This is a genomic window from Pedobacter sp. GW822-FHT03F06, assembly GCF_058801365.1.
On the sequence record NZ_JBXANE010000016.1, the window covers coordinates 1 to 57,671 of the forward strand.

50 protein-coding genes (1 of these 50 running past the window's edge) are annotated in these 57,671 nt (G+C 38.3%); 29 read left to right on the top strand and 21 right to left on the bottom strand.

Going from position 1 to position 57,671, the window contains the following annotated elements; translation table 11 throughout:
- Positions 1-190: 190 nt before the first annotated feature.
- The 3 genes from AC1RJ8_RS22525 to AC1RJ8_RS22535 all read right to left on the bottom strand — a co-directional run bounded on the left by AC1RJ8_RS22525 (position 191) and on the right by AC1RJ8_RS22535 (position 3,762).
- On the bottom strand, positions 191-862 hold the full coding sequence (locus tag AC1RJ8_RS22525; protein ID WP_492955887.1) for an MCP four helix bundle domain-containing protein: 672 nt from the start codon (positions 860-862) through the stop codon (positions 191-193).
- Between the two features lie 79 nt (positions 863-941).
- On the bottom strand, positions 942-2,375 hold the full coding sequence (locus tag AC1RJ8_RS22530; protein WP_492955886.1) for an ATP-dependent DNA helicase: 1,434 nt from the start codon (positions 2,373-2,375) through the stop codon (positions 942-944).
- Between the two features lie 247 nt (positions 2,376-2,622).
- Complete coding sequence (locus tag AC1RJ8_RS22535) at positions 2,623-3,762, bottom strand: putative sensor domain DACNV-containing protein (RefSeq protein WP_029279299.1); 1,140 nt, start codon at positions 3,760-3,762, stop codon at positions 2,623-2,625.
- A 314-nt stretch (positions 3,763-4,076) separates the two neighbouring features.
- Between AC1RJ8_RS22535 and AC1RJ8_RS22540 the strand changes: the two genes are divergently transcribed.
- From AC1RJ8_RS22540 to AC1RJ8_RS22560, 5 genes are all read left to right on the top strand, one after another.
- On the top strand, positions 4,077-4,883 hold the full coding sequence (locus tag AC1RJ8_RS22540; RefSeq protein WP_492955885.1) for a DUF3822 family protein: 807 nt from the start codon (positions 4,077-4,079) through the stop codon (positions 4,881-4,883).
- Positions 4,874-5,407: a 16S rRNA (guanine(966)-N(2))-methyltransferase RsmD gene (gene rsmD / locus AC1RJ8_RS22545; RefSeq protein ID WP_492955884.1), complete on the top strand. Its 534-nt coding sequence runs from the start codon at positions 4,874-4,876 to the stop codon at positions 5,405-5,407. Before AC1RJ8_RS22540 ends, rsmD begins: the two co-directional genes overlap by 10 nt.
- Before the next feature lie 367 nt (positions 5,408-5,774).
- Entirely contained in the window at positions 5,775-6,236 is a 462-nt protein-coding gene (coaD, locus tag AC1RJ8_RS22550) for a pantetheine-phosphate adenylyltransferase (protein WP_029279302.1), read from the top strand.
- Positions 6,237-6,503: 267 nt separating this feature from the next.
- On the top strand, positions 6,504-7,007 hold the full coding sequence (locus tag AC1RJ8_RS22555; protein ID WP_492955883.1) for an RNA polymerase sigma factor: 504 nt from the start codon (positions 6,504-6,506) through the stop codon (positions 7,005-7,007).
- Complete coding sequence (locus AC1RJ8_RS22560) at positions 6,997-7,602, top strand: hypothetical protein (RefSeq protein ID WP_492955882.1); 606 nt, start codon at positions 6,997-6,999, stop codon at positions 7,600-7,602. The genes AC1RJ8_RS22555 and AC1RJ8_RS22560 overlap by 11 nt, the downstream gene beginning before the upstream one ends.
- A 163-nt stretch (positions 7,603-7,765) precedes the next feature.
- Here the strand turns inward: AC1RJ8_RS22560 and AC1RJ8_RS22565 are convergent, their stop codons facing one another.
- On the bottom strand, positions 7,766-8,377 hold the full coding sequence (locus AC1RJ8_RS22565; RefSeq protein WP_492955881.1) for an NUDIX hydrolase: 612 nt from the start codon (positions 8,375-8,377) through the stop codon (positions 7,766-7,768).
- 440 nt (positions 8,378-8,817) lie between these two features.
- Between AC1RJ8_RS22565 and AC1RJ8_RS22570 the strand changes: the two genes are divergently transcribed.
- Positions 8,818-9,684, top strand: coding sequence for a hypothetical protein (locus tag AC1RJ8_RS22570; RefSeq protein ID WP_492955880.1), 867 nt, complete (start codon positions 8,818-8,820; stop codon positions 9,682-9,684).
- Between the two features lie 88 nt (positions 9,685-9,772).
- Here the strand turns inward: AC1RJ8_RS22570 and AC1RJ8_RS22575 are convergent, their stop codons facing one another.
- Both AC1RJ8_RS22575 and nudK read right to left on the bottom strand, forming a co-directional pair.
- Positions 9,773-10,816: an NAD(P)-dependent alcohol dehydrogenase gene (locus tag AC1RJ8_RS22575; RefSeq protein ID WP_492955879.1), complete on the bottom strand. Its 1,044-nt coding sequence runs from the start codon at positions 10,814-10,816 to the stop codon at positions 9,773-9,775.
- A 99-nt stretch (positions 10,817-10,915) separates the two neighbouring features.
- Positions 10,916-11,494: a GDP-mannose pyrophosphatase NudK gene (nudK, locus tag AC1RJ8_RS22580; protein ID WP_492955878.1), complete on the bottom strand. Its 579-nt coding sequence runs from the start codon at positions 11,492-11,494 to the stop codon at positions 10,916-10,918.
- 55 nt (positions 11,495-11,549) lie between these two features.
- On the opposite strand from nudK, the gene AC1RJ8_RS22585 reads away from it, so the two are divergent.
- A complete protein-coding gene (locus tag AC1RJ8_RS22585) occupies positions 11,550-12,302 on the top strand; it encodes a DeoR/GlpR family DNA-binding transcription regulator (protein ID WP_492955877.1) in 753 nt (250 codons plus the stop codon).
- 20 nt (positions 12,303-12,322) lie between these two features.
- On the opposite strand, the gene AC1RJ8_RS22590 is transcribed toward AC1RJ8_RS22585, so the two are convergent.
- The 4 genes from AC1RJ8_RS22590 to AC1RJ8_RS22605 all read right to left on the bottom strand — a co-directional run bounded on the left by AC1RJ8_RS22590 (position 12,323) and on the right by AC1RJ8_RS22605 (position 15,212).
- Positions 12,323-12,802 (bottom strand): hypothetical protein, encoded by a 480-nt coding sequence (locus AC1RJ8_RS22590; protein ID WP_493008063.1) that lies wholly within the window; start codon positions 12,800-12,802, stop codon positions 12,323-12,325.
- Positions 12,803-13,155: 353 nt separating this feature from the next.
- A complete protein-coding gene (locus AC1RJ8_RS22595) occupies positions 13,156-13,524 on the bottom strand; it encodes a YybH family protein (protein WP_492955875.1) in 369 nt (122 codons plus the stop codon).
- Positions 13,525-13,542: 18 nt separating this feature from the next.
- Positions 13,543-14,313: an isocitrate lyase/PEP mutase family protein gene (locus tag AC1RJ8_RS22600; RefSeq protein ID WP_492955874.1), complete on the bottom strand. Its 771-nt coding sequence runs from the start codon at positions 14,311-14,313 to the stop codon at positions 13,543-13,545.
- Positions 14,314-14,399: 86 nt separating this feature from the next.
- Positions 14,400-15,212 (bottom strand): helix-turn-helix domain-containing protein, encoded by an 813-nt coding sequence (locus AC1RJ8_RS22605; protein ID WP_492955873.1) that lies wholly within the window; start codon positions 15,210-15,212, stop codon positions 14,400-14,402.
- Between the two features lie 360 nt (positions 15,213-15,572).
- On the opposite strand from AC1RJ8_RS22605, the gene pyrE reads away from it, so the two are divergent.
- From pyrE to AC1RJ8_RS22645, 8 genes are all read left to right on the top strand, one after another.
- Positions 15,573-16,238, top strand: coding sequence for an orotate phosphoribosyltransferase (gene pyrE, locus AC1RJ8_RS22610; protein WP_492955872.1), 666 nt, complete (start codon positions 15,573-15,575; stop codon positions 16,236-16,238).
- A 37-nt stretch (positions 16,239-16,275) separates the two neighbouring features.
- A complete protein-coding gene (locus AC1RJ8_RS22615; RefSeq protein ID WP_492955871.1) occupies positions 16,276-16,674 on the top strand; it encodes an SRPBCC family protein in 399 nt (132 codons plus the stop codon).
- 138 nt (positions 16,675-16,812) lie between these two features.
- Positions 16,813-19,488 (top strand): alpha-L-rhamnosidase, encoded by a 2,676-nt coding sequence (locus AC1RJ8_RS22620; protein WP_492955870.1) that lies wholly within the window; start codon positions 16,813-16,815, stop codon positions 19,486-19,488.
- 544 nt (positions 19,489-20,032) lie between these two features.
- Positions 20,033-22,633, top strand: a complete 2,601-nt coding sequence (gene clpB / locus AC1RJ8_RS22625) for an ATP-dependent chaperone ClpB (RefSeq protein WP_492955869.1) — start codon at positions 20,033-20,035, stop codon at positions 22,631-22,633.
- A 166-nt stretch (positions 22,634-22,799) separates the two neighbouring features.
- Positions 22,800-25,094 carry a M60 family metallopeptidase gene (locus AC1RJ8_RS22630; protein ID WP_492955868.1) on the top strand — a complete coding sequence of 765 codons (2,295 nt, stop codon included), beginning with the start codon at positions 22,800-22,802 and terminating at the stop codon, positions 25,092-25,094.
- A 553-nt stretch (positions 25,095-25,647) separates the two neighbouring features.
- Positions 25,648-26,301 carry a hypothetical protein gene (locus AC1RJ8_RS22635; protein ID WP_492955867.1) on the top strand — a complete coding sequence of 218 codons (654 nt, stop codon included), beginning with the start codon at positions 25,648-25,650 and terminating at the stop codon, positions 26,299-26,301.
- A gap of 10 nt (positions 26,302-26,311) precedes the next feature.
- Positions 26,312-26,809, top strand: coding sequence for a hypothetical protein (locus tag AC1RJ8_RS22640; RefSeq protein ID WP_492955866.1), 498 nt, complete (start codon positions 26,312-26,314; stop codon positions 26,807-26,809).
- A gap of 155 nt (positions 26,810-26,964) precedes the next feature.
- Entirely contained in the window at positions 26,965-27,609 is a 645-nt protein-coding gene (locus tag AC1RJ8_RS22645; RefSeq protein WP_492955865.1) for an outer membrane beta-barrel protein, read from the top strand.
- 159 nt (positions 27,610-27,768) lie between these two features.
- On the opposite strand, the gene AC1RJ8_RS22650 is transcribed toward AC1RJ8_RS22645, so the two are convergent.
- Positions 27,769-28,971, bottom strand: a complete 1,203-nt coding sequence (locus AC1RJ8_RS22650; protein ID WP_492955864.1) for an MFS transporter — start codon at positions 28,969-28,971, stop codon at positions 27,769-27,771.
- A gap of 103 nt (positions 28,972-29,074) precedes the next feature.
- On the opposite strand from AC1RJ8_RS22650, the gene AC1RJ8_RS22655 reads away from it, so the two are divergent.
- Both AC1RJ8_RS22655 and AC1RJ8_RS22660 read left to right on the top strand, forming a co-directional pair.
- The gene (locus AC1RJ8_RS22655) at positions 29,075-29,632 is read left to right on the top strand and encodes an NADPH-dependent FMN reductase (protein ID WP_492955863.1); all 558 of its coding nucleotides are present in this window, start codon (positions 29,075-29,077) and stop codon (positions 29,630-29,632) included.
- Between the two features lie 318 nt (positions 29,633-29,950).
- A complete protein-coding gene (locus AC1RJ8_RS22660) occupies positions 29,951-30,553 on the top strand; it encodes an outer membrane beta-barrel protein (protein ID WP_492955862.1) in 603 nt (200 codons plus the stop codon).
- Between the two features lie 82 nt (positions 30,554-30,635).
- Here the strand turns inward: AC1RJ8_RS22660 and AC1RJ8_RS22665 are convergent, their stop codons facing one another.
- On the bottom strand, positions 30,636-32,288 hold the full coding sequence (locus AC1RJ8_RS22665; RefSeq protein WP_492955861.1) for a M28 family metallopeptidase: 1,653 nt from the start codon (positions 32,286-32,288) through the stop codon (positions 30,636-30,638).
- A 130-nt stretch (positions 32,289-32,418) separates the two neighbouring features.
- Positions 32,419-35,196 (bottom strand): S8 family serine peptidase, encoded by a 2,778-nt coding sequence (locus AC1RJ8_RS22670; protein ID WP_492955860.1) that lies wholly within the window; start codon positions 35,194-35,196, stop codon positions 32,419-32,421.
- A gap of 167 nt (positions 35,197-35,363) precedes the next feature.
- Here AC1RJ8_RS22670 and AC1RJ8_RS22675 point away from each other — a divergent pair, with 167 nt between their 5' ends.
- A complete protein-coding gene (locus tag AC1RJ8_RS22675) occupies positions 35,364-36,200 on the top strand; it encodes a M57 family metalloprotease (RefSeq protein ID WP_492955859.1) in 837 nt (278 codons plus the stop codon).
- 1,008 nt (positions 36,201-37,208) lie between these two features.
- Here the strand turns inward: AC1RJ8_RS22675 and AC1RJ8_RS22680 are convergent.
- Complete coding sequence (locus AC1RJ8_RS22680; RefSeq protein WP_492955858.1) at positions 37,209-39,716, bottom strand: S9 family peptidase; 2,508 nt, start codon at positions 39,714-39,716, stop codon at positions 37,209-37,211.
- A 176-nt stretch (positions 39,717-39,892) separates the two neighbouring features.
- Here AC1RJ8_RS22680 and AC1RJ8_RS22685 point away from each other — a divergent pair, with 176 nt between their 5' ends.
- From AC1RJ8_RS22685 to AC1RJ8_RS22700, 4 genes are all read left to right on the top strand, one after another.
- Positions 39,893-40,771 (top strand): polysaccharide deacetylase family protein, encoded by an 879-nt coding sequence (locus AC1RJ8_RS22685; RefSeq protein WP_492955857.1) that lies wholly within the window; start codon positions 39,893-39,895, stop codon positions 40,769-40,771.
- Between the two features lie 57 nt (positions 40,772-40,828).
- A complete protein-coding gene (locus AC1RJ8_RS22690) occupies positions 40,829-42,190 on the top strand; it encodes a M1 family aminopeptidase (RefSeq protein ID WP_492955856.1) in 1,362 nt (453 codons plus the stop codon).
- Between the two features lie 11 nt (positions 42,191-42,201).
- Positions 42,202-43,083, top strand: coding sequence for a polysaccharide deacetylase family protein (locus AC1RJ8_RS22695; RefSeq protein WP_492955855.1), 882 nt, complete (start codon positions 42,202-42,204; stop codon positions 43,081-43,083).
- A gap of 97 nt (positions 43,084-43,180) precedes the next feature.
- Complete coding sequence (locus AC1RJ8_RS22700) at positions 43,181-44,350, top strand: RsiV family protein (RefSeq protein WP_492955854.1); 1,170 nt, start codon at positions 43,181-43,183, stop codon at positions 44,348-44,350.
- A 125-nt stretch (positions 44,351-44,475) separates the two neighbouring features.
- Here the strand turns inward: AC1RJ8_RS22700 and AC1RJ8_RS22705 are convergent, their stop codons facing one another.
- The 4 genes from AC1RJ8_RS22705 to AC1RJ8_RS22720 all read right to left on the bottom strand — a co-directional run bounded on the left by AC1RJ8_RS22705 (position 44,476) and on the right by AC1RJ8_RS22720 (position 46,683).
- Positions 44,476-44,928: a 3-oxoacyl-ACP synthase gene (locus AC1RJ8_RS22705; RefSeq protein WP_492955853.1), complete on the bottom strand. Its 453-nt coding sequence runs from the start codon at positions 44,926-44,928 to the stop codon at positions 44,476-44,478.
- A gap of 46 nt (positions 44,929-44,974) precedes the next feature.
- On the bottom strand, positions 44,975-45,343 hold the full coding sequence (locus AC1RJ8_RS22710) for a DUF1801 domain-containing protein (protein WP_492955852.1): 369 nt from the start codon (positions 45,341-45,343) through the stop codon (positions 44,975-44,977).
- 71 nt (positions 45,344-45,414) lie between these two features.
- Positions 45,415-45,990, bottom strand: coding sequence for a nitroreductase family protein (locus AC1RJ8_RS22715; protein WP_492955851.1), 576 nt, complete (start codon positions 45,988-45,990; stop codon positions 45,415-45,417).
- Positions 45,991-46,122: 132 nt separating this feature from the next.
- Positions 46,123-46,683 (bottom strand): HEAT-like fold family protein, encoded by a 561-nt coding sequence (locus AC1RJ8_RS22720; protein ID WP_492955850.1) that lies wholly within the window; start codon positions 46,681-46,683, stop codon positions 46,123-46,125.
- A gap of 642 nt (positions 46,684-47,325) precedes the next feature.
- Here AC1RJ8_RS22720 and AC1RJ8_RS22725 point away from each other — a divergent pair.
- The 5 genes from AC1RJ8_RS22725 (at position 47,326) to AC1RJ8_RS22745 (ending at position 52,404) form a co-directional block, all read left to right on the top strand.
- A complete protein-coding gene (locus tag AC1RJ8_RS22725; RefSeq protein ID WP_057933412.1) occupies positions 47,326-48,948 on the top strand; it encodes an ABC-F family ATP-binding cassette domain-containing protein in 1,623 nt (540 codons plus the stop codon).
- Between the two features lie 168 nt (positions 48,949-49,116).
- Positions 49,117-49,809: a DUF4397 domain-containing protein gene (locus tag AC1RJ8_RS22730; RefSeq protein ID WP_492955849.1), complete on the top strand. Its 693-nt coding sequence runs from the start codon at positions 49,117-49,119 to the stop codon at positions 49,807-49,809.
- Positions 49,810-49,932: 123 nt separating this feature from the next.
- The gene (locus AC1RJ8_RS22735; protein ID WP_086547055.1) at positions 49,933-50,517 is read left to right on the top strand and encodes an RNA polymerase sigma factor; all 585 of its coding nucleotides are present in this window, start codon (positions 49,933-49,935) and stop codon (positions 50,515-50,517) included.
- Positions 50,510-51,733, top strand: a complete 1,224-nt coding sequence (locus AC1RJ8_RS22740) for a hypothetical protein (protein WP_492955848.1) — start codon at positions 50,510-50,512, stop codon at positions 51,731-51,733. Before AC1RJ8_RS22735 ends, AC1RJ8_RS22740 begins: the two co-directional genes overlap by 8 nt.
- Before the next feature lie 41 nt (positions 51,734-51,774).
- Entirely contained in the window at positions 51,775-52,404 is a 630-nt protein-coding gene (locus tag AC1RJ8_RS22745) for a Uma2 family endonuclease (protein ID WP_492955847.1), read from the top strand.
- An 84-nt stretch (positions 52,405-52,488) separates the two neighbouring features.
- Here the strand turns inward: AC1RJ8_RS22745 and AC1RJ8_RS22750 are convergent, their stop codons facing one another.
- Positions 52,489-52,995, bottom strand: coding sequence for an FKBP-type peptidyl-prolyl cis-trans isomerase (locus AC1RJ8_RS22750; protein ID WP_147229144.1), 507 nt, complete (start codon positions 52,993-52,995; stop codon positions 52,489-52,491).
- A 10-nt stretch (positions 52,996-53,005) separates the two neighbouring features.
- Positions 53,006-55,015, bottom strand: coding sequence for a thioredoxin domain-containing protein (locus AC1RJ8_RS22755; RefSeq protein WP_492955846.1), 2,010 nt, complete (start codon positions 55,013-55,015; stop codon positions 53,006-53,008).
- A gap of 255 nt (positions 55,016-55,270) precedes the next feature.
- On the opposite strand from AC1RJ8_RS22755, the gene AC1RJ8_RS22760 reads away from it, so the two are divergent.
- Positions 55,271-56,368, top strand: coding sequence for a mandelate racemase/muconate lactonizing enzyme family protein (locus tag AC1RJ8_RS22760; protein ID WP_492955845.1), 1,098 nt, complete (start codon positions 55,271-55,273; stop codon positions 56,366-56,368).
- 179 nt (positions 56,369-56,547) lie between these two features.
- Here the strand turns inward: AC1RJ8_RS22760 and AC1RJ8_RS22765 are convergent, their stop codons facing one another.
- The gene (locus AC1RJ8_RS22765; protein ID WP_492955844.1) at positions 56,548-57,444 is read right to left on the bottom strand and encodes a glycoside hydrolase family 25 protein; all 897 of its coding nucleotides are present in this window, start codon (positions 57,442-57,444) and stop codon (positions 56,548-56,550) included.
- A gap of 140 nt (positions 57,445-57,584) precedes the next feature.
- On the opposite strand from AC1RJ8_RS22765, the gene AC1RJ8_RS22770 reads away from it, so the two are divergent.
- A protein-coding gene (locus AC1RJ8_RS22770; RefSeq protein WP_492955843.1) for an MFS transporter crosses the window boundary here: on the top strand, positions 57,585-57,671 show its start. 1,161 nt of this gene lie beyond the right edge of the window; only the first 87 of its 1,248 coding nucleotides appear in the window; it begins with the start codon at positions 57,585-57,587; its stop codon lies off the right edge, out of view.

A 57,671-nucleotide genomic window follows, 5' to 3' on the forward strand; every position in this document is an offset into this window, starting at 1 on the left:
ACGCTTACCAAGCTTTCTTCTTGTAATACTATTTGAAAGAAGAAAAATCAGTTTGATAAACCAAAGGAGATGACGACGCTTTTTATTAGAGTATGCATTGATAGCGTAGTTGAAGGATCCCCGCTACGATCGAGATAACGAAATTTTTCTTTGTGTCTTCGTGGTCAATCCTAATACGAGAGGTTAAAACCTAATTCAGATTAAACTTTTCACTCTGCACCTTAACTGCATTCGAGGCCGAAACAATGGCCACGATCATAATTCCGATTACAATAGCCAAAATAACCTGCAAGGTAGAATATACCTTTGTTCCCGAAACAAAGATCTTTGAACCTTTAATCAGCTCGTTCCCAACTTTAGATTGTATTTTAATCAAGGCCGAAAGTTTAGCCAGTGTTTCATCAACGGCATTTTTCCCCATCGACTCATAAATTATCCTTCCTTCAGCACCCGCTATGTTTATTATTTTCGCCTCCAATCCCTGTTGAACAGTTAATGCTTTTTTAAGGTCGTTTAAAAAATTTTTCTCCTGTTCTACCAATAAAGTAAGTTCATATTTATTAATGACCGAATCTATTTTACGGTTGTGTTTATTCATTTTCACCATACCAGTTGAGGGATGAACAGCACCATTACCTAACAATGTTTCCTGAAGGATTTGATTTTTATAATACAGGTTTTCAGCAATAAAGTATAAATCTGTCGCCGGAACAAGTCTATCATTATACATTGAAATAAAAGATTCGTTAATCTTCTCTACACTTTTATCTTCCAAAAAGCGGATCAACAAGGTGCAGCACATGATGCAGAACAGCAAAAAAGCAATTTTCAGCTTGTTTTTAAGACTAAAGGCAAATTTCATATATAATTGGTTAGTATGTTCACCACAAGGGTACAAAGAAAATCAATCTGTGCAATCCTTAAATCTGTGTAATCACGTTCTAAAAGTAATCCTCCTGCGCGGTCTTCGCGAAAAGCTGAGGCGCAAAATTGACTAAATATAACTCTTTTTTTGCTCGCGTTACCGCAGTATATAACCAGCGGAGAAAATCGAGATCGATCATTTCTTCAGTCAGGTAACCCTGATCAGCAAAAACAGCATCCCACTGTCCACCCTGTGCTTTATGACAGGTTACCGCATAAGCAAACTTAATTTGCAGGGCATTATAAAAAGGATCAGCCTTAATGGCCAACATCCGTTGTCGTTTATTGGCAATATGTTCATAATCTTCATTAAGCCCGTCAAAAAGCTTTTTATTCTGTTCATAAGGCAGATTAGCACTTTCTAAATTGAGGGTATCCAACATTACTTTGCAGCTAATCTGTCCTGCAGCGGGGAAATCCATAAATTCTAAAGTGGCATCGGCAAAACGGAATCCATAACGTTCTTCTTCACCCCTCACGCGGATAACCTTTGCCATATCGCCATTGGCAATAAAAGCAGTATCCTCGTTCTCAGGCAGCCAGAAATAATTGTTCCGCACCACCATAATCTGATCGCCTCCTGTTAATTCTTCTTCGCGGTAAAGCAATCTTGCCCTGATCTGCTGGTTATATACATTGGCCGATTTATTGGAACGGCAAACCACCAGGGTATTTTCCATGCCAAATTTGCGGTAAGCATATTCCAGCCCTTCAACCAAACGCGCACCAGGCATATTATAGATATCGGTATAACTTTTAGTCAGGAATTTAGGCATCGGATTTTCAGGATTTTTAGCAATCTGATTTCTCAACATCGTAGCATTGGCCAAAATACCCGATTTTTTTCCTTGCCTAACCACTTCCTTTAACTCGACAGATGACACGGTTAAGGCAAATTTATCTTTGAGGTACTGTTCGTTCAATGCCGGACTATCTAAACTCCCCACAGGGGGCAGCTGCGCCGTATCGCCCACAAAAAGCAAAAAGCAGTTCTTGGTATTGTATACAAACTCCAGCAGGTCTCTCAATATCGAAGAGCCTGTTTCGTTAAATTCATCGGCAATCATCGAGGCCTCATCGATAATAAACAACGTATTTTCCGAGAGGTTAGGTGCCAATTGAAACTGCATTTCTGGCGATGCTGCTGAGCGTTTGCGGTAAATCCGTTTATGTATGGTTAAAGCTTTTCGGTATGAATACTGGCTCATCACCTTTGCTGCTCTTCCCGTTGGCGCCAGCAGTTCACTACGCAGGTTAAATTGTTTCAAAACCTTCACCAAGGCCGCAACAGAGGTGGTTTTACCCGTACCAGCATAACCCTTAAGCACAAAACAGCGGTACTCGTCATCCTGTTGCAAAAATACCGACATCCGCTCGCAAAAAAGCAATTGCTCCTTGGTAGGTGTATGTTCGTATGCTGAAGCGATAAGCTGGCTTTTATCCGGGATCATTAATGGTTAATTGTTTAAATGGTTAATCGGTTAACTGTTTTCAGGGCGCATGAATAAAACCTGGGTTTTTAGCATCGGCCCAAGTTAACCAAACCGTATTGAAGCGATATCTCCCGATCTAATCGCCTGCTTGTTTTTTGCAAAGGTTTTGATCGGGAATTTAGCGGAAAGACGGACTGTAGCAACCGACTGGCATTACAGTACCTTTTCAAACCAATACAAAGGTTTATGCTCTCTGCGCTGCCAATTACAAAAGTAAGGTTTCGATGCGATGTGCCATTACCATATTTTGTTTTTTACTATAACTAAAAATGGTAAAATGACCATCCTGAGAGGCGACCAAACCAATAGACTGCGGCTGATCGTTAACAAACTGGGCCACAGAGAAGTGCCTGGTCCCTCCGAGCTGTCCGGGATAAAGGATTTTATCTTCGCCACCTACAATGGGCTCCGAAAATGCAATCTGTTCTACGGTTGGTTTGCCTTTAGCACGGCCGATTTTTGCACCAAACGCAATTAGGTCAAATTCTTCATTAATGATCGTTGCACCGTCAACAGCTGTTAAACCGGCTAAATGCTCAACTTCGCGGCGCACAGCCCCCTGAGAGAAAATTTCGCTCTGATTACCGCTTTGTTTCGCCAGATTGGATAATCCACAGAATGGGGGTTCTACCAAATACTGTATCGGGTGGATAATAGATTCTTCCCATTTCGTATCGCCTTTAGGTACAATCAATAAGGCTCCGCCACGGCCATGGGCACGCATAGAAACAGAAAACTGGATCAGGATATTAATGGGGTCGTTCCAGCTGGCTAAAACAGTAAGATCTAATAAGGCCTGCAAAATAGGCGGACAATCTTTATTTGCACAACTGGTATCATCAACAATACGGATCTGCTCTCCTTTAAGTACGGCAACATTGGTAAACTTACCGATGCCATAAATCCTTCGGTGTTTAATTACGATTAATCCAGGCTCAGAAACATCAACAACAAAACAAAAGTTCGGAATGTTAAGGGTTGTACCCCATATATAGAGTTCGCCATCCTCTTCCCAAACGCCTAAGTGAATCCCTGAACGTTCAATCCCAGGCGCAATTTTGGTCAAGGTATTGGCATTTAACGCAAGTTTTTTCGCAAAACGCAATGGTTTCGATGTTTGTTCTGGCGGTAAAAAAGCAATCGAAATCCGTGGCGAATGCCCTTCTTCCTTACGCAAGCTGCTCCAAAAAGCAACATCAATTATCGCTTCAATTATTTTTCGATCCGGTTGAGTAGCCAAATCTATCTCACCCTGTGCAATTGCATTTTTATGCAGTTTAACAAAATGTTGCTCAATAGTTGCTGCAATCGTGTTTGCCGCTTTGTAGGTAGGCTTGTAACTCATGTTCCGAATTTAAGCCGAATATTTCGATTTTTGAATACCCGAAAGGTTTGATTTTGGTAAAAAAACACAGACATTTTTACCACAGATCTTCAAAGATAAACACAGCTATTTTTGATGTTCTTTTAACCGCAAAGCACGCAGAGATAAGATTAAGCACAAAAGCGCAAAGAACCCAGAGTTAACTTCATATTTTGGTCGAATATCAATTCACTCAGGTTTCCGTGAACGCCGCGTTTCCGTGGCAAAAAAACAAAGCACCCAAAAAATTAAGCTCATCTTACTGTTAATCCTTAAAAAAGTCTATTTTTGTTTCAATGAGTAACAATAGTCTCTTATTAGTCGACCCGAATTTTAAAGCTGATGCATCTGCAAACTGCCATTTATTGTTAAAAATAACGAATGACAGCTTTTCTTATGCTGTGGTAGGTAAGGATACAGAAGAGATTAATATCATTTTTGATAAACAAGGTTGTGACGATGTACAAAAAGAACTGAAATCTGCCTTTGAAACCGATAGTTACCTATCATTAAACTATGCAACGGTAAAAGCCGCAATTCATACCTCAAATTTTATTTTTATCCCTGATGAATGGTTTGATGGTGAAAACCTGGCTGTTTATGCTAAGTATTTAGGTTCTGATGCCAAAGTTTACACCAAACACAACGATAAGCTAGGTTTTAATACTGTTTTTTGTTTAGATGAGGATTTAAAAGCAAATCTACCCGAGAAAACAGATTTATTTCCCCAGTCTGAACCATTAATGGTTTTATTTAATCATTTGGCAAACGAATCTTTATTAATCGATTTTACGGCAGTCTCTTTTAATGTACTCTACATAAAAGATAAAAAGGTAGTTTTTCAAAACCATTATCAATCAGAAAACGCTGAGGAATTTAATTATTTCCTGTTGCTGATGATCGAACAGCTGGGCTTAACTGATGCCATCCCTGTTTATTTACAAGGTATTATAAACGAAGATGACGAGCATTATAATTGCTTATTAAAATACTTTAACCAACTTTATTTCTTCTTTCCTGCTGGAAAACAAAGTAGCGAATTATTGGCCGATATGCCTAAGCACTATTTCAGCGGTCTCCTTGCTTTAGATTTATGCGAATAATTGGTGGCAAATTAAAGGGTATCCGTTTGCAGCCCCCTGCAAATTTACCGGTACGCCCAACTACGGATATGGCCAAAGAAGCACTTTTTAATATCCTCAACAACAAATATGATTTCGAAACCTGTTCTGTTTTGGATTTATTCTGTGGTACCGGAAATTTAACTTTTGAGTTTGCCTCACGCGGTGCAGAAAGTATTTTAGCCGTTGATATGGATTACGGCTGCGTAAATTGGGTTAAAAACACCGCAAAACAACACCAGTTTGATCAAGTTGATGTGCGTAAAGGCGATGTATTCAAATTATTAAAACAAATGACTGGCGTTTACGACCTGATCTTTGCCGATCCGCCTTACAATATGCCTAACATTCCACAGATCCCGGTGATGGTAAAGGAACAACAATTGCTTAAACCTGACGGTCTGTTAATTGTAGAACACCAAAGTAACATGAAACTGAACAGCCAGCCCGGCTACACCGAAACCAGAAAATACGGCAATTCGTCTTTCAGCTTTTTTGAGTTATAGTAGTTCAATTGTTCATTGGTCATTAGTTCATTGGTTAATGGCGCATAGTTAATTTATTTTTAGAATTGAGCACACAGCGTGTTGTGGCAGCCTTCAGTCCTGCTTTTCATTGCAAGTCCTCACCCGATAAAGGATCGGGTTCCGGGCTTTCCATTGCAATCAGGCTTAAAATGAACGGTCTGCTCCAGTATAGTGCCATAGATCACCTTAATGTTCTAAATTTCTTAATGGTAGCAAATCCTAACCAAAGACTATTCCGTGCAATCTGTGTTTCCGTGGCAAAAAATACCGAAGCCCCTGAATCGTCATGCTGAATTTGAGATGAATCCAACTTCGTCCTTTCGCTATAAAAATCTATATTTGAATCATGAAGATAGCACTATTTCCAGGCTCATTTGACCCGATCACTATTGCGCACGTAAACATTTTACAACGTGCTACTCCGCTTTTCGATAAAATTGTAGTGGGTATCGGACTAAACAGTTCTAAACAGAATTTCTTAAGTGCAGAGCAGCGTCTTCAGATTTTACAGACTGTTTTTAAAGGCTATCAGAATATAGAAATCCAAACCTATGAAGGCTTAACTGTAGATTTCTGCAGAAAAATAGATGCCACATATATGGTGCGCGGTATCCGTTCAGCTGCTGATTTTGAGTATGAAAGAGCCATTGCGCAGATTAACCAGACCATGATGCCCGAAGTAGAAACCATTTTACTGTTAAGCAAACCAGAATATTCGGCCATTAGCTCTACCATTGTTCGCGATATTTTAAGAAACCATGGCGATGTGAGTCCATTTGTACCTAAAGAAGCACTTAGTTTTTTATAGTTTTAATAATGTGCTGTCAGGTGTTGCCACCTGACAGATAGATGCATTTATGTTTCTAATTTGCATTTAATTTATTTGTGTCAGATAGCGATATCTGACAACACGATCGCCATCATAAACTTCAGCCAATTAAAAAAAATGCCAGTCTGAGCAGAGTCGAAGACTTTTAGTCTATCCTTGTTCATCCTCCTTTACAGTAGTTTAATATTATTTAAATTTAAAATGTAACGTTTTAAAAAATCTGTTACCAATTGGTTATAATATTAAATGAAAGAAACAGAAAACATATTCCTCACCCTGATCAATCAGCACAAAGCCATTATACATAAGATTTCTAAAATGTATATGAACGGTGCAGAAGAACAGCGCGATCTGTTTCAGGAAATCGTATTACAGCTATGGAAAGCCTACCCTACCTTTAGAGGCAAGTCCAAATTTACCACCTGGATGTACCGTGTATGTTTAAATACAGCTTTAATTTACTTTAAGAAGGACAATAGAAAAGTAGATAAAACACCATTGGATGAAAATATTGATGTAATAGATGTAAACGAAAGCGAAGGAAAAGAAGAGAAGCTGGCCTATCTGTACACTGCCGTGCAAGAACTGAATGTGATAGAAAAAGCATTGATATTTCTCTTTCTCGAAAACCAATCGCATCGCGAAATTGCCGAAAACCTGGGTATTAGCGAGGTAAATGCACGGGTTAAACTCAACAGAACTAAAGAAAAATTACAATCCATCATAAAGAAAAACGGTTATGAATTTTGACGATATAAAAAATGAATGGAATGCTGAGAATCCTGAAGGAAACAACATTTCTACAGATATGCTTAAAATAAAACAGGCACATACCCCAATAGATAAAATAAGGGGAAAAATGAAACACGAGTTTTTTTATCAGATCTTCTTTTTGATACTCATGGCCTTTACGCCTTACTTTTTTGGGTTTTCATCGGTAATGAATCAGGTGTTTTTAATGTTTTATGCCATCACCTGCGGATTTACCGCTTATTATTTTTTTAAGTTTTATCTGTTCTATAAAAACTCTTACGATATGAGTTTGGATACGCGCAAAAACATCCTTTGGTTTTTCTACGAAATGAAGCTGAATATCGAACTTTATAAAGCTCTCACCTATATTGTTGCCTTTATCGGCGTCGCGTTCATTGCAATATATTTGTTTATAGAAAAGGCTTCCATTTTCAATAAAATTTTAGCTAAGCTTTCATCGGTATACATCTTATTAAACTGTTTTATTACCATTCTGATTATAGGCGTAATTACCGAGTTATGGGCATGGTATTATTATGGCAAGTATTTAAAACAAGTAAAAAAAGTAGTTGATGAGTTGGATTATGAATAATCTGTGCGGTCAGATATCTGTGCAGTCAGATGTTACCATCTGACTGTTAAAGCACCAATTCCTTAATTTTTAGATAAATTTAGATGTGTCAGATAGAAATATCTGACACCACAAGATAAAGATGCTGAAACAAGTTCAGCAGGACGATCTCTGGATAGAACACTTATAGTATTCCTCCGGCCCTCAGCACATCCATAATTGATGGAAAAGTATTTTTAACTACTGGCGAAATGTGGTTTTTATCTAACCAAACGGCTTCATCAATACCTTCTTCTTTTTGAGGTACCAATTTTGGCTCGCCTTTAACCTTCATTTTGTACCAATTGGTTTTCTTGATCACCATTTTTGTGCCAATGGGATAAACGTGATAGGTTTTACAAAGTTTTTCTTCGCGTTTAAAAACCCTGATTCCGCACTCTTCTTCTACCTCACGAACAGCGGTTTCCTTCATGTTTTCACCTTCCTCCAGCTTTCCTTTGGGCAGATCCCATTTTTTATTTCTAAAAATAAACAGAAAATTGCCATTTGCACTCTCTACCAAACCACCGGCGGCTTTAATAATGGTACAATCTTTCTTTAACTTTTTGAAGGTCTCCTGAGGTTTTTTTGTCAAGAAAATATAGCTCTTTTTAGAACCATTTTTTAGTTTTTTGTAGAATGTTTGCAGATTAAAATCCTGAAATTCCAGTTGTTGAATTTTTTCTTTTTGCTCTGGCAAAAAATCTGAGATATACAAAGTGTTATCGTTGATATAAATTCTATAATTTCTTGGCATATATTTTTAACACACATTAAATAGAGAATGATGCTTTTTTATAGCAACCCGCTCCTTTCCCGATTACATTTAAAGAGTTCTTTCTGCGAAACCTATATATTTTGCAATGCTCTAAAAGTAGAAAAATTGTTGAGTTATTTATAGGATATAAAAAAAGGTTACAACAATTAATGTTGTAACCTTATCTAAATTAACGCTCTCAATCAAAGATTGATGCAAGGCTCTCACCCCTTGCTTGCTACAAATATATAATAATTTATTAAAGAGTTAAAAAAAATTAATATTTAATTCAACAATAAGCCTAAATAGCTAAAAGTCATATACACTAGAATGTAAAAAAAATGGTTAATAATCTGTACAGGAACATGCAATTGGAAAACAATGATGAATAATTCCCTTAACGATAATATTTTTTTATAATTTTAACCTTTTAATCTGCCATGCCCATACCTTCATTATCCGAAACAGATCTGGAAGCATACCGAAACGATCTTTCTAACCCAGAAAAATCAACTGGAGCGCTCTTTATCACATTAACTGGGCTTTATCAGCGTTTTGCCGGCAATGAACAGTTATTGGCCAATTTCGAGCACGCATCCGAACTACAAAGTTTAGAAAATAGTTACGCTTCGAAAAAAGAGCATTACAATAAAGAAATTGCAGAGCTTAAAAGGCAGTTTAAACAATTGGATAACCGTATTATTGCTGCAGAACAAAAGCTTCGTCATGGTATCCCCGACGATTTGATGGTAATGGATAAAATTATAGCCGAGCAAGAATCTATCGTAGAAGATCAGGAAAAGCTTAACAATGCCGAATCATCCATCGTAGAGCAGGTTAGAATAATAGATATAGCGCATGGAAAAGACCTTCAGAAGCTAGAGCAACAACAAAGCAATAGAAATAAACCGCTAAACAGTAAATTCTCTGCTTTTAATGAACAGCTAAAACAAGCAGAAAAACGTATTACATTAAAAGCGAGTGCTATCTCGATTATTGCCATTATCGGTATTCCTTTAATAATAGATATGAGCTTGGTTTCATTAGGATTGCCTGCCTTAAGCAAGAATACCAATAACCTGATCTTTACGCATTATATCTTTTTAATCACACTGATCCTGACCGAATTGTTCCTGGCCGAAAAGATCAGAAGCAGGATTTCGCGGGTGTTATCCATTTCTTACCTTAAAGATTCGCTAGGTACGCTCCAAAATCTGCTGTTGGACAATAAAAAACAGATTTCCAAAGTAGAATCTGATCATAACATCTCCATATCAGAATTTGTAAGGCAAAATTATACGGCCTAGGAAGTTGATCTGTCTGATAAACAAATAGGGGTTTAGAAACCTTTTCAGCCCCAAACCCCTTATTGTTAATGTTATCTGATATTTAGATCTACAGCGTAGCCATATCAATCACAAAGCGGTAACGTACATCGCCTTTTTCCATACGCTCGTAAGCCTGGTGGATATCTTTGATATCAATCAATTCGATATCTGATACGATATTGTTCTCGGCACAGAAATCTAACATTTCCTGAGTTTCGGCAATACCTCCAATACCCGATCCGGCAAGACTTTTTCTACCGCCAAGCAAACTAAAAGCAGCAATTTCTGCCGGTTTAGGTGGAACACCTACACAAATGTGTATGCCATTTGTTCTCAGCAAGGAGAGATACATGTTAAAATCGTGCTCAGCAGATACTGTATCTAAAATAAAATCGAATGTACCTCTGGCAGCTTTAACCTGCTCAGGATCGGTAGTTACCACAAAGTGGTGGGCACCAAGTTTTTTGGCATCTTCTTCTTTCTTTGGTGAGGTACTCAATACCGTTACTTCGGCACCAAAGGCTACACCAAATTTCACAGCCATATGGCCTAAACCACCTAAACCAAGTACCGCCAGTTTATGACCTTTCCCTACTTTCCAGTGTTTTAATGGAGAATAAGTGGTAATACCTGCACATAACAGCGGTGCTACTGCGGCAAGATTTAATTTATCCGATACATGCAGTACAAATTCTTCTCTTACTACAATTGTATCCGAATAGCCACCATAAGTTGGTGTTTTACCATCTCTTTCTAAACTATTGTACGTTTGCGTATTTCCTTCTAAGCAATATTGTTCTAAATCTTGCTTACAGTTTTCGCAAACCTGGCACGAATCTACCATACAACCTGTCCCGGCAAGATCACCTACCTTAAATTTCTTAACATGATCTCCAACCTTTACTACCCTGCCCACAATTTCATGACCAGGAACCATCGGGAATATCCCGGGAAACCAATCATTTTTTATCTGGTGCAGATCTGAATGGCAAACCCCACAGAAAAGTATCTCGAACTGAACATCGTGAGGTCCTACTTCCCGGCGCTCAAAATTCCAGGGTGCAAGATCTGTCTCGGCATTTTGTGCCGCATATCCTTTTGTTGCTATCATAAAAATTCAAATTTATTTTACCATAACAAATGTAAACAGCACTTTGTTAAGAACAATTACGCAAATCAAATAAATCATTGCAAAATTCAAACAATGCTGTTACAACATCAGCCCATTTAGTAAGGCGTATTGAAGGAGCATAATCGTTTTCCCATCTCTTATTTCACCACTTTTTACCATCTCCAGGGCTTTTTCAAATGGTAATTCCAAAACTTCTATATCTTCATTTTCTTCTTTAAGGCCACCGCCACAATGCAATTTCATTTCGCTCGAATATGCAGCCACAAAAAAGTACAATAATTCGGTAACCGAACCTGGAGACATATAGGCTTCGAAAACTTTTTCTACCTGATCGATCCTAAATCCAGTTTCTTCTTCAGTTTCCCTCCTGATGCAATCCTCAGCATTATCCTGATCCAACAATCCGGCACAGCATTCAATCAGATAACCCGTGTCATTTCCATTAATAAAAGTCGGAATTCTAAATTGACGGGTAAGCACAACTGTTTTATATTGCTTATTATACAATAAGATTGTGGCACCATTCCCCCTATCATAAGCTTCACGCGCTAAAGTAGATTTAGCGCCATTAGTTCCCGTCATCTCGAAACTTACCTTTTTAAGCGTGTACCAGTTATCGGATAAAATTTGAGTGTTCAGGATATTAATATTTTTCATATTTGATCGTTATTGATTTATTATGATTATTTTTGATCAAATTAAATCATTATTTATGACTTTTCAAAAAAGAGCACATAAAATCCTAGAACTTTTAGAGGAGCTTGGCGAAGTAGAGATCAGACAATTGGCAGCAGAAATAGGTGTTTCTGAAGTTACCATAAGAAGGGATCTTGCAAATATGGCAACAAACGGACTGCTGTACCGTACACATGGTGGGGCCATGAAAGTAAGTGAGTTAATAAAACCAGTATCATTTATTAATAAGGCAGCAATTAATTTTAAAGCTAAAGATGCGCTCTGTAAAAGGGCTGCAGAAGATATTAATGATGGCGATGTTATATTCATCGACTGTGGAAGTACAGTTTTTAGGTTATGCCAATTTATCAGAAACAAAAAAATAAAAGTAATTACCAATTCCATACCTGTAGTTAATGAGTTGCAAAATAGTGCCGTAACCATTAACCTGATTGGTGGTGAAGTTGATCCGATCAGGCAGGCAGTTCATGGAGCAATGTCACTTGAGCATATAGGCAGATATCGCGCTTCAAAAGCTTTTTTAGGTGTGGATGGAATTACTGCCGAGGCACTATATGCCGGAAGTGAGCACGAAGCTTCGAATACTTTGGCTATGGCATCGCAAAGTGATTGTACTTACATGTTATGCGATGCCAGCAAAATAGGAAAAACTTCATATCTAAAGTTTAATGATTTATCATTGGTAAATATTTTGGTTACAGATTATAATGGGCCTGAAATAACAGCATTCCAGTCAAAAGGGATCTCAGTATATGCTGTAACGCATTAATATTATAGGGGTCTCAATCATTAGGAGAAAAATCCATGTGTGATTTCTACAACCGCATCATCAGCATAAAAAAAGATGGTAAAGAAGCTTGGAGCCTGTGTAATTGCTAAAATATCTTCACGTTTAATATGGTTCTCGTTGATAAAAAGGGTAAGGCGCTCATGCGAACTGAAATAATCGGATTTTAAAACAATCATAATTTTAAGATTTTGATTAAGACGGCTAGGCCCAATCAATGTTACAATATCCATACGGATTAAAGGTAATTTCCAGCTAAGGCAAATAGCTTTGCAAGAATCGTTTCCTGTTTCAAAATGTATCGTGAGTTTTAATTTTCCTTCTTTTTTTAATACACTTAGGGTGTTGCCAATTGTTGTTATAACTTCAGGTAAACTTTGTTTATCTGCAAGTATTTTCCTTATTTCCGGCTCCAAAATATTTTTAGTTTGGCAAACTATGATCAAGAGTAAAATGGCCAGCAAAATTTTGTTCATTTTCATAAAATATGTCTTTATTACCAGCAAAATTAACTTGGCTAAAGGCTGCAAAATAGGATGAATCGGAACGGAATTTACCTTGTTTTAAGCCCTATTTATGTCTATTTGAAACACCATAAATTAGAAAAAACCTAAATCAAAAATCGTCAGCGCGGGGAACGAAGATAACCGAGCGAAGCGAGCTCATGAATGCCTTTAAAAACAACTGCAAAAATGAATAATCTTACCACTATCGCTACCAGCGAGTGTATTAAGATTGCTTTCCCGAAGGTCGGGACAGGTTGTCGGCTGAAAAAGCTTTCTCGCAATAACGATCTCCAGAATCTTGTTATATTTTCAGGCTTTCAGATCTTCGGTCATACTTCCGCCCCAAAAGCATGGTCGATAACAATTTTCCATGTACCATCTTTGCTTTGCTTCATTAGCTCGATGCCTTTTGCACTAACCTTTACTTCTTCGCCATCGGAGATATTCCATTCTGATCGTCCTAGAGCGAGATTTCCGGTTTGCATGCAGTACACTGTTTTAATTTCCATCGTGCCCTTAACAGATAAAATGGACTTAACAGCTTCTTCAAACTGTTTCTGTCCTGATACAGGTTTGCGGGGTTCTGGAACAATGATACCCGAGGTATCGTACATACTAAGAACAGTGGCCACATCGCCAGTATTAAATGCGGCAGCTAATGCCGAGTGGACATCTTTTGCCCTTTTTGGTAAATTCATATTGATTTTTATTAATGTTTACGAAAAAATGCTGGAGAATTCTTGTTCTGCCAATATTTTTCTGGCCAGTTGACCTGCATGATCATATATTTTATTGAAGAAGAATCCACCCATACTGATACGCTTAACCCCAAGCGATTCCAGCGCGCTAAATCCTGGAAGATCGGGCATGCACATTATATTGATGGGAAGTGAAGTAGATTGAACTACAGCAGCAATATCACTACTTTCGGTAATGCAAGGCACAAAAATCCCATCTGCTCCTGATTCCTGATAAAATTTAATACGTTTTTTAGTTTCCGCTAAAGCGTTTGGCAATCCCAGGAGAAAAGCATCCGTCCTGATATTCAGAAAGATATTCAGTTTCTTTTTATTGATGTGCTCAGCCACCGCAGCAACTGTTTCTGCAAACGAAGCTGCCGGCACCAAACTTCTCTTGTCGCCCGGTAAAGTATCTTCGAGATTAATCCCCACTGCGCCACAATCGTGTAGTTTTTCTACATTTTCTAAAATGCCCTGTAGGTCGCGGCTATACCCAGCCTCCATATCAACGGTAAGTGGAATATCAACCACGCTGGTAATGCGCTTTGTTATACGGAGCAAATCTTCAAAGGGCAGGTTTTCTCCATCTGGGTAACCCAAGGCATTCGAAATGGCCTGACTGGAAATGCCAATGGCCCTAAAACCATTGGTTTGAAAGATTTCTGCACTTTTCACATCCCATACATTTCCTATTAAAATTGGGGCGGTATTTTTGTGCAGATGTTTAAATGTTTCAAAAGAATTCATAAGCTATATCTTGTTTTAATTGATTATACATCAAAGATATAGCCCTTAAAAATCAACGGATTGTACAAATCCGAACAAAATAAAATTTATGGAAAAAGCAGCTGGTTTACCGGAGTAAGGTTATCAAGGTAACTCGAAGGAGTAAGTCCGGTAAAGGACTTAAAGTCTCTTATAAAATGTGATTGATCAAAATATCCGCAGGCATAAGCAATATTGGTAAATGGCTCCTCGTTTTTTGAAATCATCTTTAAACTCTGCTGAAAACGGTTAATTTTATCGTAAGATTTTGGCGAAAGCCCGGTATGCTGATGCAATAACCGTTGCAAATAACGTGTAGTGATATTATGCCTTGATGCGATATAGGTAATATTGCTTCCCGACGCATCTTTTAGGATGCTATTTAAGATATCGGCTACTTTATTGATATGAAAGGACTTCTTTTCATGACTGATCAGTCTTTTCAACAAAAATGCCTCTAAAAGATCGATCCTTTTTTGTTCACCCTCGGTTTCCAGCAGTTTTTGATGGAGCACATCTGCACTTCCTCCGGTCACATCCCGAAGATCGGTAATCGAGTCGTTAAAAACCCCCATCTGATCATTAAAAAAGTATGATGCCGAATGTGTATAAAATTTGATGCCGAGCATAAAATGTTTACCTACCGACCGGATAGCAAGCGGTTTTGTAATTTGCCCCCAAAGTTCAATTTTTGGTGTTTTCTTAAAAACATGGTTTACGAGCGATTCCCAACTGCCATCCCCCAGATTAAAGATTACCTCCATATCCCCACTGGGAAATACTACATCCTCAAAAGTCGAATCGGCATCCGACTTGAAAATATAATAATGCCTGATATAAGGTTTTAAGGGATCTGAAGGTAAAAACTGTTTAAATTCCATATATGCCAATTGATTACAAGATCGTAAAATTAGGGCAATTCCAAGCCCCAAGATTGTAAAAATCGGAACAAATTATACCTTGTTGAGACCATTAAGTGCTGTAATCAAAGTGTCGAAGCTTAAAAACAATCCTTTACCGCAACAACATATCTCAAAGATATTTTAAGCCCTGATATTCTTTATCACACTGATTTACAAGGAGTGGCAAGAAATAGCTTTTACCATCCATCAAAATTTCCGATATTTGTATCATTTGGAAGTCGTGATTAAATTCAAATCCCGACATTTTCTTTCCTCGCTAAAACAAGTGGGGCTTAATAAACGTTATGACAAACACAAATAAATCTGTAATTTTGAGCCATGTATAATAAAAGTGATATTGAATTAAAGGTAGCGGAATTTTTATTACAGATAAAAGCAATCAAATTACAGCCAAATAATCCTTTTACCTGGGCATCTGGCTGGAAATCGCCAATTTATTGCGACAACAGAATTACCCTTTCCCACCCTCAGGTTAGAACTTACATCCGTCAGAAACTTGCACAGGCCATTCAGGAAGAGTTTGGTTCGGTAGATGTTATTGCAGGTGTTGCAACCGCTGGAATCCCTCAAGGTGTTTTAGTAGCTCAAGAACTTGGCTTACCTTTTATCTACGTAAGAGCGAAGGCTAAAGAACATGGCACTGGAAGTTTAATTGAAGGAGAAGTAGTAGAAGGTCAACGTGTGGTGGTTATCGAAGATTTAATTTCAACCGGAAAAAGCAGTTTACAAGCTGTTGATGCATTAAGAGCTGCAGGTTTATCGGTAGCCGGCTTAGCCGCAATTTTCACTTACGGTTTCGAAAAAGCAGACGAAAATTTCGCTGCTGCAAAATGTCGTTACTTAACCTTATCAAACTATGGCGCTTTAATCGATTATGCTGCCGAGCACAGCATTATTGCCAAAAGTGATATGGAATTATTAAGTAAATGGCGTTTAAACCCTTCAGAATGGGGACAAGGACAAGTTTTGAGTTCGGAGTCTTAAGTTTGGAGTTAAAACCAAAAACTATAAAAAATATATAATGACTGTTATTGAAAGCGCAGTAGAGGTAAATAAACCAGTTGCAGAGGTTTATACATTTCTATCTAATATGAACAATCATCAGCAACTGATGCCAGAAAATATTTACAACTGGGAATCTACAGAAGATGATGCAAGGTTTACCATCCAAAATATGGCAAAATTGGCCATTAAGATTTCGAGCCGTATCGAAAATCAGGAAATAATAGCAATTCCGAGTGAAAAAGCACCTTTCGATGTAGAATTAAAGTGGACTGTAGCCGATAACGGAAACGGAACAACTACAGCTAAACACATTATCTCAGCTGATTTGAACATGATGATGAAAATGCTGGCATCTGGTCCGCTACAAAAACTGGCCGATCACCAAACAGAAAAACTGAAAGAAATATTAGGGTAATTGATTACACCGATTTAATTGATTACACAGATAAATGAGACGAGTTAAACCTCGTCTTTTTTTATGCGTAAAAATTCCATTGCGTTCTTTTATCAGCACATTATTTTAATACCTTAGTTTTAGAATAACCTTTAAACTATGAACCTCAGATTTTTCCAGGTAACTGCTTTATTTCTTGCCCTTGCTCCTATTTCCAAAACACTTGCTCAATCCGTTACAGCCTTAAAAACCGAATATTTAGTTAACCCAATCGGTTTAGATAATCCAAATCCGCGTTTTACATGGCAAATGAACGATGCCCGCCAAGGAGCTAAACAAACGGCTTACCGTGTTCTGGTAGATACCGATTCGGCTTCGCTTGTTAAAACCAGTGCAAAACTTTGGAATACTGGCTGGGTTACATCAGCTGATAACCTGATTATTTATTCGGGCCAGCTACTAAAACCTTTTACTAAATATTATTGGAGGGTTGATATTGCTGATGGAAGCCAAAAAAAATCAGACAATGCTTATATCGCCAGCTTTGAAACCGGCATGATGAAAATGGAAAACTGGCAAGGTGCATGGATTTCGGATAATGAAAACACCAAGCTTAAACCTGCGCCCTATTTCCGAAACACCTTTACTACGGTTAAAAAGATCAAATCGGCCAGGGCTTACATCGCTGCAGCTGGCTTGTACGAAATATCCATCAATGGCAAAAAAATCGGCAACCACCGCATGGACCCCATGTATACCCGTTTTGATAGACGAACATTATACGTTACCTACGATGTGACCCACGCCATTAGCAAAGGCAAAAATGCTATTGGCGTACTGCTGGGCAATGGTTGGTACAACCACCAATCGACCGCTGTATGGTATTTCGACCGCGCCCCATGGCGCAATAGGCCAACTTTTTGTCTTGATGTGCGCATTACTTACGAAGATGGCACAACCGAAACCATTAAATCGGGTAAAGAATGGAAAACAGCTTTAAGCCCGATTATTTTTAATAGTATTTATACCGCCGAACATTACGATGCCCGTCTGGAAAAAGCAGGCTGGAACATGCCAGATTTTGACGATACAGATTGGAAAAATGTGATGTACCGTTCAGCGCCATCTAAAAATATTGTTGCACAGGCCATGCACCCCATCCGCAATGTTGAAGAAATAGCCAGCAAAAGTTTAAAAAAGTTTAACGATACCACTTATCTTTTCGACCTGGGCAGGAATATTTCTGGTGTAAGTAAAATCACGGTAAGCGGACCGGCAGGAACTGTTCTAAAACTGAAACATGGCGAGCGTTTATACCCTAACGGACACGTAGACATCTCGAATATTGATGCCCATTATCGTCCAACTGATAATACTGATCCATTTCAGACGGATATCCTGATTTTGAATGGGAAAGGCGAACAAAGTTTTATGCCACATTTCAATTATAAGGGTTTTCAATATGTAGAAGTGAGCAGCTCTGCTCCTATTGAATTGAAAAAAGAAGATCTTACAGGTTATTTTATGCACAGTGATGTACCAGTTGTTGGAAATGTTAAATCTTCAGCGCCGATCATCAATAAAATCTATTACGCCACCAATAATTCTTACCTATCAAATCTTTTTGGCTACCCTACAGATTGTCCGCAGAGAGAGAAAAACGGCTGGACAGGCGACGCACAGATTGCGATAGAAACAGGGCTTTATGGTTTTGACGGCATTACCATTTACGAAAAATGGCTCGCCGATCACCGCGATGAGCAACAGCCGAATGGTGTTTTACCTTCCATTATCCCTACCGATGGCTGGGGTTACGAGTGGGGCAACGGCCCCGATTGGACGAGTACAATTGCCATTATCCCATGGAATGTTTACCTGTTTTATGGAGACAAAAAACTGCTTGCCGATTGTTACGGAAACATCAGAAAATACGTGAACCATATTGATGAAACCTACCCAACTGGTTTAACCACCTGGGGTTTGGGCGATTGGATCCCAGTAAAATCTAAATCTCCTGTCGAACTTACCTCTACCTGTTACTATTATGCTGATGTGCTTATTTTGGCCAAGGCAGCAAAAATTTTAGGTAAAAACGATGATTATGAAAAGTACATGGCCCTGGCTAAAAAAATTAAAGATGCTTTTAATGCCAAGTATTTGAATAAAGAAAAAGGAATTTATGCTTCTGGTGTACAGACTGAAATGAGTGTTCCGCTTTATTGGAAAATTGTTCCGGAAGAATCGGTTGCCTTAGTGGCCCAAAATTTAGCCAAACGAGTAGAAGCCGATGGTTTCCACCTAGATGTGGGATTATTGGGTACAAAAGCTATTTTAAATGCGCTGAGCGAAAATGGTTACAGCGATATTGCCTACAAAGTTGCTGCTCAAAAAACCTATCCGAGCTGGGGCTGGTGGATGGAAAACGGAGCCACCACTTTATACGAGAACTGGCCCATTGATGCAAAATCGGATATATCGATGAACCACATTATGTTCGGAGAAATTGGTGCCTGGTTATACAAATCGCCAGGTGGTATCAAACCAGATGAAAAACAGCCTGGCTTTAAACATGTAATATTGGATCCGCACATTATGGAAGGCCTAAATTCTTTTGAGGCTAGCCATATTGGTCCGTATGGTAAAATTATAAGTGCATGGAAAAGAGTTAATAACGGAATCAGGTACGATATTACCATTCCTGCCAACTCCACCGCTACCTTTAATGTACCGAATACAAGTGGTATGAGTGTTTATGTCAATGGTAAAATGACTAATAACACCAAAATAGATTTAGCAGCTGGTAAGTATGTAATTGAGCATAAAACCCAACAATAATTCAGACCTCGTAGGTTTTTGAAACCTGCGAGGTCTAAACCTACAAGACTAATTAATCACATACCTAGATCCAATGAGGTGACTTAGGTAGTCAATATTTTTTTTTTAGAAAAGCAGGGTTCGGTGCTTTTAGGTTATGAAAGTCCTGCTATACCTCCAAGTCCTCACTCATTCTTCGCTCCGGGCTTTCCGTTCTATCAGGTTTATTTAACAAATTCAGTGGTTTTTGGCCATACATCATGCAGGCCTCGATATATCTTACAACGGTAAATACCGCGTTAGGGATTGTAAGGGTTCAGTAACGATCCTTCATCGGTACCGGAGCGCAGCGCAGCCCTGAAAAGCCCGGGCCCTTGCGCAGCTTGGGTTACGCCCAAATCAGTTAACAGTTGGCAATTCACAACACAAACTCCCAATACGACAAATTTTCAGTATAAACAATTAATTATCAGCAATTTAGTCATTAAAAACAAAATCTTACCGACAAAATTTCCGATTGTAAAATCAAAACCGCTGTGGCATTTGTTTTGACTTAAACGGGAATATGAACTTCAACAATTTTACTATAAAAGCCCAGGAAGCAGTTCAACAGGCTTCTGAAATAGCCCAAGGCAATCAGCAACAGGCTATTGAAACGGCACACCTGCTTAAAGGTTTGCTTACTGTTGATGAAAACGTAGTTTCTTATGTTTTAAAGAAACTGAACGTTAACCTAAATTCACTAAATCAAAACTTAGATGCAGAGATTGCCAAGTTCCCGAAAGTAAGCGGAAGTAATGTCTATCTGTCATCTAATGCCAATAGCGCCTTGCAGAAAGCGCAAACATTTTTAAAAGAATTTAAAGATGAATTTGTGTCTGTAGAGCATTTATTGTTAGGCATATTAGCCGTTAACGATAGCACTTCGAAATTATTAAAAGAACAGGGCGTTAACGAAAAAGACCTTAAAAAAGCCATTGTAGAATTGCGTGGCGATAATCGTGTAACGGATCAAAACGCCGAAGCTACTTACCAGGCCTTAAGCAAATATGCAAGGAATTTAAACGAATATGCCGAGAGCGGAAAGCTTGATCCGGTGATCGGCCGCGATGAAGAAATCCGCCGCGTGATCCAGATTTTATCGCGCAGAACCAAGAACAACCCGATTTTAATTGGTGAGCCTGGTGTGGGTAAAACAGCCATTGCGGAAGGAATTGCTTTTAGGATTATTAAAGGTGATGTACCTGAAAATTTAAAGAGCAAAGTGGTTTACTCGCTTGATATGGGTTCACTTATTGCAGGTGCAAAATATAAAGGCGAGTTCGAAGAACGTTTAAAAGCTGTGGTTAAAGAAGTTACCCAGAGCGATGGCGAAATCGTACTGTTTATTGATGAGATCCACACTTTGGTAGGTGCTGGTGGTGGCGAAGGTGCAATGGATGCAGCGAACATTTTAAAACCTGCCCTTGCCCGTGGAGAATTGCGTGCCATTGGTGCGACAACTTTAGATGAATATCAAAAATATTTAGAAAAGGATAAAGCACTAGAACGCCGTTTCCAAAAAGTAATGGTTGAAGAACCAGATACGCAGGATGCGATTTCTATCCTCCGTGGATTGAAAGAACGTTACGAAACACACCATAAGGTAAGGATTAAAGATGAAGCAATTATTGCAGCTGTAGAAATGAGTCAGCGCTATATTTCAGACCGTTTCTTGCCAGATAAGGCCATCGATTTAATGGATGAGGCTGCATCTAAATTGCGCATGGAGATGGACAGTGTGCCAGAAAATGTGGATGCTTTAGATCGTGAAATTATGCGTTTAGAGATTGAACGTGAAGCCATTAAGCGTGAAAAAGACGACAGGAAAGTTAAAGAGCTTTCAGAAGAAATTGCCAACCTATCAGCCGAGCGTGATGAATTTAAAGCCAAATGGCAAGGTGAGAAAGACCTGGTAGATGCAGTAAACAACGAGTTAGAGCAGATTGAGCACTATAAATTAGAAGCTGAGCAGGCAGAACGCGCAGGCGATTACGGTAAAGTAGCCGAAATCCGTTACGGAAAAATTAAAGAGGCCCAGGATAAAGTTGAAAAACTGAAAGCCGATTTAGAAAGCCAGCAAAGCGATAGCCGTATGCTTAAGGAAGAAGTTACAGCTGATGATATTGCAGGCGTAGTTGGCCGCTGGACAGGCATTCCGGTTACCAAACTGATTGCCAGTGAACGCGAAAAACTACTTCATTTAGAAGAAGAATTACACCAGCGTGTGGCTGGGCAGGATGAAGCAATCGAAGCCATTTCTGATGCGATCCGTCGCTCGCGTGCAGGCTTGCAGGATAAACGTAAACCAATCGGCTCTTTCATCTTTTTAGGTACAACCGGAGTGGGTAAAACCGAGCTTGCGAAAGCATTGGCAGAATTTTTATTCAACGATGAAAATGCATTAACACGTATCGATATGAGTGAATATCAGGAACGTCATGCAGTTTCACGTTTAATTGGAGCGCCTCCGGGCTATGTTGGTTACGATGAAGGCGGGCAGTTAACCGAGGCCGTTAGGCGTAAACCTTACTCTGTAGTATTGCTTGATGAAATTGAAAAAGCGCATCCGGATGTATTTAATATCCTGTTGCAGGTGTTGGATGATGGACGTTTAACCGATAATAAAGGAAGGACGGTGAATTTCAAAAACACCATCATCATCATGACCTCAAACATTGGCGCACATTTAATTCAGGATAACTTTAAAAACTTAAGCGATGAAAACCGCGAGGAAGTAATTGCGAAAACCAAAAACGAATTGTTTGAAGTATTAAAGCAGACCATTCGTCCGGAGTTTTTGAACAGGATTGATGAGCTGATTATGTTTACACCGTTAAACCGTAGCGAAATCAGAAATATTGTAAGCTTGCAGTTTAAACATGTACAGCAAACATTGGCCGAAATGGGTATAGAAATGGATGCCAGTGATGAAGCTTTAGATTGGTTGGCACAATTGGGTTACGATCCACAGTTTGGTGCCAGGCCGTTAAAAAGGGTCATCCAAAAAAGAATCCTAAATGAGTTGTCGAAAGAGATATTGGCAGGTAAGATAGATAAAGACAGCAAAATTAAGTTGGATATGTTCGATCATAACTTTGTGTTCCTGAACCAAAACGTTGATTAATACATACTGATCAAATCCCGTCTCAATTAAATTGGGGCGGGATTTTTTTTGTTATAAATTTTAAAGGCTTAGGAAAAAGACCAGGCATATTTTAGCTTTTTTTAACAAATAGCCTGTTGTGACAGCAGTTTTAGATGCTTAAAATTGTAACCACAACCTCTTAAAGATGAATCTAAAAACCTATCTGCTCTTTATTTTGATGTGCTTTTCGACTCAAAGTTTTTCGCAAAAATTTCAAAAATCGGCACTTTTAAAAAATATCAATACCCTACCTATGCCTGATACAGGCAAATTTGTTTCTGCATTCTTTAGCACAAATGAAGAACCTAATATCGTAGCCACACATTTGCTTGCCCCGCAGGTTGATGCTTTGGCAACTATAATTATGACTAGCACCCTGGGTAAAGGACAGATTTTTGCCATAGGCTCATCCGAGTATTTTGAAAGCAAATTATTGAGCGATCAAAATGTCCAAAAACTATTAAAAAACATACTCGAAAATGTAAGCACTCACCATAAAAAACTTAAAGTAGCTGTAACCAAAACAGCTGATGCGGCGTTGCTCAATGCATTAAAAGCCAACAAGGTTAAAGTTTACATAGCCCATGGGAGTAAATTACAGTCAGGTACCGACATTTACTTTTTAACAAATGATGTAAAGGATACAACGGAACTTAAAGCCATTGAAAAATACATATCTGATGGTGGAAGTTTGGTATACGGTTCCCCCTATCCGGGTATTTTTAAACATCGTGACCAAACTAAATCCTATCTCAACGACCTGGTTAAAATAAACAGTTTGCTAAGCAAGGCGGGCATATTTAATGCCTATACTTTATTAATGGCCAAACATCCCAAAGATAGTTTGATACTAAAAAATGAACCTTTTTATCTGCTATTGAAGAATATACTGAGTGAGTTGGCAAAATCTTCTCCTAAAGAGACCACCCCTACCGAATATGCTTATGGTATAGAGCCTACGCTCGACCTGACTTTTTCAAACCATGCGGATACCAGTAGGATTACCAAGAAAATAAAATCGATCCTTTCAATTAGCGACTCACTTCCTATACCAACATTAAAAAGACCACTTGATATTTCAACACCCGCTAAAAAAGCGGGCTATAAATTTTCAAAATATCTTTTTGACAAAAGCCATAATATAGATAAAGCAGCAGATTTTGTTTACCCGGAAAGTAAATCATTTCCAGGCGAAGTGCCTAAAAACGCAAAAAGAACTGTTGAGCAGATCAATATAGATGTTAAAGTAGGCTCGCAGGGATTAGCAGACCCCTATCCGGATTATTATAGGCTGCACAGTACCGGAGTTTACGTACCAGCAGGTGAGAAAGTCAGCATTGTGGCCGATCCTAAATACAAAAATCAACATTTAAAGGCTCAGATAGGTATCCACAACGACGATTTAAAACACATGGATAATCTGGTAAGGGCCGGTTTTGATTTAACCAGATCATTCGAACTGGATAAAGATACGACAAACGTTTTTTCACCTTATGGCGGACTGCTATACATCAGAATTCCAGACAGTTCTACACTTAAATCAATTAATATTACCGCAAGTGGTGTGGTTAAAGCACCTTATTACAAGTTAGAAAAGAATACACTTGCCGAATGGGAAACGATCAAAAATAACCCTGCGCCATGGACAGAGCTGGCTACGGATAAGATTATACTCACCGTACCAACCTATCGCATTAAAAACTTGGAAAACCCAGAATCGTTAATGAAATTCTGGGATCAGGTTATGGATGCTGATGCCGATCTGGCCATTATTAACAGGAACAGAACACATCCCGAAAGGATAATCATTGATAACCAGGTTGCCTACGGCTATATGTATACCGTTTGGGATAAAATTGTGGCACCCGACGATGAAAGTTGCGAATGGATGCTAAACGAAAAAATACTTAAAGAAAAAGGAAGCTGGGGCCATTTCCACGAGTTAGGCCATCGCCATCAATTTTGGGGTCTTGATATGGATGAAGTTAGTGAAATAACCACTAACCTTTATACAATATATGTATATGATAAAGCATTAAAAAAGGGCTTATATAATCACGATGGAATTGCAAGTAGAGATAAAGTAAAGGAGAAAATCCATAATTATCTTCAAAACCAGCCTACTTTTGAAAAATGGGGAAAGAGCCCCTTTACCGCTTTATGCATGTACATCCAAATTATTGAACATTTTGGCTGGCAGTCTATTATCAAAGCCAATAAAATATACCGCGAAATGGATCCTAGCAAATACTACGACTATCCGCTGAGTAACCAACAACGGATAGATCTCTGGTATACAACGATCTGTAAAACTACTGATGCCAATTTATCTTCCTTTTTTGAAGTCTGGAAAATACCGGTGAGTGAAAAAGCAAAAAGCGATACACGCAGCTATAAAACCTGGCTCCCAACCGAGCTTGTTACTTACCTTCCACATTAGGCAACAGTTAGTCATATTAAATCCCATAGAATCAATTTCTTTGGGATTTTTCTGTTTACTTTTTCAGCCGGCGTTTTATTAATGGTTTTCTATTGTTTTCATTTGTATTAATGAGTTCGGCAATGCCTCGGTTTTGGTGCTTTTTGACGCCAAAAAGAAGGAGCCCTTCGGCGGCGACGAACCGAGGCAAGACTATCCGGCAGAACAAAATAAAATATCTTTATACATCATTCATATTGATTTTTATGCAATAAATTTAAACTCAAAATGACGATTTTTGCATGAAGATCCTTCGACTACGCTCAGGATGACAACTTTCAATAGCAAAATATCATCTCAACTGAATCGTTGCCTAGACAGATTTAGCTGCGCTGAGCACTTAGGTAGTTCCCGGCTATGTTGCACCCGATAGCTATCGGGTCCTCGCGAAATGACAGCGGCGTATTGATCCCTCATTCAAAAATGCATTTTAGGTAACTAACATGATAGTTCATTTTCTTGCTTTTTGTTTCAATAATGATTATTATTGATTACACACAAAAACACAAATAAAATGAAACCTAAATTAATCATCATGGCGCTGCTATGCGCTGTCAGTTGGCGCAGCTATGCCCAAACTGAAAAGGGCTCTGGCTTTATAGGCGGAAGCATCAGTTTCGGAACCTCTAAACAAAACAGTTCGTCGCCCAGCTTAAACACGTTTACCTTAACGCCAAGGGGAGGCTATTTTTTAGCCAATAATTTTGCAATAGGCTTAGAAATTCCTTTAAACCTGTCGAAGCTTAGGGGCGAAAGTTATATCGCATGGAATGAAGAATACGGATATTACGAAGACCGCTATGGTCCAAAGGAATTTAGCTTCGGCTTCTCCCCATTTGTACGCAAATATGTGGATGTTAAAAATCGGTTTAAGTTTTTTATGCAAGCTAACCTATTGCTACAGATCAATACTTTTAACAGGATTGATGAAGAAGGTTACCTGATCCGAACAGATGCCAAAATAAAGGGATGGGGAGCAAGCATAAGCCCTGGCTTTAGTTATTTCCTATCCAGACATGCAGCCTTGGAGTTTTCATTGCCAGTTGTATCTTTCTTCCATCAAAATTATTATGCCGAAGAATCGCTCTACAATTACGACAAAACCAATAACCTGAAACTGGCCCTGCAAAACTTTACCCCAACATTTACTTTCAACTATCACTTTTAACAGCTTAAAAATGAAAAATATATTCACCAGAACATTAAGCTTAATCAGCATCAGCTTATTATTTCTTTTAAGCCTTTCCAGCCACGCAATTGCTCAGCGCTTTCGTGGCAAAATAGAATATTACAGCAGTGTATTCCCTTCCGAAGATGGAAAAATCAAGTCTATTAACGGCACTAAAATTGAATACTACAATTCGGTTTTTAAATCGGAAGATGGAAAAGTAAAAACAATAGGCGATAAAAGAGTAGAATACTATAATAGTGTATTCCCTTCTGAGGATGGAAAAATTAAAGCTATTGGCGATATCAGAATTGAATATTATAATTCCGTTTTTAAATCGGAAGACGGAAAAATTAAATCAATCGGTCATATCAAATTTGAGTACAATAATACTGGCTCGCAAAAAAGTGATGGTAAAGTAAAATCAATCACCAATGAAAACGACGATTCCGAATCGGAAGACGCATTAGACACCTATTATTCTATTGAAAGACTCAACTGTCAATAATTTACAATCCCATAAACATTTGAATCCAGATTAATATTTAGTCTGGATTTTTTGTATTTACTGACATTCAAAAAATTAACACAAAATTAACTAAATATATAGTTTTGTGTTGCTTTTTTATTCTATCATTGAATACACAAAAAACACAAATGAAAATGAAAAAACAATTATTAACGTTGGTAGCACTATGCGCTATCGCCTTGGCAACACATGCCCAAACAGAAAAAGGAGATAACTTAATTGGAGGAAGTTTAAGTATTTCTTCTTCAAAAACTGAATCGCCAAATTACGAAAAAAGAAATTTTTACGGCATCAATCCGAGTTATGCACATTTTTTTTCTAAAAACTTAGCAATTGGATTAACTGCGGGTTTTAGCTATAGTAAAAATTTTAATAGCAATTTTGATTCTAATTTCAACACAACCTCTACAAGAACAAGTAAACAAAAAAGTTTTTCAGTGGGGCCTGTAGTGAAATATTATGTAGATATTGTTGACAAACTTAAAGCATTTGGACAGTTTAGTGGAACGATTGGTATTGTAAAAACTAATGAAACCAGTACCTATGCTTATAATTATCCACTTAGTTCAAAATTCACACAATATCATGCATCTATACAACCTGGACTAGCATTTTTTCCAACTAAAAAACTGAGCATAGAGCTTGGTTTCCGTTTATTATCATACAATAAAATTGATTACGACGGTAAAGAGCCTTCAAATATTTGGTACGAAACAGAAGCATTTGATTTTGGGTTTAACACTTTTAGCCCATTTCTTGGATTTAACTTTCACTTTTAAAATCATAGAAGCTGTCCTATAAAGTTAATTTTAAATCGAATCTGTCACGCTGTCCAAAGGACTCCTACGGAGAGCCTGTCGAAACGCTAAATCATATATTTTGGCTAATCCTTCGACAGGCTCAGGATGACAAAATCAATACTAATGAGACAGTCTCTTTTATTTCTTTTTCGTTTCAATATTCGGTAAGAACCCTGTTAACAAACCGATTAAAGGCAGAAATGCACAAACATTAAATACATATTCGATACTGGTAGAATCGGCTAATTTGCCCAACAAAGCCGATCCGATGCCACCCATGCCAAAGGCAAAGCCAAAAAATAGCCCTGCAACCAAACCAACTTTCCCAGGAATCAACTCCTGTGCATAAACAAGTATTGCGGAGAATGCGGATGCCAAAATCATCCCGATGGGAACAATAAGTACCCCTACCCAAAACAGGTTGGCATGTGGCAGTAATAATGCAAATGGAGCAGTTCCTAATATAGATGCCCATATTACATATTTCCGTCCTATTTTATCGCCTATTGGTCCGCCCAGCAAGGTTCCGGCAGCTACCGAAAATAAGAATACAAATAAATAGATCTGCGAGGTTTGCACTGAAACATGGAATTTATCGATCAGGTAAAAGGTAAAATAATTGGTCAGACTCGCCATGTAGAAATACTTCGAGAAAATCAACAAGAGTAAGATACAAACAGAAAAAATCACCTTAGTTCTCGAAAATTGATTCACAACAGTTTGAATATTGATTTTTTTACTTCTTGAAAGCATAAATCCCCTGTACCAATTGCCTACATAGGTTAAAATAATAATGGCCAAAAGTGCAATTACCGAAAACCAGATTACGCTGAACTGTCCGTATGGAACAATGATCCAGGCAGCCAACAACGGACCCAAAGAACTCCCTGCATTACCTCCTAATTGAAAAACAGATTGAGCCAATCCCCTCTTTCCTCCTGATGCGGCGTGTGCCATACGTGACGCCTCGGGGTGAAATATAGAAGAACCTATCCCAATAAAACATACAGAAAGCAATATAGTGTAGAAATGGGTTGATTGTGAAAGCGAAATTAACCCGATCAGGGTAAAACCCATCCCTACTGCCAGTGAATATGGCTGAGGCTTTTTATCTGTATACAAACCCACAAATGGCTGTAATAATGATGCCGCCAATTGAAAGGTCAAAGTAATTAAACCAATTTGCGAAAAACTTAAATGATAACTGGTTTTGATGATGGGGTAAATAGCAGGAATTAGCGACTGTATGGTATCATTAAGTAAATGCGAAAAACTTAATGCGAAAAGTATCGGGAAAACGGTTTTTTCAATAATGGTAGTGGTCGTGCTATTCTCAGTCATATCGGTAAATTATGCTGCCAAAAATAGTGATTATAAATTTTTAAACTACTCCGTTTGTCCTTGCGAAAACCAAACATTTTTATAAAGTTCTGGTTTTATAGCTATGGAAAAGAACAGAAAAATTGTCGGCTTATGCGGAAGTTTAAGAAAAGGATCGTACAATGCCATGCTACTTAAAGTTGCAGGCGGTTTAATCCCTGAAGGTATCCAATTTGAAACGGTGACTTTCGATGATATTCCCATTTACAACGCAGACCTCGATTTACCAGAAACAGAAGAAAGGCCCGCAAGTGTATCAAAATTCAGAGATGCGCTAGCCAGTGCCGATGCTTTTATTATTGTTTCTCCCGAATATAACTATTCAATTCCCGGTGGATTAAAAAATGCCATCGACTGGGCCAGCCGTGGAAAAGATTCGCCTTTGATGCATAAACCGGTTGCCCTGATGGGTGCAACACAGGGCATGTGGGGAACAGTTAGAATGCAAACTGCATTTTTGCCTGTTTTTACCTTCCTGAATATGAATCCGGTTTTACAACCAGAAGTGTTAGTTGCCCAGGCTCAAAATAAATTCGATGCTGAAGGAAATCTGATCGACGAGAAAACCATTGGTATCATCAAAAAGAAAATAGAAAATTTAATTTCTGCCTGCAAAGTTTAATTCAAAACGGCAAAGCCCCCATCCAAAACCTGCCATTTTAGACACCTCAAAGTCTGACATTTATACAAAAAAAGTCAGATTGTCAATTTGTCATGCCTAAAAAATTAATCAATCGATTAATTTTTAGTCACACGAAAATAATATTGAATTAACACTAATTTCATATCTGTTTATCAATTAGACAGTTGAGCAAAAACTGATTTTTTGATGACTCAGACTAAGTTTTTTGGCACAAGTGTTGACTTTTAGGCAAATATAGTCAGATATTAAAATAGTAAAAATTGACTATATTTTAATAACAAATAAATAATTAAAAAGATGAAAAAACTATTATTATCTTTAGTAGCAGTAGCAGGTTTAGTTTATGGTGCACAAGCACAAACTGAAAAAGGAAATTTTATGTTAGGTGGTAATGTAGGTGTAAACTCTACAAAAGTTGACGGCGCTCCAAAAGCAGATTTCAACTTTAGCGTATTACCAAGTGTTGGTTATTTTATCAGCAACAATTTTGCAATCGGTACAGGTGTTGGTTACGAATACAATAAGGAAGTAAGCAACAAAACTAAGGATGGTGCTTTTAAAGTTGCTCCATTCGGACGTTACTATGTTGGTTTATCTGATCAATTCAAATTCTTCGGACAATTATCAGTGCCATTGGCATTTGGTGAGTTAAAAGCAACTGATGCTAACGGCGATAACGCAGTTAAATTGGGTACTACTACTAAAATCGGTGTAGAACTTGCTCCAGGATTTGCGTTTTTCCCAACAAAAAGAATCGGTATCGAACTTTCGGTTAAAGGTTTAAGCTACGAAAATTATACTGTTAAAGCTGAAGGAACTGGCGCTAAAGTTAAAACCAACACTTTTGGCCTAAACGCTGATACTTTCGCACCAAGATTAGGTGTACAGTTCTACTTTTAATTATACCTTCCTTCGGGAAATGTTTAATAAATGACTTTTTTTTCAAGAAGCGTCCCGGTTTACCATCGGGACGCTTTTTGTTTTACTTCTTTTCTCTAATGGCTTTAAATTCAGATCCGTTTTTCCATTTCGGATAAGAATCTTCATTACTAATGCGGTAGCCCATATCAAAGAGCATTCTTACATCTTCTACAATACCTGATAAATCCCATGTTTTGGCATCGAAATTATCCTGTGGCGAATGATAACGGAACTTTGTAAAATCGGCCACTTGTTTTAATCCCCATGTTCTGCCGTTTTTAATGTTATCTACGCCTGAACCTGTAAACAGTGAGGGTACACCAACCTTAGCCAGATTAAAATGATCTGAACGGTAGTATAATCCTGAAGACGGAACAGGATCTGGCACGATTACCCTTCCCTGTTTTTTAGCCGCCGCTGTAGCATAATCTTCCAGTTCTGACTGGCCAAAGCCGTACACCACAATATCTTTGGTTTTACCAGCTATACCCATCATATCCATATTGATATTGGCTACGGTTTTGGCTAGTGGAAAAGCAGGATGTTTGGCATAATACTCAGAACCTAAAAGGCCCTGTTCTTCGGCCGTATAAGAAATAAATAAAATGGTACGCCCTGGTGCTTTAGGCAACTTTTTAAAGGCCGAAGCAATTTCGAATAAAGCGGCTACGCCTGTTGCATTATCAACCGCTCCGTTGTAAATCGAATCACCCTGTATTTTCTCTCCTACCCCTAAATGATCCCAATGTGCGGAATAAATAATAGCTTCATCTTTACGTTTATCGCCAGGTATTTTAGCCAGAACATTATAAGTGACCGATTTTTTGATGGTATTTTTAACCTTTACTGAAGTTGTAATGTTTAAATCGACAGCTTTAAAACCTTTTTTCCGAGCACTTAAAGCCAATTGATCGAATGATTTACCATCCAATGCAAATAGTTGTTTCGCCTTATCTAAAGTAATCCAGCCTTCTACTTCAGCCCTGCTCATTCCATTGTCTTCGCTTTGCAGGGTAAGTTTAGATTTCGACCAGCCACTTCGAACAACTGTCCAGGGGTAAGCTGCCGGCTCGGTATCATGAACAATAATAATCCCTGTAGCCCCCTGACGGGCTGCTTCTTCGAACTTATAGGTCCATCTGCCATAGTAAGTCATATTTTTCCCTTTAAACAAGGTAGAATCGGCAAAGCCAGGGTCATTAATCAACACCACTACTGTTTTTCCTTTTACATCAAGGTTCGCATAATCGTTCCAGCCATACTCGGGTGCAACAATGCCATAACCGGCAAAAACCAGTGGCGAGTTATTCATGCCTACTTCATCTTGCACACGGCGGGTACCGGCTACAAAATCAGTTAGATAATTTAAGGTTAAAGATGCTGTTTTGCCTTTAAACACCATTTTATCTTCAGGTACCGATTTAATCTCCACCATAGGAACCTCCTGAAAGAAACTGTCACCATTGCCTGGCTGTAAGCCCAATTTTTCGAACTGAGTTTTTAGATAATTAATGGTTTTGGTTTCTCCATTCGTAAAAGGCTTTCGCCCTTCTAAACTATCAGCTGCAATTACCGATAAATATTGAGTTAAACTCGAGTCATTAATGGCCTTGATGGCTAAAGAATCGGCATCAACATCAGTGCTTTTTGTGCCTTGCTTACAGGAACCAAAGAAAACGAGCGCACAACTGGAAAGCAGAAGGAATTTTTTCATTTATAAAGGATTGTTTTTTGATAATTAATCGCATTTGCTGAAAAATACGAAGAAAATGGCAAATTCTTACAGGTATTTATGAAACGTATCGTCATCTCGACCGCAGTGGAGAGATCTGAATAAGGGAAAATTATTTCTTAATCAGCTTAAATTTCTTTAACTGCTGCCCGTTTTTATTGATCACACCTACATAAACACCTGTAGATAAAGCATTAAGGGCAAATTTATTAGAACTTGTGGCCTTTTCTTCAAAAACCTTTTGTCCTAAAATATTAAAAATAGATAAACTATAATCTTCGAACGATCCGCTCAGAATAGTTAAATAATCGGCTACGGGGTTAGGGAAGAAAGAAAATTCATTCTCTTTAAGGAATACAACAGATACCAGATCGCTCTGCACCTGACCGCTGGCCGTTTCGAAAGTAACGCGATAAAACTGGATGCCAGCTTTCGGCTTATCGTCAAAAATGGTATAATCGAGTTGATTCTGAACAGGTTGAGTTTGCTGTAAAACCGTGTAAGTATTAACTCCCGTCTGTTTTTCCCAAATAATATTCTTTAAATCCAAAGTACTTCCAATACTCAGATCGAGTTTTACTTTATCCTCACTTACAGATGCAGATAAATTCTTCACATAACAGGCAATGCCTTGTTGTGTATAGTCGATGGTATAACTTTTTAAACCTGTAAAATCTACTCCGTTAGCTGCTATCGCAAAATATCTACTATTAATCTTGCTTGCATCAAGCTTAACTATGGTATCAGTGAGGGTTAACACCGGAGAAAGCATATTATCTACGATATTGTACAAAGTATAATCTTTTGCCCCAGGCTGTGGATTCCAGTTGAGCACCGCCCCGTCTTTACATACATAGCCAACTTTCAATACCCTTGGACTAGAAATTGTAAATGATTGACTCAATATTACATTTCCCTCCACTTCCATTTTTATCATTGCTTTAGCAAACAAATCTGGCGTGTCCCAATGGTAAAAACCTTTACTTAAATCGATCCCCGAAGCAATTGATTTCCATGTAGTCCCTCCATCATAGCTCACCGATAAGTTTCCGGTTTTACTGGTGTAAGTATTTTCCCACCTGATGTAGTTTTGTTCATTGGCAAAAAACTGTTCGTTTTTTTCGGGATTGATGAACGAAAAAGTGTTTTTGAGTGTATAACGATAAGCCATCGCAAAGCGCTGGCTATTGCCCTGTGCGATCCTGTTACCCTTAACATGAATCCTATAAGCACCCGCCGAGGGATTATCAAGGCTAACCTGCTGAATGGTATTGATAACGTCGGCTTTACGCACCGCTGGTTTTGAGAGGGAATCTAAATGAGGAAAGCTGCTTAACACCCAGGGCAGCGTTAAATTTCCGGCAGGATTTTCTAGACTTAAATCCAATCCATTAACCAAACTTTGTGCTGCATTTACCACAGCAGGAGGATCGTTCCAGGTAATGGTTAGTTTCACTTCAGCTACATTTACCGGAATTGCCAGGGGAATAAGCAAATCCTGATTTTTGGCCACTTCGTACAAAGACACCCTGTTTTCATCTAAAGTTTTTAACGACTGGGCGACATTCAATTTTCCATAGCCATATAAAAAATCTAGCTGTGGTGTTCCCAAGTCATCAGCCGAATTAATTACTGTTGCTCTAATCAATGAAGCAGAAGCCGCTTTTTTATATTTCTGCTGATAAAATTGTTCTAACAAAGCGATTGATCCACTGGTAATTGCAGCAGAGCCCGATGTTCCGTCTTCGCCCAAGGCAACAAGTTCCGGTTTTACGCGTCCATCATATGCAGGACCTTTGCTGCTCAGGTTTTCAGAAATATTTTCTCTATTAATCCCCCCTATCACCAATAAGTTTTTAGCCTGCTTAAAATTGCCTGTTAAATTGGCTCTGGCGGTTATCCCTTGATAAAAACCAACTGATGGCGTTGCTGTTCCTTTATTTCCGGCAGAAAAAACATGGATCAAAGTATCGGTTTCGTAAATCTGCTTATCATACGCAGCTGCTTCCATTCCGTAGTCATTGTCTATATCGGTACCATATGAATGGTTTTGAACCTTAATCTGAAGCCGGTTTAAATCAGTCACCAAATCTGGCATTAAATTAGAAAAATCAGAATATGCCAGTTTGGATTTAGGCGCGGCACCTAAACCACGGATAAAGGAATTGCCGTTTCCTAATGCCAAAGTAGCCATAATGGTCGCGTGGGAGGTTGGCGTTTTGCCGATAATCGCACCAGGTAAAGTTTTACCTAATAGATCAAGATCGGCCGCATCGTACATCCCTTCTTTAAAGGAAACATTTATTCCCGCACCATCAATACCTGGAAAAAGACTGTGGGCATTAGAAATTTGGTTTAAGCCCAGGTCGAGTCCATTAATTACCACCTCCTCTTTAGCAACAGGTAAAACATCAGCGTATAAAACGTCATCCTGCTCCAATATCAACATTAAATCAGCCGGCAAAATATAAAGCATAATCATGTTGTTGATATCATCTATTGATTTTATGCTTAATTTTTTAGTTGAAACAGGTAAAGCATTTACATTTTTAAAGGATAACCTGACCAGAATGGAATCGTCCTTTTTTGTAGACCTGGCGAGCACTTTGATTAACCGATCGCTGGCCTTCCATAGTCCGTTAGCTTTTTCTTGATAAATTACATGATTGGAGAGGCTGGAAACAGCCGATTTTTCGACAATAAAATAATCGCCGGCAAGTTTCTTTTTAGGATGCAATAACTGAATTTCGGTAGCCGTTAACTTACGGTTGAACCGAACCAAAATGAGGCTTTCGGCACTTAATTTTTGCGAATTGCCAGTTTTGGAAATATATTTCTCAAAATATTTTTCTATTCCACCAGGTTGTACTTGTGCGTTTAAACCAAACACAGACAGACAAAAACATATAACTAAAAATACAGTAGCGACTCTCAATATTTATTTTATTGTAAAATTTTGTTTACATCATTTATCTTCCCTAAATTAGGATTTATAAGGTAATCCACAAATTTTATTAACTAACTTATTTAACCTAAACTAATTTAATTCTAACTAAGATGAAAAGAACAAAATTTTTATCGATTGCAGCAGCATGCCTTCTACTCACGAACCTATACTCATGTAAGAGTAATAATACAGAAAATGCCATAGAAAACAAAACTGATATTTCAGCAGACAAGTTATCACAGATCAAATCCTTAGGCTTCAGTACCGACAATATCCGTAAGATAGATGAAGGTTATTTGGTAGAGGGAGATATTCTTTTAACTGACGACAATTTAGCTGAACCTTCTACTGGTGCAAATTTAAACATTGCCGAAACTGAACAGTACCGAACCACAAACATTGTTAAATCATTACCACGCGTAATTACAGTGTCGGTAACCAATTTACCTCAGGTATATAGCGATGCGGTTAATACCATGATTTCGAGATACAACTCATTGGGTTTACGTATTACTTTCCAAAGGGCTAGCGCAGGTACAACCGGAAATATTAATGTTGTGGGTTTTAACGAAGGTCCAAGTGGTGGCTTTATTACCTTAGGCTCTGCGGGCTTCCCTACTTCTTCAGGTCAGCCTTTTAACCAGATCAGAATGAACACCAATACAGCGGCATATGGTACCAATCCTAATTTATTGTATCTGGCTTCAGTTATCCAGCACGAAGTTGGCCATTGCATCGGTTTCCGCCATACAGATTATATGAACCGTGCCTTTAGCTGTGGCGCAAGTGGCGCAGGTAACGAAGGTGCATCAAACGTAGGCGCAATTAGAATCCCAGGAACGCCTTCAACTCCTGATGCAGGCTCATTTATGCTAGCTTGTTCTAATGGTGGCAACCGTACTTTCAACGCAAATGATGTGATTGCAGTAAATTACCTTTACAAATAAAAACATTAACGGATTACCTTAACAGATCAGAAGCCCCGAAAATTTCGGGGCTTTTTTGTTTATTAACCACAGATGGACACTATCTGTGGTTAATTAAATAACAAAATGGTTTGTGAGGACACAAACCATGGCGGGAAAAAAGTTGCAATAGAAAGGTTTAAGTTTGGAACACAACCCTAACTAACCAAACCTGATAGCGCCAAATAGCTCCCGATTTAAACCAATATTGTATTAAGAAAATTTCAAATCGGAACTATAGACAATAGCAGGGCTGAAATAACCGAAGAACTACCTGAGCCTGCTTTCCAAAAAAGCTATCTAACAGTAAACACTAATTAGATAGATTGACACGCCTAATGAAGGTTTATGCAGCAGTGGCGAGTTTTTCGGAGCGCAATACCTGTGCAGAACATCCAGCCTCACCCCGTTTTTCGCTTATACGCTTCACTGCCTCGTACCTCGTTGCTGCAGGGTAAACGCTTCAACCGGGGCTAGGTGGCCAAGGCAGTATTCCATTTTTGAGGTTGCAGGGTGCCTGTTTTGGGTCTTCAACTGATAGCTCCCGATTTAAACCAATATTGTATTTAAGAAAAATCAAATCGGGACTATTGGCAATAGCAGGACTGAAATAACCCAAGAACTACCGGAGCCTGCTTTCCAAAAAATTATAAAATGGCTTGTGGGGACACAAACCATGGCGAAAGGGGAAAAACTCTGCAATAGAAAGGTTTAAATTTGGAACACGACCCTAACTAACCAAACCTGATAGCGCCGAATAGCTCCCGATTTAAACCGATATTGTATTTAAGAAAATTTCAAATCGGGACTATAGGCAATAGCAGGGCTGAAATAACCGAAGAACTACCTGAGCCTGCTTTCCAAAAAATTATAAAATGGTTTGTGAGGACACAAACCATGGCAAGGAAATTAGCTTCGCAATGACGACTTATCGTTATAAAAAATGGCCTGCGTTTCCACAGGCCATTGCAATAATTATTGTATTCAAAACTATTTCCCGTTCTGTTCGATATCTCTGTCCATTTCTACCAGATCAACATCACTTGGTTCAGAAAAATCGCCGATTAAATATTTGTTAAAATGATCAGCCAACTTCCAGAAAGCATACTCTGTCATATCTCCAAAGCCATGGCGCTGACCAGGAATAATCAGGAAATCGAAACGTTTACCTGCTTTCATTAAAGCATTGGCCACACGGATAGAGTTTGCCGGATGCACATTGTTATCCACATCACCGTGCATCAATAACAAATGTCCTTTTAAGTTTTTGGCCAGATCAGGGTTTTTATCAATGCTGTATTTAAATGAGGTATCGCCCTTTAACGAAATGGTTTCTTTCACCCCGTGGTGTTTTTCGCTCCACCAGCGGTTGTAAATGCTATTATCGTGGTTTCCTGCGTTCGAAACCGCAGCTTTAAAGAAATCAGGATAAACCAACATAGCAGCGGTTGACATAAAACCACCTCCAGAGTGACCTGTAATGCCCACTTTCGATTCGTCGATGTAAGAATATTTGGCTGCCAATTGCTCAATAGCAGTTTTCTTATCTGCCAAACCGTAATCGCGCAAATTGCCATAACCATAAGTATGGTACCATTTAGAACGAGAAGGGTTTCCACCTCGGTTACCTACTGTAATTACGATATAACCAAATTGAGCTAAACGCTCCGTACGGTCCATGCTCTTACTAAAAGCTTTGTTTACAGCTTCGGTTTGTGGGCCTGGGTAAACATATTCAATAACCGGATACTTTTTATTAGGATCGAAATCGAAAGGTTTATACATTACGCCGTACAGATCGGTAATTCCGTCATCTGCTTTTACTTTGAAAGGTTCAGGGAATTTGTAACCTGCTGTTATTAATAATGAAAGATCTGTAGTTTCAAGATCCATCACTTTTTTTCCGGTTCCGTTATAAAGCGTCGCCTTTGGCGCTGTGTTTACCCTCGAATAATTATCAACAAAAAAAGTATTGTTATCGTTCATATTCGCCACATGGTCAAAATCACCTGCATTTAACAGTTTCATGTTCGAGCCATCAAAATTGATGCTGTATAAATGTAAGTAATAAGGATCTTCTTTACTTTCCCTTCCATTTGCCGTAAAATAAAGGATACGTTTTTTCTCGTCGATATTTACAATACTCTCGCAGTGGAAAGCGCCTTTGGTAATCTGATTTTTCAGCTTCCCATTTCCGTCAAAAAGATAAAAATGTGCCCAACCATCGCGCTCACTCCAATGAATCAGTTCATTGCCGTCATTTACCAAACCTGGGCGGTTAACTTCAACATAGGTATTAAAACGTTCGTCGATTAAAGGCGTAACTTTTCCGCTGGCAATATCAACCGTACCGATGTCGATACGTTTTAAATCGCGGCTGGTGCGCGAAAAATAGAACCTGCTATCGTTACCCAACCAAATAGATGGACGGAATTCGTTATCGCGGTCTTTATTTAATGATGGTTTGCTCCAAACTGAAACACTTTGATCTTTAAAAGCGGCAACACTCAGTTTTTTATAAGATTTTGCAGCAAAATCGAACAATAAAACTTCATCCTGAGGGGCTTCTGCCTCTCCCGGCATCTGATATTTATAGGTTTCTAACGTCGGACGGCCAGGTGTAACACTATTAATTACCCAAAGATCTTTAACCTTACGCGAATCGGTTCTGTCCAACACGAAATATTTCGAATTCGGCGACCAAAGTACATAAGCACCGCGTCGTTTTTTATTGTTTTTTTCGTTCTCTACGTTGTTCTCACCATCGCCGTCACTTCCATACGAATAAAATTTAACACCGTCTTTAGTGAGCTGATGTTCTACAATCGTGCTGTCATCTTCATTTTTGACCGCTTTTTTGTAGTTGTCTTTATCCATCCAATACAAGTTGTAGTTACGGGAGAAGATAATGGCCGACGAATCTGGCGCTACCGATCCCCATGATGGTTTTGGCTTTGGCTTACTGAAGTTTGGCACCTCAGTTAATTTCGCGCTGGCCAGTTCGTATTTGAAAGAAAATATTTTCTTCTGCATAGAATCTGCCGCTTTTTTATCTTTTCTGTCTTTTTTCAACTCATCGACCGTGCTTTTGATTTCGAAAGAAATACTTTTTTCATCAGCAGCAAATTTCAGATTTTCAAGCGGTAAATGTTCGGCATCGAATGGATCGCGAACAATCAGGGTAATATCTGCTGCCAGTTTAGCATTATCAAACATCAGCTTTTTGCTTTTTGATGCAGGATCTACAAGGTACCAGAATTTTCCTTTCGGGCTTTCGAAAGTATACCAAAAACGGTTGCTTAACTTTAGCCAATGCGGATCTACAGCCGTAGAATAAACCATTTTTTTCAACTTATTTGGCGAAAAACGCGATGCAAGCTGATAATTTGCTTTAGGCTGTGGCTGAAGACTTTCGGTTAGGGTAAATGTTTTATTTTGTGCAGCTACAGTTAAGGATAAAAACTGCGCACACAACAGGAGTTTATAAAGTTTATTCATCAAAATTTGTTTGAGCCGCTAAATTATTTAATTAAAGCATATTAAGCAGGCTTTAATGTGTAATAAAAGCGATAGTTAGCACAATTTTATGCACCGGAAAATAATTATTAACACAATTTATTTTGATAGTTAAATAATTGACAGATTTTATAGTTTTGTAGCTATATATCCACATAATGAAATACAGCTTTTTAACCCTAATAACAGCCGGAGTAATCTTATTTGCCAGCTGCCAGTCTAAATCTCAAACAGAAAATTCTGCTACGAAAGATTCTACTGCACAAACCAGCAAAACTGCAGAAAGTCCAGGAACAACCGTTGACGTTTCGAAAATAAAGGTTGCCGATGCCAAAACCATTTTAGCCCGGAAACAGGTACCTATTTTATGTTATCACCAGGTAAGAAACTGGAAGCCAACCGATGGAAAAGTAGGTAAAGATTATATTGTAGAAATCCAGAATTTTAAAGACCAGATGAAAATGCTGGCCGATAGCGGTTACCATACCATTTTACCCGATCAGCTTTATGCCTACCTAAACACTGGTGCGGCCCTACCGAGCAAACCCATTATGCTAACTTTTGATGATACGGATCTGGATCAGTTTACCATTGTGCGCCCTACTTTAGATAAACTGGGTTATAAAGCCGTTTATTTCATCATGACCGTTTCGATCGGCAAAAAAGGTAAATTTGTAGATTACATGAGCAAAGAGCAGATTAAACAACTTGCTGACGAAGGAAATGTGATTGGCAGCCATACCTACGACCATAAAAACTTTAAAAAATATGCAGGTAAGGATTGGGAAGAGCAATTGGATAAACCAACCAAAAAACTGGAAGAAATTACAGGTAAAAAGATGACAGAATTTGCCTATCCTTTTGGCTTATGGAATGCAGAAGGTATTCCTGAGCTTAAAAAACGTGGTTTTAGAATGGCTTATCAATTATCAACCAAACGCGACGAAAAAGATCCGTTGTTTACGATCCGCCGGATTATTGCCAGTGGTTACTGGTCGCCAAAAACATTAAGCAACAGCATTAAAAACAGCTTTTAAGCAAAATAACCCCGGCAAAAACCGGGGACTTTCTTTTTAATGAGTTACCTCAACAACATGAAAAAAATTGCAGTATTTATTTTATTGTTCTTTCAGATCATTAAGCTCCATGCACAAACACCACACTTGAGCGGAAAAGCAGAGGTTGTAATGGCTACAGGCCAGATTACCTGCGATTTTGTACTCAGCAACATCCCCAACCTGGCAAAAGACTATCAGATTGTGCTCAATAAGGGCTTTAACATTAAGGCTATAAAAGATTCTGCAAACCAAACCCTAAAATATTCTGGCTTTTACGGTGGTGCTATGCGTGGCGAGGGTCTAACTTACGTCCCGTTATACAAAGATAGTACACTGGTAAATCCTGGTAAACTACATATTACTTATACAGGAGCATTCCCCATTTATAGTGATACACTGAACTTTATAGATTTTAAGGGATTGATTGCTTTTAATGGAAAAACCGTGCGGGCTGCCGATCAATCTAAATGGTATCCTATCATTTACGACATCAAAAACGACAAGCTGATTGAACAGATGACCTTCGATATCCAGGTAACAGTTAAGGATGCTAAGATGATTTTTGTAAACGGCGATCTTCCTAAACCGGGCCCAATTGCCAGATTTAAATCGAATATCCCCATTGCGCCGATGCTTTTTGCCGGAGATTATAATGTACAAAAAACCAATGGCGCGCTATTTTTAAACACGCAAATGAATGATAAGCAATTGAATGTTTTTGAACAGAATATTGCTGAAATGAAAGCCTATTATTATAAGATTTTAAAAATCCCATACAATACAAAAAATGTATTTATTGAGCATGCGCCAGTAGAAAAATTTAACAAAGGCAGAAGCTGGGGTTTTGTGGCTTTTCCAACAATAGCTTTTGCAGGCATTAAACTGGGCGATATGATTGATGAAGAGCACAGTAAACTTAAAGATTCTTCAGATTATCCATTTATTGCACATGAAATTGGTCATTATTATTTCGGCAACGTATTACAACCCAACTCTACTTTGTTCTGGTTCTTTTTAGAATCTACTGCAGAGTATTTATCGGTAAAAGCAAGCGAAGAAAAATTCGGAAAAGCTTTCGGCACTAAATATTTTCAGGACAGGGGAAAACAACTAAAAGATTTTAAAGCCAAACCTTTAAATGCCATTAAAGAAAGTAATGAAATCTCAGGCACTTACCGCTACGCCTACGGTCCATTTCTGCTCCGTGGCCTGGAGCAAATGATTGGTGAGCAACGCATATTTAAATTCTTAAACACCTGCTTAACTGCTAAAAACGAATTAACTGATTATAACTTCTTCAGAAAAAATGCTTTAAAATCGGGCATTACTCACAAAGAATGGGATACATATGAAAAAGAGTTTATCCTTTCCGAAAACGCCGTTTCTTTGATTAAATAAAATTAAAAACTTTGAATAAACATTTAAAACCCGCTACTCATATCCTTTTATCAATTCTCTTTTTAGGATCATTTTCACTGGCTTGTTCGAGCAATAAGCAAAAAGAAAAAATTGTTGTAACCAACACCATCGAAACGGTTAAAACTGACTCGACAAATACCAAACCGGCAGATAACAAAACCATTCTGACACGCAGAGAGGTGCCCGTTCTGTGTTACCACCAGATTAGAAACAACATTGCCAGCGATAGCAAAAGAGCGCACGACGACATTATTGCCCCTGATAAATTTAAAGAGCACATGAAAATGCTGGCCGATAGTGGTTACCATTCTATTTTACCCGATCAGTTATATAATTATCTGGTTTACGGTGCCAAGTTGCCCGAAAAACCAATCATGATTACTTTCGATGATACGGATGAAGATCAATTTACGATTGGGAATACAACATTGAAAAAACACGGCTTTAAAGGCGTTTATTTTATTATGACGGTATCGATCGGCAGAAAAGGGCGGATCAATTACATGACTAAAGAACAGATAAAACAATTATCTGACGAGGGAAATACGATTGCCAGCCATACCTACGACCATAAAAACTTTGCACAGTTTACCGATGCCGACTGGACAACCCAAATTGATGCACCAACTAAAAAACTGGAAGAAATTACAGGGAAAAAAGTAGCGTATTTCGCTTATCCCTATGGTGTTTTTAAGGCTTCAACTTTACACAAGCTAAAAGAACATGGTTTTAAAGCAGCATTTATACTTTCAACAGCACGGGATGAAAATTATCCACTTTATACCATTAGGAGAATAATTGATCCGGGAAGATACACTGCTAAAAACTTATATTACAGTATTAACAAGAGTTTTAATAAAACAAAATCATAGCAAAGAGGTTTAAAGTTTAAAGTGCTAGAATGTTGAAAGGTTAAGCACAACGTTTCAACATTCGAACTTAGCAACACTAAAACTTTATACCATCGCTATGAAATATTATTTGCATTTTTTCCTTTTCGGATTACTGATTATATCTGCCTGTAACAACCCAAAAAATGGAGCCAATACCGCTGAAACTGCAAATGATAGCACAGCGAATGCAAAGACCGAACTTACAGAAAGTTTTTACAAGAGATTGGAAGGTACCATTGCAGGCAAAAAAGTAGTGATGCATTTGCAAAAGGTTGATGATGATGTAAGTGGTACCTATTACTATGACGGCTCGTGGCTTAATCTATCAACCGATACTTTAATCGGGAAAGATAGCATTGTACTTACTGAGTATAGTTTTTATGAATCATATTTCACTCAGGATTTTAAATCGCCGCATTTGGCCTTAAAGTGGAATGGAAATGGTTTTAATGGCAATTGGGAAAGTGGCGATAAAACCAAAAAGTTTCCGATTGCTTTAACAGAAAAGTATCCTGAGGGTAGCTATCCGTTCAGCGCCGGGATTTACAAAGACTCAATTAAGGCATTTGCAGATCAGCCAAAATCGCCTGCTGCTGAAATCAGTTTTGAATACCTGGAAAGCAAAAACAAGTATGAATACGGCAACTGGTTAAACTCGGAGCTTAAAAAAATATCGGGTGTAAAATCTACTGTTGACCGTTCTATAGGTTTTAAAAATATAGCCACCGCTTATTTTAAAGATTATAAGACCCAGGTTACCGAGCAATCAAAAAATAGCCGTGGCGACGATTTCCAGGCATGGATGAACTACACTAATAACAGTCAGCAATCGGTTAATTTTAATGATAATGGCTATGTTGTGATCGATTTCCTTGCTGATGCTTATACCGGTGGTGCGCATGGCAATTATAGCAGCTTAATGTTCTGTTTAGATGTAAAAAACAAAAAACAGTTGGTGCTGAGCGATATCATCAAAATTGATTCGAATACCTTACAAAGCATTTTAGAGCGCAATCTTCGTAAAGAATATAACATTAAAACTCAAGATGCACTGAGCACTGTTCTTTTTGATGACTTTATAAAGCCGAACAAAAATTTTTATTTCAATGCGAACGGAATTGCTTTTATGTACAACCCATATGAAGTAGCGAGTTATGCACAAGGGCAGATTGTTGTATTTATCCCTTATTCGGATTTAAAGACTTATTTGGTACCAGCTTTTGCAGAAAGGATGGGAATTAGATAGCTCGCGAAGTTTAAGAAGATCGCTATAATAAATTGTCGTCATTTCGAGCACAGTGCAACGAAGTCGAGAAATCTTCCTAAACGGATCTCTCCATTCCGCTATGCTCCAGTCGAGATGACGACTTTTTATAATATGCCTTTCACTAAATATTCCTTACCATTAAACTTAAAGCTTTCATTTATTGCTTTTCCAATCAAAAACCGCCCGATTGGCGAAGCCTGCGATACCGCAAAGAATTTTTGTCCATCGGTATTAAGCTCTCCTGCACTGATGCTGATATAAAAATTACCTTCTGAGGTTAAAACCAAACTTCCGTTTTTAACCAGGCGATCTGATTCTACATTTTCGATCTGCTGTAATGCAATTTTCTGCTGTCCTGCTTCGTAAAGTAATTTACTGTTGCGGTCCATCTCCTGCTGCATCATTTCGCGCGTAGTTTCGTATTTATCGCCTGCACTACTTTTTGTATCATCGTTCGAAGCTTGCCTGGCCTGTTGCAGCGAATATTCAATATTTTCTATCCTATTTTGAATAAAAGTTAAGCAAAGCTGATAAAGTTTAGATTTTAATGCAGACATTATAATAATGGGTAATGTAAACGGGTGATATTAAATGGAAGATAAACTATTTCCTTAAGGCAAAGGCCCGTTTTAAAATAGATTCGATTTTCTTTTTGGGGATATCTTCGAGGTGGTTAATCAATAAAATTTTCATTCTGGCTCTTTTCTCCTGCAACAAATCTTCGTGTTCAATTTTATTTCCATCCACTAAACCAATGTAAGGCTGATGGAGTTTTTTATGTGTCCAAAGATAGCAGAACATTTTTCCTTTATGGTAATAAAAAGGCATTCCGTATTTCCAATGTTCTGTAATATCAGCATAGCCTGTTAAAAGCGACCTTAAATATTGAAGGCAACTTTTAAGAGGTTCATCTTTTTTTTCGAAATAGTTATCCAAAGGATTTAGCATAATGTAAGATGATGTATAGTCCATAGTCTTCAGTCCGTAGTCTGAAGTCGATTAACCGCATCTACCAATTAACGATTGACTAATGAACCAATGAACTACTCTTCAATCCACCTCACTTTTTCTTCCATCGAAGTTCGGTTTGGCGCCCAGGGTTTTTCGTTATGATAGCCCATGTAAAATAAACCGATGCACTTTTCATTTTCGCCCAGGCTTAAAAAATCACCCAAATTGTCAATTAAAGGTGGAGAACTCCAGTAAGCGCCAACCTGCAGACTTTCAGCAGTTAAAGCCATATTTTGAACAGCACATGCAACTGCTGCTAATTCTTCCCATTCTGGTATTTTACCACTCACCTGCATATTGATGGCAATAATGCAATCGGCCTGACTCGTTTTTTCGGCAAAGCTGTCGTACTTTTTCTGTAAAAACTGTTGCGGGCTAACCAATTCCTTATATAATTTACCCAGTTCTTCACCAAGTTTCGTTAATCCCGCTTTTCTGATCACAACAAAACGCCAGGGCTGGGTTAATTTATGTGTTGGGGCATAATTGGCAGTTTCTAAAATCTGGTTGATTACTTCAACCGGAATTTCTTTTTTAATATAGCTGGCAGGAAAAATACTGCGACGTTCTTTTATAACTTTTGAAATGATATCGTATGTTGTACTCATTTGGTAAAAATAGCTAAAAGCTGAAAGACTAAAGCTGAAAGAGAGAGAGAAATTCGACCTCTAATAAAAGATTTGACGCTATGCTAACTGAAAACTTCAAACTGTGAACTGCAAACTGTTAACTGCGAACTGTTAACTGCAAACTGCCAACTGTTTCCTGATCTGTTTAACCTTTGCAAAAAAAGCAATACTTTCTTTATCTACCAGAAAATCCATGGTTTGCAGCAGTTCTTCCTTAATCCAACTGTGTTCGACATTTAAATTGGCCAAAATGTTTAAACAATGTGACTTTACGGCTACAGGAATCTGCTCATCAATTAACCAGGCAAAAGTAACTTCTACCAAATGATCGGTATCATAACCGGCAAGGATTTTCTTAATTTCTACTGAGGCATTCTTCTTCGTCATAAAGGCCATAATTTTGACATAATGCCTCAATGCCGACAAATTGTTTTGTTGCGGAAATTTCTCTAAAAAATAAAGCGCATAGGGCAGAAATCTTTGCTGGTGGTTAGTAAATACATTTTCTAAAATCCATGCGGCCCTGAAACCGATCTGTTCGTCATGATAAAAACTTAAATCGATCAGATCTTTTACCGAAAAGGTGTCTTCAGAAGCTATAGCAGCTAACTTTTCTACTTTGCTTTTCTGAAGGGTAGTTTTTATGGTTTCGAGCAGGGCATGATTTGGCATGGGACTAAAATAAATATTTTACGACAAAGTATATTGAGATAAATCGTCATGAGGCTGTATTATAAATGTAATTCAATCGAATTTGTCACGTTGAGCCTCCCGAAGAATCGGAACAGGTTGTCGAAACGCCTTTTAGAGATTTAAAACAGATCCTTCGACAAGCTCTCCGTAGGAGTCCTTTGGACAGGATGACAATTCTAAATTTATGGAGACGGCCTCATCTGATTGGGAACCACAAAGTGCCCATCGAGGATAACTAAGATTCCCCCATGCGCGAGAATGACGCCCCCTTAATTTAATTTGCTTATTAGGTCTAATTTTCCAAAATAAGATTTCAAACCATTGGCCAAAAGCTTCTCCCCTTTATTAACTAAACCCGATAGTAGCGGGCATCCCGATTTAAGCACTATTTGCTGTTTTTTATGGTGTGCTTGCTTGTTTCACAGGTTTCATCGGGATAAAGCGAATAACGGGACTGCTTACCCAAAAAAGAACAGAACCCTCCATTTCCAACCCTTCCAACAATCAAATGCCTTTGCACCCTCAACCTTCATTTCCAAATTATTAATCCCAACCTTTGCTCCTTCCGCCTTTTTACCCTCAACCTTTTTCCCTATCTTTGCGGCTTATTTCAATTATAGCATGATTTCAGTTTCTAATTTATCGTTACGATACGGCAAACGCACATTATTTGAAGATGTTAACCTAAAATTTACCCAGGGCAACTGCTATGGCGTAATTGGGGCTAACGGCGCAGGTAAATCTACTTTTCTAAAAATTTTATCGGGAGAAGTTAACCAAACTTCTGGTAGTGTGGCTTTTACTCCAGGCGAAAGAATGGCGGTTTTAAAACAAAACCACTACGAATTTGATGAGTTTTCGGTATTAGAAACCGTAATGATTGGTCATAAAGAACTTTATGCCATTATGAAAGAGAAAGATGCCATTTATATGAAAGAAGATTTCTCGGAGAAAGATGGCGAACGCGCCGGAGAGCTGGAGAATCTTTTTGCCGAAATGGACGGCTGGAACATGGAAAGCAATGCGGCAACCATGTTGAGCAATTTGGGCATTACCGAAGATAACCACTATAAATTGTTAAAAGAGCTAGACAATACGCAGAAAGTACGTGTGTTATTGGCACAAGCCCTATTTGGTAATCCGGATATCCTATTACTGGATGAGCCTACCAACGATTTGGATATCGAAACCATTGCCTGGTTAGAAAACTTTTTGGCCGACTATCAAAATATTGTATTGGTTGTATCGCACGATAGGCACTTTTTAGATGCGGTTTGTACGCATATTGTGGATATCGATTTTGCTAAAATGAGCATTTACACCGGTAACTATACCTTCTGGTACGAATCTAGTCAGTTGGCATTAAAACAGCGAAGCGACCAGAACAAAAAAATGGAAGATAAGGTAAAGGAGTTACAGGAATTTATCCGCAGGTTTAGTGCAAATGCATCTAAATCAAAGCAGGCAACTTCTCGTAAGAAAGCTTTAGATAAGATTGATATCACCGAAATTAAAGCGTCAAGCAGAAAATATCCAGCCATTATCTTCAATAATACTGGTCGTGAGGCTGGTGACCAGATTTTACAGGTAGAAAACCTGGGCAAAAATGGAAACGATGGTGTTTTGTTCGACAAAATTACCTTCATGGTAAATAAGGGTGATAAAATTGCTGTATTATCTCAGAATAGTTTAGCTACCGCAGCATTTTACGATGTTTTAACGGGCAGGGATACAGATCATAGAGGAGAATTTAAGTGGGGTGTTACCATTAGCACTGCAGATATCCCGAACGATAACTCTGAATATTTTGCCGGTAAAGATGAAAACCTGGTAGATTGGTTACGTGAGTACTCAGGTACCGATGCCGATGAGCAATTTGTACGCAGCTTTTTAGGCCGTATGTTATTCTCGGGCGAAGAGGTACTTAAAAACGTAAAAGTGCTTTCTGGGGGCGAAAAAATGCGTTGTATGTTCTCTAGAATGATGTTACAACAAGCCAACCTGTTAATGTTTGATGAGCCAACCAATCACCTGGATCTTGAATCTATCGAGGCACTGAACAATGGCATGAAAGATTTTAAGGGTGCGATATTGTTTACCTCACGAGATCACCAGTTAACCGAAACCGTTGCCAACCGCATTATAGAAATCACACCGAAAGGTACTATTGATAAGCTGATGACTTACGATGAATATATCAACAGCAGCGATGTTGCAAAACTAAGAGAAGAAATGTATTCTTAGTTCTTCAATTAAAATACTGATTTAGAAGCCACATGCATTCCATGTGGCTTTTTCTTTATAAAAAATCGCATCTGCTGTAGCGTTTTCATTCCGTTAATCGTTTTACAAGAAAAAAGCGTTAATGGCCATTAACCAATTTTGTTCAAAAAATTGATTTAAAACATTAAAATGAAAACGAATTTGAAAAATTTTAGCACTACAAAAATTATACTCTCTCTCTTAGCGATAGCTTTAACGATAACTGCCTGTAAAAAAGACTTTAACAACGACCCTATCGAAGCTGCTGGTATTGGCTTTGTTCATGCATCACCTGGAACAGGCGCGTTGGATTTTATCCTGGATAACCAAAAAATAAACAGCTTTACCTACACTAAAGATTTAGGATACTATGCCGCTTATCCAGGAACAAGATTGGTGGGTGTTGCTAAAAAGGATTCTTTAAAATATTTAACCACCGCTACGGCTACGTTAAAAGAGGGATCATTTTATTCGGTTTTCGTAGTAGATACTTTAAAATCAACAAAACTTTTAATCCTTGAAGATGATTTAAAAGCACCTGAAACTGATAAGGCTAAAGTTCGTTTTGTAAACTTAAGCCCGGGTTCTGCCCCATTTGATTTAGCAATTGCAGGTACTGATGCACCTTTATTTACCGCAAAAGCATTTAAAGAGTTCACCACTTTTAGCAATATTGCACCAAACGATAGTTATACTTTCCAATTAAAGCAAAGCGGAACAGTTAAAGTTAGTTTACCGGCTGTAAAAATCGAAAAAGGTAAAATTTATACCATCTGGGCTAAAGGCTTATCGAGCAAAACCGATAGTACTGGAGTTGGCTTATCAGTGATGACAAATAAATAAAAATATTTCACTCTACCTGTGGAAACGAAAACTGACACCACTCAAAAAATTGGGTGGTGTTATTTTTCTTAAATTTGCAATAATTAATCATGATAAACCTTTAATAAATAGTCCTTTACAGGGGTGATAAAAAAAATACTCAGTTTTGAGGAAATTTTAAAAGGCTGTGTAAAAAACGACAATAGCTGTAAAGAAATGATGTATAAATCATTTTATGGCTATTTAATGGGCATTATTTTAAGGTATACGAAAAACCCTTCTGACAGTGAAGAGCTTGTAAATGACAGTTTTATCAAGATTTTTAAACATGTTGGCGGCTTCAAGGCACCAAAAAACCCAGAAGAATTACAGCGATCGTTTAAAGGCTGGATTGCCCAGATTGCTTCGCGGACGGCAATAGACAAAATACGGAGTTCGAAAGTTCAGTTTTATGTTGATGATTTAGCAGAAAGCGAACATCCGGTTACCCAGGTTTCGGTTGCTTCGGAACTACACGTTAATGATATTTTGAATTTACTAAATCACTTACCAGATACGCAGAGACTGGTATTTAACTTATATGAAATTGAGGGCTTTGCCCACGATGAAATTTCGAAGATGTTAAACATTCCTGAAAGTTCCAGTCGTGTTTACCTTACACGTTCTAAAAATAAGTTACGTACCCTTTACCTAAATACCATGGTTAATTCATACGAAAAAAATGGATAAGGAATTAATTGAGCATATCACCGCGCAACTCCAAAACCATGAGGAAACTTACCCTAATGGTGCTTGGGAGCGCTTTTCGGAGAAAAAAAATAAGAGACGAGGTATCGCTTTTTGGCCTTTATGGGCCGCTGCTGCCTTAATTTTGGTCTTTGGAGGTGTATTTTTTGCGCAAAACAATACAGATCAGAAAAAAGATATTGCAATAACTAAACCTAAAGCCACGCAAAATCCGGCGGCTAACGGAAATACAAATGCGGTTACTGAAACTCAAACCAATCCTACATCATTAAATGGCAATGCAACTGCTGCAAACAACCTTACTGCTAGTCGTCCAGCCAAAATTACGGAAAGCACAAAACCAATAGTATTAACAGAACAGACCAGTTATCCGTTTATTAATACATCAGACCAATTGACTCCTGTAAACAATAACCTTTTAGATAATAAGCTTGCTGGTGCTAATCTTTCAAACCTGCAAACAAAACAGTTTGATATTTTAACGGAAAAGAAGAAACCTCAACCCATGGCGCAAACAAGTTTTGAAAAACTGCTTGCCCATGATAGTTATGTAAATCAGCAAAAACCGCCATCCAAAACAAGTGAAAATTCTAAATGGCAGCCTGATGTTTACGTAGCCCCAGCCATGGGTAATGATAATAAAGTAACCATGAACTATGGCTTTTCTTTATCGTATGCCATTGCCAATAAATTATCAATAAGTTCTGGCGTTTCTTATGCTTCTATTAGCACCACCGAATCGTTAAACGCTTCTGCACCACAAACCTTATCGGGCAAAAACCTCGAGTCGGTTGATGCTAAAGTGCGCGGAATTAATGTTCCTTTAGAATTAAAATATAACATAAGTGACAAACTCTACACCAATATAGGGGTTTCTGCACTGGCTGTTTTAAACAACTCACAACAGAACAACTACATTGTCAACCAAGTGCAGAATTTTTCTTCCACAACAGCAAATGGCTACGCAGATTCTAAGACATTGATTGTGAAAGAAAAAACTACTGAACCACAGCCCGAAGCCAATATAGATCCTGATAAATACATCGGATTTTATAATTTTTCTTTAGGTTATAAACAAAAAATATCCAAAAAGAACAATATTGCCATCGAGCCTTTTTTAAGGTTGCCAATGAAAACTTTCTCTAAGGAGAACCTTAACCTCACCAATGGCGGACTGCGTTTGAAGATCGATTTTTAGAAAAAACTAAGATATTTAGTATATTTGGTTAAATACCTCATATGAAAAATATCAAGCCATACCCTACTGAAGAAGAGCAACCTCCAATTAAAACCCTTAACGAGGTCGATTTTTCTGCGACTTACAGTTATGCCGATTATATGCGCTTCGAATTTGAAGAGCGCTTAGAGATTATCAAAGGTTACATTTTCAAGATGAGTCCTGCCCCTTCCAGGATTCATCAAAAAATATCGGGAAGAATTTACGTACCAATTTATAATGCATTGAATGGTTATAAATGTGAAGTTTATTCAGCACCTTTCGATGTTCGTTTAGCAAAGAAAAATCAAGATGATAAAGAAGTTTTCACGGTGGTGCAACCTGATATCGTTGTAGTTTGCGATCAGACAAAACTGGATAAGCGAGGATGCATAGGCGCACCAGATATTGTTGTCGAAATTTTATCACCTGGCAACAACAAAAAAGAGCTGATCAACAAATACGAAGTTTATGAAGAAGCCGGTGTTAAAGAATACTGGATTGTAAGCCCGTCGGAAAAAACATTTTTCAGGTATATCCTTGATGATAACGGCAAGTTTCAACCAACAAAATTGCTCACTGAAGGTGAAGAGGTAACCACCACGATTATACCTGGTTTTAAACTCATTTTAGATGAGGTTTTTCACGATTAAAACATGGACATCAACGAAAGAAGCCAAGTTTTCATAGCAAATTGCCATTTAAAACTTGACTTCCTTGAAATCGTTTATCTATAATTAGTGACCTGAATGACCATCAGCTCCGTGAGCATGACCATGAGCCAATTCATCTTGAGTAGCTTCACGTACATTTAAAATCACACCGCTAAACACTAAGTTTTTACCAGCCATTGGGTGGTTTAAATCTACTGAAATGGTTTCGTCGTGAACAGCAGTAACACCTGCTCTAAACTGGTTACCATTGTTATCTTGTAAAGGAATTACATCACCTACATTTGGCAATTCGCCACCAGCTTCAGTAAACATCGTTTTTGGAAGATCAGCAAAAGCACCTGGATCGATATCACCGTAACCATCTGCTGCAGATAGCTCGAAGCTATATTCATCACCAGTTTTCAAACCGGTTAAATGTTCTTCAAATTTAGGCAACATCATGCCAACGCCATATAAAAATACTAAAGGATTTTGTTCGTCAGCTTTTTCTACAAAAACTTGTTGTCCTTCTTCGTTAGTAGTATGCAATTCGTAAGTTAACGCTACTACAGAGTTTGGTGAAATATTCATTTAAATTAATTTATTGTAAATACTCTAATGCGTCCTCAACAGTGTTAACCGGCAACTGGCATACTTTATTTCGGCAAATATAAACTTTTGTTTCATTGCTTTGCTTACCTTTTAACAGTGACAGGTTACTTTTTGTTCCGCCCAATGTAATTTTGTTCGGAATATAATGTCCGCTTAATGCTAATTTAATACTATCGCTTTCTAGTCCGGTAATGGCAATTTCGTTTATGCCGTAAATTTCGTTTAGCAGTTGAATCCCCCAGTTCGAATAAGCAGAACCGTAACTTTTAATCTTCGGCTGAACCGCCGCAAGCATTTCTGAGGCTTTTTCGGAGTATTGTTCAATATCGAAAAGCAAACCCAATCGCTTTAAGTTCTGCGCCATGGTAGAGTTTGAAGCGGGGATTACATTATCCATTACTTCATGTTTCCGGGCAATTAAATCTTCGCTTTCAGCTGAAGTATAGAAAAACATCGGCGAATCTGTATCCGTAAAATTAGCGATCACATAATCGGTCAATAATTTTGCCTCTTCTAACCATTTTTCATCAAAATCAGCTTCGTAAAGGGCAATCAATGCTTCAATAAAAAAGGCATAATCATCTAAGAAGCCCGTAATAGACGCCTTTCCGTTTTTATAATTACGGTATAAGCCACCGTTTTCTGATTTTAGGTGGTTTAGGATAAAACTGGCTGCAGCTGATGCTCTTTCGTAATATGGTTTATGATTTAATACCGCTGCAGCATCAGCCAGGGCTTTAATCATCATACCATTCCAGGCAGTTAAACACTTATCATCCAAGCCTGGTCTGATTCTTTTGCTACGTACAGCCATTAATTTTGTTTTGGCTGAGTTTACTTTGTCATAAAGCTGCTCTGCATCAATATCAAATTTTGCAAGCAGATCGTCATCGCTGATGGTTTTGCGCAAAATATTGGTTTGCTCTTCTTCCCAATTCCCCTCTTCGGTAACATTGTAATAAGCGCCGATTAATTGGGCATCTTCTTCCAAAACCTGATCGAATTCTGCTTTATCCCACACATAAAACTTGCCCTCTACTCCTTCGCTATCTGCATCTAATGCCGAATAAAACAATCCATCTGCTGAAGTCATCTCTTCAAAAACCCAATTTATTGTTTCAACGACAGTTTGTTTAAAGGAATCGAATTTGGTACACTGATAGGCTTCAGCGTATAAACTGATGAGCTGAGCGTTATCGTAAAGCATTTTTTCGAAATGTGGCACATGCCATTTATCATCAACAGAATAACGGGCAAAACCGCCGCCAATCTGATCGTAAATGCCGCCTCGGCTCATTTCTTCGAGCGTGTGGCAAACCGCTGTAAAAACAGACTCATCGTCTTTTAAAAAGCCGTAGCGCAATAAAAAGACCCAGTTATTGGGCAAAGGAAATTTCGGTGCACGGTTATAACCTCCGTAACCAATATCGAAATGGCGTTTCCATGGATCGATAATTTCAGTTAAATGCTCATGGGTATACGCTTCTACTTTTACTGCGGGGATTATCTTTTCGCTATCTTTAATACCCGAAGTTAACCGTTCGGCATATTGGATAGCCTTATCGGGTTCATTTGCCCAGAGTGCAGCAACATTTTCCAGAATATTGATCCAATCGTTTTTCCTGAAATAGGTTCCGCCATAAATTGGACGCTGATCGGGCAAGCAGATACAATTTAAGGGCCAGCCCCCGCTGCCTGTCATGAGTTGGATGGCATACATATAAATCTGATCAATATCAGGCCGCTCCTCACGGTCTACCTTAATGCAGATAAAATGACGGTTCATCACCTCAGCCACTTCATGATTCTCGAAACTTTCGCGTTCCATTACATGGCACCAATGGCAGGCCGAATAGCCTATACTGACCAATATGAGTTTATTTTCCGTTTTTGCCTTTTCCATTGCTTCTGTTCCCCATTCGTACCAATTAACAGGATTATGGGCATGTTGCAACAAATATGGTGAAGAAGCATAGATTAAATTATTAGTTTCAGACATGACAGGTTATGTAAAATGTAAGCGGGAAAAAGGAATTTTAATTTGAGGCGTAAATCTATTAATAATCTACAAACCTGTTTCTATTTAGTTTTTGTTTTTATACTTTAGTTGGAAATCTATACGATGAATGGAATTGATGAGTTATTTAATCGAAATATGATGCATTGCGTCACGAATTGAGTTATATACATTATCGGCTTCTATCCCGATTTGCAAACCTTACAACCTTTACCTTCTACCCTCAACCTTAAAACCATGAAAATCACCCATACCGAAATATACCGCTTTAGCATACCAATGGAACCTTTTGTTATTGCAACCGGAACCATGCATTTTGCGCAGAATGTATTGATCAGGATTTATACCGATGCTGGCATTCATGGCATTGGAGAATGTTCTGCTTTCCCGATGATTGTAGGCGAAACACAGGAAACCTGTATTGCTATGGCTAAAGATTTCGCTGCCATTTTAAAGGGTAAAAATCCCTTAGAAATTCCGGAACGGATGAACGATTTATTGGGCTATGCCGATCATAACAATACCATTAAAAGTGCTTTCGACATGGCATTATTTGATATTGCAGCCAAAAATGCAAAATTACCATTGTATAAATTTCTTGGCGGAACCAAACGCAGCATTGAAACCGATATGACCATTGGTATCGATACACCAGAGGGAATGGCTGTAACCGCATTGAAATATAAAAGCCAGGGTTGCCGCATCCTAAAAATTAAGCTGGGCAAAAAGGTACACGATGATATAGAAAGGGTTAAACACATCCGTGAAGCAGTAGGTGAAGATTTGATTTTACGCCTGGATGCGAATCAGGGCTGGAGTTTCGATGATGCTTTATTTGCATTGGGCGAATTGGACAAATACAATATTGAATTTTGTGAACAGCCCATGCGAACCTGGTATGATGATAAATTACCAGAACTGAATGTAAATTCGCCGATTAAGCTCATGGCCGACGAAAGCTGTTACAACCATCATGATGCCCGGAAATTGATCAATAGCCAGTCTACAACCTATTTAAACATTAAATTTTCGAAATCTGGAGGCATTTTAGAAGCGCAAAAAATCCATGAAGAGGCCTTACAGAGAGGCATAAAATGCATGATTGGCAGTATGCTCGAAACCCGGATTGCTTTAAGCGCCAATTTACATTTTGCATTGGCAAGCCCAAATGTTGAGTTTTTTGATTTAGATACTGCACTATTGGGACACTTGGTTGACCCAGTTGTGGGTGGCTTAACTTATAACGGTTATTTTCTTGATGTTCCCGAAGAAATTGGTATCGGTGCTGAAGCCGATGAATTTTTCTTAGAGAAATGTGAGAGCTGGACGGTTTAGTTCAGTTGTTCATTAGTCAATAGTTCATTGGTTTTGCCATATGATGTCAAATGCTCTGGAAAAACCTATTTAAGCAATTACAAGATTGTAAAAATCACATACAATAGATCCTGAAACAAGTTCAGGATGACGGTAAGCGGGGTATATGACTAATGTACTAATGACCAATGAACTAATGACTAATGAACTAATAACCGATCCAACGCCAAACTATCGCCATTAAACGCATTAAAATCAACCACATGGCCGATGCCGTTAATTTTGGCTTTATCAGAGTGCTGCCAAAATTTCCAGCGGCTTTTATCCATTCTCAGCTTTGGTTGATAATAATGGGCAATCCACAAAGGATAATCATCAAAATGATCGACTAAATAATCTTCATAAAATTTAAGTCCGGTATAAACAATCGGCCTAACTTTGGTTTTCATTTCTACATAATTGAGAAAATCGGACAGTTCTGCCCTCATTTTCAAAGGAGAAACGCCATCCAGCGATTCGATATCCACAACTGGTGGTAAATCCCCTTTCTCAATATTTACCACTTGCAGGAAAAATTTAGCCTGTGTTTTGCCGTCCTTTTTTGGCCTGAAAAAGTGATAGGCGCCACAAATAATTCCCGCTTTTGGGGCTTCACGCCAATTGCGTTGAAAATAAGGATCGACCAGCATTAATCCCTCTGTTGCTTTGATAAAGGCAAAACGGATACTAACCTCATCCTCTTTCATTTCCTTTACTTTTTTCCAGTTTATTTTGCCCTGATAGTAAGAAACGTCGATACCGTGAACGGTATATTTTTTGGGGATTTTGATGTTGAAACTTTCGTAGGTTCTGTAGTTCGGGTCTTGCCCCCAATCTTTAACCCAGCGCCAGGTAGCCACAAAACTTCTTAAAACATAACCGTAGTAAAATGGAGAGAGCAAAATCAACAATAAACCTGCAATAACCAATTTAAGTTGAACCGAAACACCCTGCTTCTTTTTTCTGCCTGCTGTGGGTTTTCTGGCTACAGGTTTCCTAACAGCAGGTTTTCTGGTAACAGGGCTTTTGTTTATTGGGGTTCTTTTCTCTGGCGACATTTGATCGGTTTCCGGATGCAAATTTGTGAAAAATTATGGGATATTCTTTGCTCATCTTTTTTAGTTTAATAAGCGGATATTGAATTCAGATGATTAAATAATATCTGGCTTTTGGTATTTTTACTGCATCTAAATACAGCATGTTCAAACTTATTTTTAACACCTATAAAACATCATTCAGCGGATTAAGCAGAGAAACCTGGTTATTGAGTATTGTAATGATGTTT

Bases quoted from the DNA above. Each gene is read 5' to 3' on its own strand.
- AC1RJ8_RS22715 (WP_492955851.1), bottom strand. From the start codon at position 45,990: ATGAGTACAACATACGATATCATTTCAAAAGTTATAAAAGAACGTCGC.
- AC1RJ8_RS22730 (WP_492955849.1), top strand. From the start codon at position 49,117: ATGAAAACGAATTTGAAAAATTTTAGCACTACAAAAATTATACTCTCT.
- AC1RJ8_RS22675 (WP_492955859.1), top strand. From the start codon at position 35,364: ATGAAAAGAACAAAATTTTTATCGATTGCAGCAGCATGCCTTCTACTC.
- AC1RJ8_RS22640 (WP_492955866.1), top strand. From the start codon at position 26,312: ATGAAAAATATATTCACCAGAACATTAAGCTTAATCAGCATCAGCTTA.
- AC1RJ8_RS22595 (WP_492955875.1), bottom strand. From the start codon at position 13,524: ATGAATTTACCAAAAAGGGCAAAAGATGTCCACTCGGCATTAGCTGCC.
- AC1RJ8_RS22705 (WP_492955853.1), bottom strand. From the start codon at position 44,928: ATGTCTGCATTAAAATCTAAACTTTATCAGCTTTGCTTAACTTTTATT.
- coaD (WP_029279302.1), top strand. From the start codon at position 5,775: ATGAAGATAGCACTATTTCCAGGCTCATTTGACCCGATCACTATTGCG.
- AC1RJ8_RS22585 (WP_492955877.1), top strand. From the start codon at position 11,550: ATGACTTTTCAAAAAAGAGCACATAAAATCCTAGAACTTTTAGAGGAG.
- AC1RJ8_RS22755 (WP_492955846.1), bottom strand. From the start codon at position 55,015: ATGTCTGAAACTAATAATTTAATCTATGCTTCTTCACCATATTTGTTG.
- AC1RJ8_RS22630 (WP_492955868.1), top strand. From the start codon at position 22,800: ATGAATCTAAAAACCTATCTGCTCTTTATTTTGATGTGCTTTTCGACT.
- AC1RJ8_RS22590 (WP_493008063.1), bottom strand. From the start codon at position 12,802: ATGAAAATGAACAAAATTTTGCTGGCCATTTTACTCTTGATCATAGTT.
- AC1RJ8_RS22680 (WP_492955858.1), bottom strand. From the start codon at position 39,716: ATGAATAAACTTTATAAACTCCTGTTGTGTGCGCAGTTTTTATCCTTA.
- AC1RJ8_RS22620 (WP_492955870.1), top strand. From the start codon at position 16,813: ATGAACCTCAGATTTTTCCAGGTAACTGCTTTATTTCTTGCCCTTGCT.
- AC1RJ8_RS22570 (WP_492955880.1), top strand. From the start codon at position 8,818: ATGCCCATACCTTCATTATCCGAAACAGATCTGGAAGCATACCGAAAC.
- AC1RJ8_RS22565 (WP_492955881.1), bottom strand. From the start codon at position 8,377: ATGCCAAGAAATTATAGAATTTATATCAACGATAACACTTTGTATATC.
- clpB (WP_492955869.1), top strand. From the start codon at position 20,033: ATGAACTTCAACAATTTTACTATAAAAGCCCAGGAAGCAGTTCAACAG.
- nudK (WP_492955878.1), bottom strand. From the start codon at position 11,494: ATGAAAAATATTAATATCCTGAACACTCAAATTTTATCCGATAACTGG.
- AC1RJ8_RS22665 (WP_492955861.1), bottom strand. From the start codon at position 32,288: ATGAAAAAATTCCTTCTGCTTTCCAGTTGTGCGCTCGTTTTCTTTGGT.
- AC1RJ8_RS22575 (WP_492955879.1), bottom strand. From the start codon at position 10,816: ATGATAGCAACAAAAGGATATGCGGCACAAAATGCCGAGACAGATCTT.
- AC1RJ8_RS22740 (WP_492955848.1), top strand. From the start codon at position 50,510: ATGGATAAGGAATTAATTGAGCATATCACCGCGCAACTCCAAAACCAT.
- AC1RJ8_RS22615 (WP_492955871.1), top strand. From the start codon at position 16,276: ATGACTGTTATTGAAAGCGCAGTAGAGGTAAATAAACCAGTTGCAGAG.
- rsmD (WP_492955884.1), top strand. From the start codon at position 4,874: ATGCGAATAATTGGTGGCAAATTAAAGGGTATCCGTTTGCAGCCCCCT.
- AC1RJ8_RS22760 (WP_492955845.1), top strand. From the start codon at position 55,271: ATGAAAATCACCCATACCGAAATATACCGCTTTAGCATACCAATGGAA.
- AC1RJ8_RS22540 (WP_492955885.1), top strand. From the start codon at position 4,077: ATGAGTAACAATAGTCTCTTATTAGTCGACCCGAATTTTAAAGCTGAT.
- AC1RJ8_RS22645 (WP_492955865.1), top strand. From the start codon at position 26,965: ATGAAAAAACAATTATTAACGTTGGTAGCACTATGCGCTATCGCCTTG.
- AC1RJ8_RS22650 (WP_492955864.1), bottom strand. From the start codon at position 28,971: ATGACTGAGAATAGCACGACCACTACCATTATTGAAAAAACCGTTTTC.
- pyrE (WP_492955872.1), top strand. From the start codon at position 15,573: ATGTATAATAAAAGTGATATTGAATTAAAGGTAGCGGAATTTTTATTA.
- AC1RJ8_RS22555 (WP_492955883.1), top strand. From the start codon at position 6,504: ATGAAAGAAACAGAAAACATATTCCTCACCCTGATCAATCAGCACAAA.
- AC1RJ8_RS22655 (WP_492955863.1), top strand. From the start codon at position 29,075: ATGGAAAAGAACAGAAAAATTGTCGGCTTATGCGGAAGTTTAAGAAAA.
- AC1RJ8_RS22530 (WP_492955886.1), bottom strand. From the start codon at position 2,375: ATGATCCCGGATAAAAGCCAGCTTATCGCTTCAGCATACGAACATACA.
- AC1RJ8_RS22750 (WP_147229144.1), bottom strand. From the start codon at position 52,995: ATGAATATTTCACCAAACTCTGTAGTAGCGTTAACTTACGAATTGCAT.
- AC1RJ8_RS22690 (WP_492955856.1), top strand. From the start codon at position 40,829: ATGAAAAAAATTGCAGTATTTATTTTATTGTTCTTTCAGATCATTAAG.
- AC1RJ8_RS22725 (WP_057933412.1), top strand. From the start codon at position 47,326: ATGATTTCAGTTTCTAATTTATCGTTACGATACGGCAAACGCACATTA.
- AC1RJ8_RS22535 (WP_029279299.1), bottom strand. From the start codon at position 3,762: ATGAGTTACAAGCCTACCTACAAAGCGGCAAACACGATTGCAGCAACT.
- AC1RJ8_RS22745 (WP_492955847.1), top strand. From the start codon at position 51,775: ATGAAAAATATCAAGCCATACCCTACTGAAGAAGAGCAACCTCCAATT.
- AC1RJ8_RS22660 (WP_492955862.1), top strand. From the start codon at position 29,951: ATGAAAAAACTATTATTATCTTTAGTAGCAGTAGCAGGTTTAGTTTAT.
- AC1RJ8_RS22605 (WP_492955873.1), bottom strand. From the start codon at position 15,212: ATGGAATTTAAACAGTTTTTACCTTCAGATCCCTTAAAACCTTATATC.
- AC1RJ8_RS22710 (WP_492955852.1), bottom strand. From the start codon at position 45,343: ATGGACTATACATCATCTTACATTATGCTAAATCCTTTGGATAACTAT.
- AC1RJ8_RS22525 (WP_492955887.1), bottom strand. From the start codon at position 862: ATGAAATTTGCCTTTAGTCTTAAAAACAAGCTGAAAATTGCTTTTTTG.
- AC1RJ8_RS22685 (WP_492955857.1), top strand. From the start codon at position 39,893: ATGAAATACAGCTTTTTAACCCTAATAACAGCCGGAGTAATCTTATTT.
- AC1RJ8_RS22700 (WP_492955854.1), top strand. From the start codon at position 43,181: ATGAAATATTATTTGCATTTTTTCCTTTTCGGATTACTGATTATATCT.
- AC1RJ8_RS22560 (WP_492955882.1), top strand. From the start codon at position 6,997: ATGAATTTTGACGATATAAAAAATGAATGGAATGCTGAGAATCCTGAA.
- AC1RJ8_RS22600 (WP_492955874.1), bottom strand. From the start codon at position 14,313: ATGAATTCTTTTGAAACATTTAAACATCTGCACAAAAATACCGCCCCA.
- AC1RJ8_RS22635 (WP_492955867.1), top strand. From the start codon at position 25,648: ATGAAACCTAAATTAATCATCATGGCGCTGCTATGCGCTGTCAGTTGG.
- AC1RJ8_RS22720 (WP_492955850.1), bottom strand. From the start codon at position 46,683: ATGCCAAATCATGCCCTGCTCGAAACCATAAAAACTACCCTTCAGAAA.
- AC1RJ8_RS22765 (WP_492955844.1), bottom strand. From the start codon at position 57,444: ATGTCGCCAGAGAAAAGAACCCCAATAAACAAAAGCCCTGTTACCAGA.